General features: G+C 55.8%; 49 protein-coding genes and 1 pseudogene (2 of these 50 cut by a window edge). 18 read left to right on the top strand and 32 right to left on the bottom strand.

The genetic code is table 11. The features are described 5' to 3' along the window. A protein-coding gene (gene sbmA / locus WFK85_RS16265) for a peptide antibiotic transporter SbmA (protein WP_008454456.1) crosses the window boundary here: on the bottom strand, positions 1 to 582 show its beginning. The gene continues 636 nt to the left of window position 1, outside the view; only the first 582 of its 1,218 coding nucleotides appear in the window; the start codon lies at positions 580 to 582; its stop codon lies beyond the left edge, outside the window. 247 nt (positions 583 to 829) lie between these two features. Beyond that, the gene (gene lpxP, locus WFK85_RS16260) at positions 830 to 1,756 is read right to left on the bottom strand and encodes a kdo(2)-lipid IV(A) palmitoleoyltransferase (protein ID WP_166994369.1); all 927 of its coding nucleotides are present in this window, start codon (positions 1,754 to 1,756) and stop codon (positions 830 to 832) included. A gap of 412 nt (positions 1,757 to 2,168) precedes the next feature. On the opposite strand from lpxP, the gene ampH reads away from it, so the two are divergent. Beyond that, positions 2,169 to 3,326 (top strand): D-alanyl-D-alanine-carboxypeptidase/endopeptidase AmpH, encoded by a 1,158-nt coding sequence (gene ampH / locus WFK85_RS16255; protein WP_166994367.1) that lies wholly within the window; start codon positions 2,169 to 2,171, stop codon positions 3,324 to 3,326. A gap of 16 nt (positions 3,327 to 3,342) precedes the next feature. Here ampH and WFK85_RS16250 read toward each other — a convergent pair whose 3' ends face one another. The 7 genes from WFK85_RS16250 to pheP all read right to left on the bottom strand — a co-directional run bounded on the left by WFK85_RS16250 (position 3,343) and on the right by pheP (position 9,480). After that, complete coding sequence (locus WFK85_RS16250; RefSeq protein ID WP_166994582.1) at positions 3,343 to 4,365, bottom strand: diguanylate cyclase domain-containing protein; 1,023 nt, start codon at positions 4,363 to 4,365, stop codon at positions 3,343 to 3,345. Positions 4,366 to 4,498: 133 nt separating this feature from the next. Continuing rightward, positions 4,499 to 5,401, bottom strand: coding sequence for an EamA family transporter (locus WFK85_RS16245; RefSeq protein ID WP_166994365.1), 903 nt, complete (start codon positions 5,399 to 5,401; stop codon positions 4,499 to 4,501). A gap of 111 nt (positions 5,402 to 5,512) precedes the next feature. Beyond that, positions 5,513 to 5,938 carry a hypothetical protein gene (locus tag WFK85_RS16240; protein WP_336708927.1) on the bottom strand — a complete coding sequence of 142 codons (426 nt, stop codon included), beginning with the start codon at positions 5,936 to 5,938 and terminating at the stop codon, positions 5,513 to 5,515. 173 nt (positions 5,939 to 6,111) lie between these two features. After that, positions 6,112 to 6,537 (bottom strand): hypothetical protein, encoded by a 426-nt coding sequence (locus WFK85_RS16235; protein WP_336708926.1) that lies wholly within the window; start codon positions 6,535 to 6,537, stop codon positions 6,112 to 6,114. Between the two features lie 176 nt (positions 6,538 to 6,713). Then, a complete protein-coding gene (locus tag WFK85_RS16230) occupies positions 6,714 to 7,136 on the bottom strand; it encodes a hypothetical protein (protein WP_166994360.1) in 423 nt (140 codons plus the stop codon). Beyond that, positions 7,129 to 7,854, bottom strand: a complete 726-nt coding sequence (locus tag WFK85_RS16225) for a hypothetical protein (RefSeq protein ID WP_205246504.1) — start codon at positions 7,852 to 7,854, stop codon at positions 7,129 to 7,131. Before WFK85_RS16225 ends, WFK85_RS16230 begins: the two co-directional genes overlap by 8 nt. A gap of 231 nt (positions 7,855 to 8,085) precedes the next feature. After that, on the bottom strand, positions 8,086 to 9,480 hold the full coding sequence (gene pheP, locus WFK85_RS16220) for a phenylalanine transporter (protein WP_166876228.1): 1,395 nt from the start codon (positions 9,478 to 9,480) through the stop codon (positions 8,086 to 8,088). 141 nt (positions 9,481 to 9,621) lie between these two features. Here pheP and WFK85_RS16215 point away from each other — a divergent pair, with 141 nt between their 5' ends. The 6 genes from WFK85_RS16215 (at position 9,622) to WFK85_RS16190 (ending at position 15,751) form a co-directional block, all read left to right on the top strand. Beyond that, the gene (locus WFK85_RS16215) at positions 9,622 to 10,017 is read left to right on the top strand and encodes a VOC family protein (protein ID WP_008454438.1); all 396 of its coding nucleotides are present in this window, start codon (positions 9,622 to 9,624) and stop codon (positions 10,015 to 10,017) included. Positions 10,018 to 10,142: 125 nt separating this feature from the next. Then, a complete protein-coding gene (locus WFK85_RS16210; protein ID WP_442892310.1) occupies positions 10,143 to 11,852 on the top strand; it encodes an ABC transporter substrate-binding protein in 1,710 nt (569 codons plus the stop codon). A 53-nt stretch (positions 11,853 to 11,905) separates the two neighbouring features. Then, the gene (locus WFK85_RS16205) at positions 11,906 to 12,865 is read left to right on the top strand and encodes an ABC transporter permease (protein WP_336708925.1); all 960 of its coding nucleotides are present in this window, start codon (positions 11,906 to 11,908) and stop codon (positions 12,863 to 12,865) included. Beyond that, a complete protein-coding gene (gene opp4C / locus WFK85_RS16200) occupies positions 12,865 to 13,812 on the top strand; it encodes an oligopeptide ABC transporter permease (RefSeq protein WP_336708941.1) in 948 nt (315 codons plus the stop codon). The genes WFK85_RS16205 and opp4C overlap by 1 nt, the downstream gene beginning before the upstream one ends. After that, positions 13,809 to 14,789 carry an ABC transporter ATP-binding protein gene (locus WFK85_RS16195; RefSeq protein WP_336708924.1) on the top strand — a complete coding sequence of 327 codons (981 nt, stop codon included), beginning with the start codon at positions 13,809 to 13,811 and terminating at the stop codon, positions 14,787 to 14,789. The genes opp4C and WFK85_RS16195 overlap by 4 nt, the downstream gene beginning before the upstream one ends. Then, positions 14,786 to 15,751: an ABC transporter ATP-binding protein gene (locus WFK85_RS16190; RefSeq protein ID WP_336708923.1), complete on the top strand. Its 966-nt coding sequence runs from the start codon at positions 14,786 to 14,788 to the stop codon at positions 15,749 to 15,751. Before WFK85_RS16195 ends, WFK85_RS16190 begins: the two co-directional genes overlap by 4 nt. Positions 15,752 to 15,760: 9 nt before the next feature. On the opposite strand, the gene WFK85_RS16185 is transcribed toward WFK85_RS16190, so the two are convergent. Genes WFK85_RS16185 through WFK85_RS16170 form a run of 4 tightly spaced genes read right to left on the bottom strand, consistent with a single transcriptional unit; the run spans position 15,761 to position 22,401 of the window. Continuing rightward, complete coding sequence (locus WFK85_RS16185; RefSeq protein WP_336708922.1) at positions 15,761 to 17,380, bottom strand: cyclic peptide export ABC transporter; 1,620 nt, start codon at positions 17,378 to 17,380, stop codon at positions 15,761 to 15,763. Positions 17,381 to 17,413: 33 nt separating this feature from the next. Further along, positions 17,414 to 19,411 carry a Fe(3+)-hydroxamate ABC transporter permease FhuB gene (fhuB, locus tag WFK85_RS16180; RefSeq protein WP_336708921.1) on the bottom strand — a complete coding sequence of 666 codons (1,998 nt, stop codon included), beginning with the start codon at positions 19,409 to 19,411 and terminating at the stop codon, positions 17,414 to 17,416. Next, on the bottom strand, positions 19,404 to 20,264 hold the full coding sequence (locus tag WFK85_RS16175; protein WP_336708920.1) for an ABC transporter substrate-binding protein: 861 nt from the start codon (positions 20,262 to 20,264) through the stop codon (positions 19,404 to 19,406). Before WFK85_RS16175 ends, fhuB begins: the two co-directional genes overlap by 8 nt. A gap of 4 nt (positions 20,265 to 20,268) precedes the next feature. Next, a complete protein-coding gene (locus tag WFK85_RS16170; protein WP_336708919.1) occupies positions 20,269 to 22,401 on the bottom strand; it encodes a TonB-dependent siderophore receptor in 2,133 nt (710 codons plus the stop codon). Between the two features lie 180 nt (positions 22,402 to 22,581). Here WFK85_RS16170 and WFK85_RS16165 point away from each other — a divergent pair, with 180 nt between their 5' ends. From WFK85_RS16165 to dcuR, 3 genes are all read left to right on the top strand, one after another. Beyond that, a complete protein-coding gene (locus WFK85_RS16165) occupies positions 22,582 to 23,346 on the top strand; it encodes an AraC family transcriptional regulator (protein ID WP_166876253.1) in 765 nt (254 codons plus the stop codon). A gap of 64 nt (positions 23,347 to 23,410) precedes the next feature. Beyond that, positions 23,411 to 25,033 carry a sensor histidine kinase gene (locus tag WFK85_RS16160; protein WP_008454419.1) on the top strand — a complete coding sequence of 541 codons (1,623 nt, stop codon included), beginning with the start codon at positions 23,411 to 23,413 and terminating at the stop codon, positions 25,031 to 25,033. Then, complete coding sequence (gene dcuR, locus WFK85_RS16155; protein WP_008454417.1) at positions 25,030 to 25,749, top strand: two-component system response regulator DcuR; 720 nt, start codon at positions 25,030 to 25,032, stop codon at positions 25,747 to 25,749. The genes WFK85_RS16160 and dcuR overlap by 4 nt, the downstream gene beginning before the upstream one ends. On the opposite strand, the gene WFK85_RS16150 is transcribed toward dcuR, so the two are convergent. After that, entirely contained in the window at positions 25,730 to 26,698 is a 969-nt protein-coding gene (locus WFK85_RS16150; protein WP_166994342.1) for an FAD:protein FMN transferase, read from the bottom strand. The two genes, dcuR and WFK85_RS16150, sit on opposite strands and share 20 nt — an antisense overlap. A gap of 58 nt (positions 26,699 to 26,756) precedes the next feature. Continuing rightward, complete coding sequence (locus WFK85_RS16145; RefSeq protein WP_166994340.1) at positions 26,757 to 29,537, bottom strand: flavocytochrome c; 2,781 nt, start codon at positions 29,535 to 29,537, stop codon at positions 26,757 to 26,759. Positions 29,538 to 30,156: 619 nt separating this feature from the next. Here WFK85_RS16145 and WFK85_RS16140 point away from each other — a divergent pair. The 6 genes from WFK85_RS16140 (at position 30,157) to WFK85_RS16115 (ending at position 36,701) form a co-directional block, all read left to right on the top strand. After that, positions 30,157 to 31,668: an anion permease gene (locus WFK85_RS16140; protein ID WP_008454410.1), complete on the top strand. Its 1,512-nt coding sequence runs from the start codon at positions 30,157 to 30,159 to the stop codon at positions 31,666 to 31,668. Between the two features lie 55 nt (positions 31,669 to 31,723). Beyond that, a complete protein-coding gene (fumA, locus tag WFK85_RS16135; RefSeq protein WP_008454408.1) occupies positions 31,724 to 33,373 on the top strand; it encodes a class I fumarate hydratase FumA in 1,650 nt (549 codons plus the stop codon). Positions 33,374 to 33,484: 111 nt separating this feature from the next. Further along, positions 33,485 to 34,792, top strand: coding sequence for a sensor histidine kinase (locus WFK85_RS16130; RefSeq protein ID WP_336708918.1), 1,308 nt, complete (start codon positions 33,485 to 33,487; stop codon positions 34,790 to 34,792). Next, a complete protein-coding gene (locus tag WFK85_RS16125; protein WP_336708917.1) occupies positions 34,792 to 35,409 on the top strand; it encodes a response regulator transcription factor in 618 nt (205 codons plus the stop codon). Before WFK85_RS16130 ends, WFK85_RS16125 begins: the two co-directional genes overlap by 1 nt. 92 nt (positions 35,410 to 35,501) lie before the next feature. Continuing rightward, a complete protein-coding gene (locus WFK85_RS16120; protein ID WP_008454402.1) occupies positions 35,502 to 35,999 on the top strand; it encodes a GlcG/HbpS family heme-binding protein in 498 nt (165 codons plus the stop codon). Between the two features lie 18 nt (positions 36,000 to 36,017). Beyond that, positions 36,018 to 36,701 (top strand): outer membrane protein, encoded by a 684-nt coding sequence (locus WFK85_RS16115; RefSeq protein WP_336708916.1) that lies wholly within the window; start codon positions 36,018 to 36,020, stop codon positions 36,699 to 36,701. A gap of 35 nt (positions 36,702 to 36,736) precedes the next feature. On the opposite strand, the gene zinT is transcribed toward WFK85_RS16115, so the two are convergent. Continuing rightward, positions 36,737 to 37,381 (bottom strand): metal-binding protein ZinT, encoded by a 645-nt coding sequence (gene zinT, locus WFK85_RS16110; protein WP_336708915.1) that lies wholly within the window; start codon positions 37,379 to 37,381, stop codon positions 36,737 to 36,739. A gap of 62 nt (positions 37,382 to 37,443) precedes the next feature. Continuing rightward, positions 37,444 to 38,637 (bottom strand): MFS transporter, encoded by a 1,194-nt coding sequence (locus tag WFK85_RS16105; RefSeq protein ID WP_166994333.1) that lies wholly within the window; start codon positions 38,635 to 38,637, stop codon positions 37,444 to 37,446. A 107-nt stretch (positions 38,638 to 38,744) separates the two neighbouring features. Between WFK85_RS16105 and WFK85_RS16100 the strand changes: the two genes are divergently transcribed. Together WFK85_RS16100 and WFK85_RS16095 are read left to right on the top strand one after the other, a co-directional pair. Further along, positions 38,745 to 40,406, top strand: a complete 1,662-nt coding sequence (locus WFK85_RS16100) for an SgrR family transcriptional regulator (RefSeq protein ID WP_336708914.1) — start codon at positions 38,745 to 38,747, stop codon at positions 40,404 to 40,406. 44 nt (positions 40,407 to 40,450) lie between these two features. Then, a pseudogene (locus tag WFK85_RS16095) lies at positions 40,451 to 40,743 on the top strand (GNAT family N-acetyltransferase); the annotation flags it as partial. A 1-nt stretch (position 40,744) separates the two neighbouring features. Here the strand turns inward: WFK85_RS16095 and WFK85_RS16090 are convergent. The 15 genes from WFK85_RS16090 to tssM all read right to left on the bottom strand — a co-directional run. Beyond that, a complete protein-coding gene (locus WFK85_RS16090; RefSeq protein ID WP_336708913.1) occupies positions 40,745 to 42,928 on the bottom strand; it encodes a peptidase domain-containing ABC transporter in 2,184 nt (727 codons plus the stop codon). Then, on the bottom strand, positions 42,928 to 44,181 hold the full coding sequence (locus WFK85_RS16085; protein WP_336708912.1) for an HlyD family secretion protein: 1,254 nt from the start codon (positions 44,179 to 44,181) through the stop codon (positions 42,928 to 42,930). Before WFK85_RS16085 ends, WFK85_RS16090 begins: the two co-directional genes overlap by 1 nt. A gap of 1 nt (position 44,182) precedes the next feature. Further along, a complete protein-coding gene (locus tag WFK85_RS23650; protein WP_442892382.1) occupies positions 44,183 to 44,683 on the bottom strand; it encodes a lysostaphin resistance A-like protein in 501 nt (166 codons plus the stop codon). Positions 44,684 to 44,945: 262 nt separating this feature from the next. Then, a complete protein-coding gene (locus WFK85_RS16080; RefSeq protein ID WP_166994323.1) occupies positions 44,946 to 45,203 on the bottom strand; it encodes a hypothetical protein in 258 nt (85 codons plus the stop codon). Between the two features lie 976 nt (positions 45,204 to 46,179). Next, on the bottom strand, positions 46,180 to 46,686 hold the full coding sequence (locus WFK85_RS16075; protein WP_336708911.1) for a GNAT family N-acetyltransferase: 507 nt from the start codon (positions 46,684 to 46,686) through the stop codon (positions 46,180 to 46,182). Positions 46,687 to 46,736: 50 nt separating this feature from the next. Beyond that, on the bottom strand, positions 46,737 to 47,297 hold the full coding sequence (locus WFK85_RS16070; RefSeq protein WP_008454391.1) for a helix-turn-helix domain-containing protein: 561 nt from the start codon (positions 47,295 to 47,297) through the stop codon (positions 46,737 to 46,739). A 65-nt stretch (positions 47,298 to 47,362) separates the two neighbouring features. Then, positions 47,363 to 50,278: an autotransporter outer membrane beta-barrel domain-containing protein gene (locus WFK85_RS16065; RefSeq protein ID WP_336708910.1), complete on the bottom strand. Its 2,916-nt coding sequence runs from the start codon at positions 50,276 to 50,278 to the stop codon at positions 47,363 to 47,365. A 29-nt stretch (positions 50,279 to 50,307) separates the two neighbouring features. After that, positions 50,308 to 50,916, bottom strand: a complete 609-nt coding sequence (locus WFK85_RS16060; protein ID WP_008454387.1) for a helix-turn-helix transcriptional regulator — start codon at positions 50,914 to 50,916, stop codon at positions 50,308 to 50,310. 626 nt (positions 50,917 to 51,542) lie between these two features. Beyond that, the gene (locus tag WFK85_RS16055) at positions 51,543 to 52,046 is read right to left on the bottom strand and encodes a type VI secretion system baseplate subunit TssE (protein ID WP_008454385.1); all 504 of its coding nucleotides are present in this window, start codon (positions 52,044 to 52,046) and stop codon (positions 51,543 to 51,545) included. Further along, positions 52,033 to 52,833: a type VI secretion system accessory protein TagJ gene (locus WFK85_RS16050; protein WP_008454383.1), complete on the bottom strand. Its 801-nt coding sequence runs from the start codon at positions 52,831 to 52,833 to the stop codon at positions 52,033 to 52,035. The genes WFK85_RS16055 and WFK85_RS16050 overlap by 14 nt, the downstream gene beginning before the upstream one ends. Before the next feature lie 14 nt (positions 52,834 to 52,847). After that, entirely contained in the window at positions 52,848 to 53,690 is an 843-nt protein-coding gene (locus tag WFK85_RS16045) for a TagK domain-containing protein (protein WP_008454380.1), read from the bottom strand. Positions 53,691 to 53,693: 3 nt separating this feature from the next. Beyond that, on the bottom strand, positions 53,694 to 53,957 hold the full coding sequence (locus tag WFK85_RS16040) for a PAAR domain-containing protein (protein WP_008454379.1): 264 nt from the start codon (positions 53,955 to 53,957) through the stop codon (positions 53,694 to 53,696). Positions 53,958 to 54,024: 67 nt separating this feature from the next. Continuing rightward, a complete protein-coding gene (locus WFK85_RS16035) occupies positions 54,025 to 56,673 on the bottom strand; it encodes a type VI secretion system tip protein TssI/VgrG (protein WP_205246503.1) in 2,649 nt (882 codons plus the stop codon). A 27-nt stretch (positions 56,674 to 56,700) separates the two neighbouring features. After that, positions 56,701 to 57,393, bottom strand: coding sequence for a hypothetical protein (locus WFK85_RS16030; protein ID WP_008454376.1), 693 nt, complete (start codon positions 57,391 to 57,393; stop codon positions 56,701 to 56,703). 28 nt (positions 57,394 to 57,421) lie between these two features. Further along, positions 57,422 to 57,671 carry the end of a type VI secretion system membrane subunit TssM gene (gene tssM, locus WFK85_RS16025; RefSeq protein ID WP_166994313.1) on the bottom strand. It continues 3,584 nt past the right edge of the window, so only the last 250 of its 3,834 coding nucleotides appear in the window; its start codon lies off the right edge, out of view; its stop codon occupies positions 57,422 to 57,424.

Below are 57,671 nucleotides of genomic sequence, written 5' to 3'. Positions count from 1 at the left end.
GTCTTCCTGCACACGCTGGGCAGCCCCTTCGATATGGCGCAGCTTCTGCCAGTGCTCCATATAGTAGTCGTTCATCGCCGTGCGCCAGCGAAACACATAATGGCTGATAAAGAAGCTGTTCAGCACGCCGACGGTGACATAAATCAGCGCGATACCAAGAAACACGCCGGTTTCGCTATAGAATCGCTGCAGCGGGACTTTATTCGGGGACGCTAACGCGGTTTGGATAAGGTCAAAGAACGGTGCATACCAGGCGTTGATCGCCACGCCCAGTTCGACCATAAACCAGGTCACAAAGACGATAAGCGAAGAGCCGAGAATCGACCAGCGCTGCCACGGATGCGGACTCACCAGTGCCCATACACCGGCAAAAAGGCCCACACTGACAGCATAAAAAGCATAAAAAACAAATGCTTTTAACGTCCAAAAACGTGCCGCACTGATCGGTATTTGCTGGCTGGCACCCGCAAGGTTTTCCAACCACAGGCCGCCGCCGGCCTGCCAAAATATGACTGCGAGTAGTCCCCATATTGCCGCCGAAAGAAAAAACAGCTTCGGCGACGGGAAGAAAGATTTGAACATGACAACACTCCTGGGACGACTTTTTGTTGTTATATCTGCTGGTTATAGCGAACGTTCTACGATAATGCTTGCAGAATGTTGTATCAAGGAGTGAGAGAGGCTTACATAAGCTAGCGCCAGCCTTTGAGAATGGCCTCGGCCGTTCTTATGCGGGGGACAGGAGACCATTGTGCCCCTTCTCCGCCACCACAAGGCCGGGTTCAGGCCTGCCAACGCACTTCAAAAACGTGGCACGCCTGCCTGAAAATTAAATCGTGTAAAGCCTGGCGTGGCCAAAAGGCCGGGTTTTAAAACGGCGATGCAGCCACAGATACTGCTCCGGCGCGCGCATAATTTCGTGCTCAATTTTACGGTTCACATAGGCTGCGGCGGCCTGCTCATCTTCGCCGGGATAATCACAGAACTCCGGCTCGATGACCAGTTGGTAGCCCGTCCCACAGGGCTTGCGGATCAAAACCGTGGTCAGAATGGCGGGTTTTGCCAGACGGGCAATAGTAAAGGTACCGTTGGTTGTCGCGGCCTGTTGAACCGCGAAGAAAGGCGCAAAAGAACTGCCTTTCGGACCATAGTCCTGATCCGGGGCGAACCACACCGCCTCGCCGGATTTCAGCGCTTTCACCATTCCCTTCAGGTTACGCCTGTCGAGCATCGCTTTGTTGGAGCGCGAGCGCCCACGGGTTTGCACATATTCCATGACTTTGTTGTTGTGCGGCCGGTACATCGCCATCATCGGGCGACACAACCCCATGACGCGCCCGCCCAGTTCCAGCGACATAAAATGCACGCCGATCACCATCACGCCTTTGCCTTTGTCGCAGGCGGCATTGATGTGCTCCAGGCCACGAACATCAAACCATTTTTGCACTCTCTCATCCGGCCAGAACCAGGCCATACCGGTTTCAATCAGTCCCATGCCGAGGGAGGCAAAGTTTTGCAGCACGGTGGCCTCAACCTGCGCTTCGCTGTAGTGCGGGAAGCAAAGGTGAAGATTCTGGCGGGCAATGGTGACCCGGCGCTTGAGAAAATGCATCGAGAAACGGCCAATCAGGTCGCCCATTTTCATCAATGCCGGGTACGGAAGCTGAACCCACAGCCAAAGCACACCCAGCCCAAACCAGGTCAGCCAATAGCGAGGATGCAGGAGGCACTTATAAAACAGCGGTTTAGTAGACATATTCACTTCTTTAATGCGAGGGGATAATGTATCGCATAAAGAATTGAATCAATCGCGGTACGCCTTAAGCCGTTACTAAGATTCCGGGGTTCAGAAATAGTTGCACTCAGACCGTTAATAACGAGCAGGATAATACGCACTTTTTGCTAAAGCAGCGTAGCGAAATCATCGGTCTTTAATCTTATTTAAGATCTTTCTTTATGGTCGCCGGGCAACAGCGCCAGCCTGAGTGTAAAAACAGGCAAAAAATGCTTTATTAAACCGCAACTGACAAACTTTTGTGCGTCATCTGGTGATGTAACGCACGGTTACGCTTTTCAGGCCGTAAAGGCTGAATTGACGCTTTGCATAAGGGCGCGGAGTAGTATAAATACCTGCTATACCGCCTTATTTTTTAAACTGGATTTTTGCGTTGAAAACTCGTCTTCCTCGTCTTCTTTTGCTGGCCGCTGCGCTGCTGCCAGCGCTCAGTTTTGCGCAACCGTCTCCGGCACCTGAATTTGCCGCCGATGTTGTCGATCGCTATGCCAACCATATTTATTACGGCAGCGGAGCCACCGGCATGGCTATCGTGGTGATTGACGGTAACCAGCGGGTATTTCGCAGCTTCGGCGATACCCGGCCAGGCAATAACGTTCGCCCGCAGCTGGATTCGGTGATCCGCATCGCCTCACTGACAAAGCTGATGACCAGCGAAATGCTGGTAAAAATGCTCGATCAGGGGAAGGTTCAGCTCAACGATCCGCTCAGCAAATATGCGCCTCCCGGCGCCCGGGTGCCGACCTTTAACGGCCAGCCGATTACGCTGATTAACCTGGCCACTCATACCAGTTCCCTGCCGCGCGAACAGCCCGGCGGCGCAGCGCACCGCACGGTGTTCACCTGGCCGACGCGGGATCAGCGCTGGAACTGGCTCTCGCAGGCCACGCTGAAAGCCGCCCCGGGCACCGTGGCCGCCTATTCAAACCTGGCGTTTGACCTGCTGGCTGATGCCCTGTCCCGCGCAACCGGCAGGCCATATGCCGACCTGTTCGATGAGCAAATCGCTCGCCCGCTGGGGATGAAAGACACCACCTTTACCCCGTCACCAGACCAGTGCAAGCGCCTGATGATTGCCGAGAAAGGCGCCAGCCCTTGCGATAACACGCTGGCGGCGGTGGGCAGCGGCGGCGTCTATTCTACCCCCGGCGATATGATGCGCTGGATGCAGCAATTCCTCTCTTCCGACTTCCATCATCGCGGCAGCCAGGCAGACAGAATGCAAACCCTGATTTATCAGCGCAGCCAGCTGCATAAGGTCATTGGCATGGATGTGCCGGGAAAAGCCGACGCGCTGGGCATGGGCTGGGTCTGGATGTCACCGAAAGAGGGCCGCCCGGGCATTATTCAAAAAACCGGCGGCGGCGGCGGCTTCATTACCTATATGGCGATGGTGCCGCAGAATAACGTGGGCGTTTTTGTGGTGGTCACACGCTCGCCGCTGACTCGCTTCGTTAACATGAGCGACGGCGTGAACGATCTGGTGACTGAACTTAGCGGTAATAAGGCTGTAGTAACACCGGCATCCTGAGGATCGCGCGCGGCGTTTAGCTTACCGCCGCGCCATTTTTACGGCGCTTCTTATCCACATACATAAGCGTGTCCGCCTCGCGTATCGCATCGTCCGGCGTGATAGTAGCCGGATTCACGGCGATAGCCCCGATGCTGGGCCCCGCATAATCAATCACGCAGGATTTTAGCTGGTACTCGCCGCTCAGCAGCTCTGCCAGTCTGGCACGAAAAGCCATGGTCGCTCGCAGAGCTTCGCTGTATTCCGTAGGCCCCGCACCGGCAACGATAAACTCATCGCCGCCCAGGCGACCTAATATTTCGTCCCCCCTCACGCCCTCTTTCAGCCGCTGGCCGATGGCGCAAAGGAAATCGTCCCCGGTTTCATGCCCGTGCAAATCGTTTATCTGTTTAAATCCATCCAGATCGGCAAAGGCCACCAGCACGTAGCGGGCGTCATCTTTGGCGCGCGAGAACAAACGAGGCAGCTGATCGAAGACCGCGCGGCGGTTAGGCAACCCGGTTAATTCATCGGTGTAGCTGGCGGTCGTCAGCGCGACGTTGGCCTGCTGAAGCTTTTTCAATAGCTGCTCATTCTGAATCTGCTGTGCAATCAGCTGAGAAAACAGCTGCAAGACCTGTTCGCTATGATCGGTCAGCTCGCGCTGTTCAGAACTGGCGGCGCAGAGCGTGCCGTAGAGCGAACCATCGGCAAGGGTCACGGGCGTGCTGACGTAGGTCACAATCCCTAGCGCCTTTGCCGCTTCAGAGTCACCCCATACGCTTGCGACATCGCAGGTATAGCGGCGGCCTTCGTCTAAAGCGCGTTTACATAGCGTGTCTTCCCAGGGCACGGAAAGCCCTTCGGGAATATTCATCGCCTTTGTATTGCGGGAGAAAACAATTTGCTGCTGGCTACCCTCCGCATCAATGCGGGTCAGGTAGGTGGATTCCATGTTAGTCACCAGCTCCAGCATTTCCAGCAGCTGTCTGACCAAACCTTCCAGGGTGTATTCGGCGTCTAAAGCGGAAGAGATTCGCTCAATCAGATTATCAATCATCACACTGAAATACCTTTATCGGAGGTGCAGACTTGCGCCGGGAAGCGCACTTTTTACCGTATCACAACGGCAACTTCTACCCCTCAAAATATGATATTTCTGCCGGTAATTAAACCTTGCAAAATGTAGCGACTTAGTGTGAATGCAGCTTGCCCCGGGAATCCAGAGAGATAAGCACCACCGAAGAGATAATCAGCAGCGACCCCATCCAGTCCGGCAGCGTAAAGCTAATGCCCAGCAGCAGCACCGAGAGCAATGCGCTGCTCAGCGGCTCCGCGCAGCTAAGAATGCTGGCCTTTGGCCCGCCAATCATTTGCGCCCCTGTCAGGTAGAGGCTGAAAGTGATCGCCGTGCCGACTATCACCAGGTAGAAGAAGGCCAGCAGCGTGCCGCCGGTGGCGGTGAAACTGCCGATCTGGCTGGCGTAAAACGGCAGCAGCGCCGCGCCGCCCAGCAGCATACTCCAGCCCACAACGGGCAGTGTGCCGTAGCGAGCAATCAGCTTCGAGGGATAGGTCGTGTAAAACGCTGCGGCAAACGCGGAGGCGATACCCCAGAACAACGCGCTGCCGGAAATGGTAATCGACGCTGGGTTGCCGTGAGTCACCAGCACAAACGTCCCGATTAACGAGGTGCCAATCGCGGCATAAACCAGTTTGCCGGAACGCTTTTTCCGCACAAAGGCAAACCAGGCCACGATAATGGTCGGCGAAAGGAATTGCAGCACCGTCGCTGTCGCGGCGTTGGACTGTTCGATGGTCAAAAGGAAGGTCAGCTGCACCGTCAACGCGCCGCAGAGGGTAAAAATCAGCAGGGAAATCAGGTCGTTTCGCTGCTTAAACACGGCGAAGATTTTGTCCCCGTGCATAAACGACAGCATCAGCAGAATCAGGCCGGAGAACAGCAGTCGGAGCATGGTCAGTGACGCCGAGGAAATATGGCTTTGCTCCATGATGTACTGCGCACAAACCCCGGAGCTTCCCCACAGCACCGCCGCAAACAACACATACAGCATCCCTTTCCGACTAACGCTCATTCCCCTGCCCTTTTAACACCCGTTTCTTTAGAGCAGCATGATAGCGTAAATCAGGGAGGATTAGTTGCCGAACGTTGCTACCGGCAACGTCCGGCACAGCAAAAGCAGCGGCTATCGGAAATTATAAATAACGGTGACCTGAATAATGTTTTTTTCTGCCAAATGGCTTACTGTAATCGTCTCCTCTGGGTCGTTCCCCTGCCAGCAAACAGCTTCGAAAAAACAATCATTTTGTTTTATATACCCTTTCGCATTCAGATAGGTATCAATTCTGCTGGAGTCAGCAACATCATAGAATCGGATCGCATGAATAAGTGCAGCAGGACCAGTAATATTCGCATAGTCAAAGTCGTACCGGGGGGAAATACGCGGCATTTCTCGCAGGATATCGGGGGTATAATATTCATATTCCCGCTTGTCCTGCTCGGTGTAATGGGCGCTACCCGCGAACTCCATTGTTATATAAGGCCACGCCCACACCAGCCCGGCGGCAATAACCACAACGACCGCGGTAAAAATTTTTAAAGAGTTACGCATAAGGTAGTACCCCGTTTCTTCCATTATCGATATATGAGCCATCGGCGCTGGCAATCCTGACAATGCCTGAGCGGAAATCGCTCCACGGCCTGACGGTTTGCATAAAGTTATCCTAAATACGGAAAGGTGCCGGACGTTGCTATCGGCAACGTCCGGCACAGCAAAAGCAGCGGCTATCGGAAATTATAAATAACGGTGACCTGAATAATGTTTTTTTCTGCCAAATGGCTTACTGTAATCGTCTCCTCTGGGTCGTTCCCCTGCCAACATATCGCTTTAATATGGCACTCCTTTTGTTTTATATATCCCTTTCCTTCCAGATAGGCATCAACCCGACCGGAGTCATCAATATCATAGAAACTGATTGCGTGGATAAATGCGGCAGGCCCGGTAATGTTCACATAATTAAAGTCGTAGCGGGGGGAAATCCGCGGCATTTCTCGCAGGATATCGGGGGTGTAAAATTTATATTCCCGCTTGTCCTGTTCGGTGTAATGGGCGCTACCCTCAAAGCTCATCTCTATATATGGCCAAGCCCAGACCAGCCCGGCGGTAATCACCGCAGCGACCGCGATAAGCACTTTTAAAGCGTTACGCATAAGGTAACGTCCCTCCCTTTGCTTTATCGATATATGAGCCATCGGCGCTGGCAATCCTGACAATACCTGAGCGGAAATCGCTCCACGGCCTGACGGTTTGCATAAAGTTATCCTAAATCCGGGAAGGAGACGGACGTTGCTATCGGCAACTTCCGGTACAGCAAAAGTAGCGGCAATCAGTAGTCATAAATGACGGCGATCTGGATAATATTTTTTTCTGCCAAATGGCTTACTGTGATCGTCTCCTCGGGATCGCTCCCCTGCCAGCAAGCAGCTTCTATAAAGCAATCATTTTGTTTTACATACCCTTTTACATCCAGATAGGTATCTATTCTGCTGGAGTCAGCAACATCATAGAATCGGATCGCATGAATAAATGCCCCAGGCCCGGTAACGTTCACATAGTCAAAGTCGTACCGGGGGGAAATCCGCGGCATTTCTCGCAGAATATCGGGGGTATAAAATTTATATTCCCGTTTGTCCTGCTCGGTGTAATGGGCGCTACCCGCGAACTCCATTGTTATATAAGGCCACGCCCACACCAGCCCGGCGGCAATCACCACAACGACCGCGGTAAAAATTTTTAAAGAGTTACGCATAAGGTAGTACCCCGTTTCTTCCATTATCGATATATGAGCCATCGGCGCTGACGACCCTGACAATACCTGAGCGGAAGTCGCTCCACGGCCTGACGGTTTGCATAAAGTTAGGCAAGTTGCCCTTGTAAGGTCTGGCGTTGGGGAAGATATCGGGGTCGGGAAACAACAGAGGCCGGAACGATTCGTTTTTCCAGCCGCCAATTTTGCCGTAATGATCCCAGCGTTTAAGCGCTTTTTCTCGGCTGACTACACGTAACATGCCAAATGGCTTTGGGATAGAAACAACCCGATAGAACCCCAGCAAATTTGACACCAGATCCTCGCCGCTAAATCCGCTGTCCGTCACCAGGCTAACGGGGAATGACGCCTGCAGCCCTTCGAACTTGCGCGCCAACGACATCATCATTGCCAGCGCAATACTTCTGCGCTCAAGTGGGGTGCGGCCACGTTTAATCCGCCATTTAATAAATTTGCCCATTTTAATCAGTCGGCCCGGGCTGGTCATAGCCTGTGAATAAGCTACATCGTAATACTCCTTTTCCTGCCTTTCCCCCGAGTCAATGTCCCGCAACAAATTTCGTATATCGGTCCCCTGAGCGTGGCCCAAATCGACCCATCCCAGTACTTCTGTATAAATAAGACCATGGGAGATATCAACAGCAACCTCTCCACCAATTATATCACTCCGCTTGCTCTTCGCTTTACACTCCTTGTTCAATAGATGAGATTTAATTTATGCAGTCACCTGTTTCATTCATCATAATTATATTACCCAGACATCACATCATTAAATATAATAACTCATAAAACAAACCCCTCTCGATTATATATAATCTCTCAAACCAGGAGATAAATTGCCACTAGAGAATATAAAATAAAAACTTAATTAATATTTAATTATAAATAACGCCAACCTGATTAAAAGCAGCTGGCGTTATTGGGGGGGACTTTAGTGGGTTTTACGGCGCAGCAGCTTAAAGGCAATAAAGAGGAACACTATCCAGGCCGGCAGCAGCATGGCAGACACGCGCATCCCATCGATGGTACACATCAGCCCCAGCACCATCATCATAAAGGCGATGCACAGGTAGTTGCCGAACGGGTAAAGCAGCGCCTTGAAGCGGGTTTCATGCCCCTGACGGCGCATCGCGCGACGGAACTTGATGTGCGCCAGCGAAATCATGATCCAGTTCAGCAGCAGCGTTGCCACCACCAGCGCCATCAGCAGGCCAAAGGCGTCATGCGGCAGCACATAGTTGAGGACGACAACCAGCGAAGTGATCGCGCCAGACAGCAGCAGTGAATTCACCGGCACGCCACCGCGGCTGACTTTCGCCAGGAATTTTGGCGCATTGCGCTGCACGGAGAGGCCGAACAGCATGCGGCTGTTGGAATACACGCCGCTGTTATAAACCGACAGCGAAGCCACCAGAATCACGAAGTTGAGCGCCGAGGCGACCACATTGCTGTTCAGCTCGTGGAAAATCATCACAAACGGGCTGCTGTTGGACTTGATCTCCAGCCACGGGTAGAGCGAAAGCAGCACCACCAGCGAGCCGATATAAAACAGCAGAATGCGATACACCACCTGGTTCACCGCTTTCGGGATGGTGGTTTGTGGCGAACGCGCCTCGGCCGCCGTAATACCGATAAGCTCCAGCCCGCCGAACGAGAACATAATCACCGCGAGGGACAAAATCAGCCCGTGCCAGCCCGTGGCGAGGAAGCCGCCGTGCTGCCAGAGGTTGCTCACGCCCGCGCGCTCGCCGCCGTGGCCGGAAGCCAGCAGCCAGATGCCGAAGCCAATCATGCCAACAATCGCCAGCACCTTAATCAGCGCAAACCAGAACTCCATCTCGCCATAAAGGCGCACGTTCACGAGGTTCGCGGCGTTAATCACCACGAAGAACAGCGCCACCCAGGTCCAGGTCGGCACGTCCGGGAACCAGTACTGCATATAAATGCCGCCGGCGGTCAGCTCTGCCATGCCGACCAGCACGAACATCACCCAGTAGTTCCAGCCGGACAGGAAGCCAGCAAACGGCCCCCAATATTTATAGGCAAAATGCGAAAATGAACCAGAAACCGGCTCTTCAACCACCATCTCACCGAGCTGGCGCATGATCAGAAATGCAATGATCCCCGCCACGCCGTAGCCCAGCAGGACCGCAGGCCCCGCCATTTGGATCGCCGGGCCAATGCCGAGAAAGAGTCCGGTGCCGATCGCGCCGCCCAGCGCAATCAGCTGAATATGGCGATTCTGCAAGCCGCGCTGTAATTGATGGCCATCCTCCGGCCCCGCACCCTGGCCCTGTGGCTCAGAGGCGACTGACGTGTTTTTCACGCCCTGCTCCTTTGTGATTTGTCAAAGGGGCACCTTTTAACACCTGAAGCTAAGAGTGGCAAGGAATGGTTACACTTCGGAAATAATCCTTGGTGAATGTTATGCTCACGCCCGTTTATCACCGGAGGAAAGGAGCAGGCATTGAAAACGCAAAAACGGGCGCTGGGCTGCGTGGCTATCGTCGTGGATGATTACGACAAGGCGATTGAATACTACACCCAAAAACTGGGCTTCACGCTTGTGGAGGACACGCCTCAAGAGGGAAAACGCTGGGTTGTGGTCACGCCAAACCCGGAAAGTGATTGCCACCTGCTGTTAGCCAAAGCCACCAACGAACGCCAGCAGGCTTCTATTGGCGATCAGTGCGGCGGCAGGGTTTTCCTTTTCCTTCACACCGATGATTTTTGGCGCGATCACGCCATGATGACGGCCAACGGCGTGCATTTCTGCGAAGTTCCACGAGAGGAAGAATACGGCACGGTTGCGGTCTTTGAGGATCTCTACGGCAACCGCTGGGACTTGCTCCAGCACAACTAATACGCTTTGTGGGGGCAAAGGAACAAATCGCTATAAGGCATAGCGTTTCGTTGTTAGACAGGCAAGATCCGGGCTTTTATCTTTCGTCATGATTTGTAAATTTTACAGCAAAAAATCTTGAGGGAATGCTATTGGCCAGGTTACTTGACGCATTACAAACAAAACCCACGCGCTTTCGCCTGGCCTTACAGGCAGCCCTGATTAGCAGCGTGGTGGCTTTCTCCGGCGCGGCGGCGGCCGATGACCTCTTAAAAGAGGGCATCACGCCCGCCACCGACGCCAGTCAAATCCCGGCCACGGCCAAGCTGCGCAAAGACACCGTGGTCGCCGGGATTTCCGAACCTCAGGGGATCTTCAACCCTTACTTCTTCGTTAACGGCTGGGATGAAAACGTCACCAACGTCATTTTCTCACGCCTGATCGACTGGGACAGCCATGGCAATCTGGTCCCTGGCCTCGCCGAAAGCTGGACGGTCAGCCCGGATGGCAAAGTCTATACCATCAAACTGCGCCCTGGCCTGACCTTTAGCGACGGTTCCCCGCTGACCGCCGAAGACGTCGCGTTCACGCTCACCGTGCTGTATGACCCGAAATATGATGGCGATACCGACATCACGCTCGCCAACATCGCGGGCGGTGCCGAATACAAAGCCGGGAAAGCCGACAGCGTCAGCGGCCTGAAGGTGATTGACCCGCTCACGCTGCAGGTCACCACCACCCAGCCGGGTGCAACCACGCCAGGCAAAATCGGCGGCCCCGTGCTATCGAAGGCGTACTACGGCAAAGGCTACCAGCGCGGCAACCTGGATTACCTGCGTACCCTGCACGGCAAACCGCTGGGCAACGGCCCGTATGTGTATGAGAAATACATCCCAGGGCAGGAAATTCGCTTCCACGCCAACACCCATTTCTATCGCGGCACCCCGCCAACGCCGCGCTTTATTTACCGCGTGACTAACCCGTCCACCAACTTCCAGCTGTTCCAGACCGGCGAGACGGATTACGACGCCTTTACTTCCCGCCCGGATGATATTGAGCAGCTAAAACTACTGGGCTTCGCCAATATCAACCTTTACGGCTCCAGCGACTACAGCAAGGTCGAATTCAACGTTCGCCGCCCGGCGCTGCAGGACGTAAAAGTTCGCCAGGCGCTGATCTACGGTCTGGATCGCCAAAAACTGATCGACGTGGTCTACCAGGGCTACGGCACGGTCGCCAACGAGCCGATCTCGCCGATTTCCTGGGCTTATAACCCGGAGGGCGTGAACCCGTATAAATTCGATCAGGCGCAGGCGAAAAAACTACTGGATGAAGCAGGCTGGAAGCCTGGCCCGGACGGCATCCGCGTGAAGGACGGCAAGCGCCTGGAGCTGACGCTGCTGGTCAGCAAAAAAGTGCTGAACGACGCGCTGATCCCTATCGCCAAAGAGAACTGGCAGCAGATCGGCGTGCTGCTGAAGCCGCAGGTTGTCGACTTCAATGCCCTGATGGCGCAGCGTAAAGCGGGCAACTACGATCTGGCCTCCTTTAGCACCAGCACGCTGAACGATCCGCACGACGGCGTGTGGGATTACTACAGCACCGAAGCCAAAGAATCCGGCTATAACAATCCGCAGGTGGACAAGCTGATTAACGAAGGCAACGCCACCCTCGACGAAGAAAAGCGCAAGGCAATCTACCACGAGCTGTATAAAGTACTGGCGGCAGATCCCCCGGCGATTCTGCTCGGCAACCGCAAAATCCTGTCCGCCAGCAGCGCCCGCGTCACCGGCTTTAAGCCAGACATCTACAACGGCCTGACCGGCAGCCTGCCGGATGTGAAAATCGTTAAGTAACGCAGTAACCCTTGCCGCCACCCTTTCACCGGGGCGGCGGCAGTGAGAACGTGATGAAAAATTTTATTCTGCGCCGCCTGCTGCAAACCCTGCCGATGCTGCTGCTCGCCTCGTTTATTATCTTTATGCTGTTTGCAAAAACGCCCGGGGATTTTATCGACGGCAATATTACGCTGACCGCCGCCCGCGCTGCCGAGCTCAAAGCAATTTACGGCCTCGACCAGCCGCTGTTCACCCGCTACCTTCACTGGCTTGGGCAACTGCTGACGGGAGACCTGGGCTTCTCTCTGCAATATCAAATCCCCGTTAGCCAATTGCTGAACCAGTACATCTGGAACTCTTTCCTGCTGGCCGCCATTGCGCTGGTGTTTTACTGGGGGATTGGTCTGGCGGTGGGGATTGTTTCGGCCATGAGACCCAATTCGCTGTTTGATCATCTGGTCAGCGTGCTGGTGTTCGCCGCCATGTCTTTCCCGACCTTTTTCCTCTGCCTGCTGCTGATCAAGTGGTTCGCGGTAGACCTGCACTGGCTGCCCGTCGGCGGCATGACCAACACCGGCAGCGACGCCACCGGCTGGGCCTACGTCGTGCAGGTTGCCGCCCACCTTGTGCTGCCCGTACTCGCGCTGGTGATGCTGCAGGCGGGCAGCCTGACGCGCTACTTCCGCGCCAGTATGCTCGACGTGGTGAAAATGGACTTTATCCGCACCGCCCGCGCCAAAGGGCTGCGCGAGCGTACCGTTATTCTTAAACACGCCCTGCGCAATGCGCTGCTGCCGATCATCACCCTGCTGGGCTTTGAGCTGCCGGGGCTGTTCTCCGGGGCAATCATTACCGAAAAGGTCTTTAACTGGCCGGGCGCCGGCCACATTCATATTGATTCCCTCGCCGCCCGTGACTACCCGGTTCTGATGGGCTTCACGCTGTTTCTGGCGGTACTAACCATCCTCGGCAACCTGATTGCCGACGTGCTTTACGCGTGGGCCGACCCGCGCATTCGGGTGAGGTCGTGATGCTCAGCTCTCTGTTTTCTACCAACCGCCGCCTGCGCAAAGCCGAAATTCCGGCGCTGGCACAGGTGACGCCTTCCCCGTGGCATCAGGCCTGGCAGGCGCTGAGGCGCAACCGCCTGGCGATGTTCTGCCTGATTCTGCTGATAGTGATGGCAATCTGGTGCGCCCTGGGGCCGCTCTGGTCGCCGTGGAAGGACGACGCCACCGACGCCCTGATGATCAACAAGCCGCCGGGCGAAATCCACTGGCTGGGCACCGACTTCCTCGGGCGCGATGTCTACACCCGCCTGCTGCTGGCCGGGCGCATTTCATTAATTATCGGCCTGCTGACCATGCTGCTCTCGGTTACCCTCGGCTACCTGCTCGGCGCGGTTTCCGGCTATCTCGGCGGCTGGACCGACAAACTGATTATGCGCCTGGCAGACCTTGTGATGACCATTCCCAGCCTGCCGCTGCTGATCGTCGCGGGCGCGATGCTGTCGGAGCTCGACTTCTCGCCGGACTCGCGCATTTACATGGTGGTTATCATGCTGAGCCTGCTGGAGTGGCCGAAGCTGGCGCGCCTGGTGCGCGGGCAAATTCTCTCCCTGCGTGAGCGCGACTTTATGCTGGCGACCCGCGTATTAGGCCTTTCCGCCCGCCGCCGCCTGTTCGGGCACTTGCTGCCGAACACCATTCCAATTCTGGTGGTGATGGCGACGATGGCGGTGGCCAACGCCATTCTGATGGAGTCCGCGCTGAGCTACCTCGGCCTCGGCGTCGTGCCGCCCACGCCTTCGTGGGGCAACATGATGGACAGCGCCAACAGCCTGATCGACTTCCAGCGCCGCCCGTGGCTGTGGATGCCGCCGGGTATCGCCATTTTTATCACCGTGATCGCCATTAACGTGCTGGGCGACGGCCTGCGCGATGCGCTGGATCCGAAAATGAAGCGAGGCGCGAAATGAACGAAGCGCTGATTGAGTTCAATAACCTTTCCCTCTCCTTCGCCGGAGAGCATGGGCGCGTGCGTGCCGTGCAGGACGTGTCGTTTACCGTTCGCGCCGGGCAAACCGTCGGCGTCGTCGGCGAGTCAGGCTGCGGCAAAAGCGTGACCGCCATGTCGCTGATGGGGCTGCTGCCTCCGCAGGCGGCACGTATCGACGGCGGCGAAATCCTGTTTCAGGGTAAAAATCTGCTGGGCCTGAAGCCCGCGCAGATGGCAGATTTGCGCGGCAACGAACTGGCGATGATTTTCCAGGAGCCGATGACCGCCCTGAACCCGGTGCTGACTATCGGCGACCAGCTTTGCGAGCCGCTGATCCGCCACCGGGGCGAAACGCCCAAGGCCGCCTGGCAGCTGGCGACACAAATGCTGACCGACGTCGGGCTGGCGCGAGCGGAAAGCCTGATGGCCAGCTACCCACACCAGCTTTCCGGCGGGATGTTACAGCGCGTGATGATCGCCATGGCGCTGAGCTGCAGGCCAAAGCTGCTGATCGCCGATGAGCCGACGACGGCGCTGGACGTCACCGTTCAGGCGCAGATCCTACGTCTATTGCGGGATCAGGCTCGCCAGCACCGTATGGCGCTGATGCTGATCACCCACGATCTCGGCGTTATCGCCCAGATGGCCGAACACGTCGTGGTGATGTATGCCGGGCGCATCGTTGAGCAGGGGCCAACGGCGGAGGTGCTCCGCAATCCGCTGCACCCTTATACCAAAGGGCTGATTTCTTCCCGGCCTGTTCCCGGCGAACGCCGCCGCAGGCTCTATTCGATCCCCGGCCAGGTGCCCGATTTAGCCGCCCTGCCGCCCTACTGCGCCTTTACCGATCGCTGTGAACGCGCCACCGATCGCTGCCGCCAGGGCATTCCGTCGCTGCTCGGCCAGCAGCGCCAGGCCGCCTGTTTTTACAGTGAGTTAGCGGAGTCCGCATCGTGAACACTCAGTACGTTATTGAAGTCGAAGGGCTCAAAAAACACTTCCCGCTGCGCGACGGGCTTTTTGGCCAACAAACTGGCGAGCTGCGCGCGGTCGACGGCGTCAGCTTCAACATTCGCCAGGGCACGATTTTCGGCCTCGTGGGCGAGTCCGGCAGCGGAAAAACCACCGTTGGCCGCACCCTGCTTGGCCTGTATGACAAAACCGCCGGTAGCGTGAAGTATCGCGGCAAAGAATTGAGTGAGTTGAGCGCCAAAGAATCGCGGGCGCTGCGCCCCAAAATCCAGCTGGTATTTCAGGATCCTTACAGCTCTTTAAACCCGCGCATCCGCGTGGGCGATGCCATCGGGGAAGCGATGCTGGAGCACAAGCTGTGCACCCGCGCCGAACTGCGGGACAAGGTGCTGGAAGTGATGAAGATTTGCGGGCTGGCACCGCAGCATTACACCCGTTTCCCGCATGAATTTTCCGGCGGCCAGCGCCAGCGCATCGGTATTGCCCGCGCGCTGATCCTTAACCCCGATTTTATTATTGCGGACGAACCGATCTCGGCGCTCGACGTCTCCATTCAGGCGCAGATCATCAACCTGTTTTCCGATCTGCGCGACGAACGCGGCGTGACGTTTCTGTTTATCTCGCACGATCTCGGCGTGGTGGAGCACCTCTGCGACGACGTCGCGGTGATGTATCTCGGCCAACTGGTGGAAACTGCCAGCCGCGACACGCTGTTCAGCCGACCACTGCACCCGTATACGCAGGCGCTGTTAGCCGCGGTTCCGACGCTGGACCCGGACAGCGAGCCGGTGGCCGCCATTCAGGGCGAAATCCCCGATCCTTCTCGCCCGCCTTCCGGCTGCCGCTTCTCCTCGCGCTGCCCGCTGGTCACCGACCGCTGCCGCCAGGAGGTCCCGGCGCTGCGGGAAGTGGGCGATGCTCATCGCGTCGCGTGTCATTTGGTGTAACTCTGTGATTCAGGCAGACAGCGGCCTGAGTACGCTGTCTGCCACCACCTGCCCTGACTCCAGCTTGATCAGCCTGTCCGCCAGCGGGAAATAGCGGTCGTCGTGGGTAATGGCGAGCACCGTTTTGCCTTCCGCTTTCAGCATCGGCAGCAGCACTTTGTAGAACACCTCTTTAAAACCGGGATCCTGATCTGCCGCCCATTCGTCAAACAGATAAAAAGGCCGATTCTCCAGCCATGCCTGCAGCAGCGCGAGACGTTTACGCTGCCCCTGAGAAAGCGCGGTGGTCGAGAAACGCCCGCCCCGGAAGGCCACTTTGTGGTCGAGCTTCAGCAGGTGCAGCAGCTTATTCACCTGGTCCGCCGTGCGCTCGTGGACGTTATCCACGTCATCGAACAGGAAGAAATCATTGAATACCACGGCAAAATGCTGGCGGTAGATCTCACGCTGCTCGGGCGTTATCAGCCTGCCGTTTAGTCGGAGGTCGCCGCTGTCCGGCGGGTAAAGGCCCACCAGCAGATTGGCCAGCGTGGTTTTCCCGCTGCCGTTGCCGCCCACCAGAAAGACCAGCTCGCCCTGAGTGAAACGAAGATTAAGCGGCCCGAGAGTAAAACGTTCCCCCTCTTCGCCCTGATATTCGTAGCGAATATCGGCCAGCTCAAGGCCGTCAAAACGCGGCGGGCTTTTCAGCGGCAGCAGCTTTTCCTGCGGCAGATCGGTTTTAAGCTGGGCGATTCGCTGGAGCGCGATGCGGGCGCTGGTCACCGTCGGCAGCGCCGACAAAACGCCTTCCACCGGCACAATCATGTACAGAAAAATCATCGTGTAGCCGGTCATCACCGCCGAACTCAGCGCCAGCGACTCCCGCAGCCAGTAAAGCACCACGCCGATAAACGCGAAGAACAGCACGCTACCCCAGCTCTTCGCCAGGCCGTAAAACACATACCCACGAGTGCGTTCGATGCGCACCGCCTCGATATTCTCGCTCAGTGGTCCGTCGACAAAATGCCGCCTGCGCGACGGGTTCAGGCGAAACTCGCGCCCGCCATCGAACAGTTTTTTACACTGGGCAATCAGCGTATCTTCCCGCTGCCGCGAGCTACGCAACAGCCCCAACGCTTTACCGTGGGCGGCGCGGTAGCCCATCGCCCCCAGGCCAAGCACCAGCAGCGCCAGCAGCAGGACCTGCCACGACAGCGTGCCGAGGTAAATCAGGCAGCCGATAATCGCCGCCCCATAGATAAGCAGCCCCGGCAGGCTGACGAAAAAGACCACCAGGGTGTCGAGATCCTGAGTCAGAATGGACACCGCTTTTGCCATGCCGGTTTTCTCCAGCTGCGCCCAGGCGGTTTCGCTGACGTGATCCACCACGTCTTTGCGCAGCGTGGCCTTCACTTTTTGCCCGAGCCACATAAACAGCGTTTCGGCCAGCACGCGGGTGCCCAGCATTAACGCGGCCAGCAACACAAACTGCAGCGCCACGTCGGCCAGCCCGCCGGGCGGCAGCGTCAGGCTATGGTTGATCACCGCCAGCAGCGAGGCGTTGCTTAACCCGCTGACCACGCTGGCAAACGCCGCCAGCACCAGCCAGCCGCCCACCAGGCGGAACAGCATCATTAACAGAGACATTGTTACTTCCTTTTCGACATTACTCTGCCGGCGCTATTGTTGATGTGTATGCGCCCGGCTACGGATCAGCGGCCATACCAGCAGCGGTACGCCGACCAGCGACGCCACCAGCCCCACGGGCAGCTGACGCGGATAGAGAAAATTGCGGCCCATCCAGTCCGCCAGCACCATAATCAGCGCGGACAGCAGCGCGGCGGTGAACAGCTGCGCCATCGGGCGTTTCGCACCGGCTTTTCTCGCCAGATGCGGCCCCAGCAGCCCGACAAACGACACCGGCCCGACGATCAGCGTGGCCAGCCCGGTCATCAATGCGGCCAGCGCCAGCACGCTAATCCTCGCCCTGGCGACATTCACGCCCAGCGAACCGCTCACCTGCCCGAGCGGCAGCAGCAGTAGCCAGCGTTTGCACAGCGGAGAAACCGCCAACAGCAGCAACATGGCGAAGAACACGCCGATGGCGATGCCGTTATTGACGTAGTAGGTGCTGCCGGTCATCAGTTGCAGCAGCATCGAACTGGCCTGGCGGTTATTCAGCATCACAATGCTGGCGATGGCCTGGAACAGCGCGTTCAGCGCCAGACCGTTCAGCAGCACCCGCTGCGGGTTAAAGGCGCTCTGGCGGCTGCTCCACAGCGTTACCAGCAGGCTGATCAGCGCCCCGGCGGCGCTGCTGAGAATCATCAGCCCCGTTCCGCCCGTGGGGAACAGCAGCAGAAATGCCGTCACGCCCATCGCCGCCCCGCCGCCAATGCCGAGGATCTCCGGGCTTGCCAGCGGGTTACCGCTGACGCGCTGCATCAACACGCCCGCCGCCGCCAGCAAAGCCCCGGCGCTCAATGCCGCCAGCAGGCGCGGCAGGCGCATCGGCAGCAAAGCGGGTTGCTCCGCAAGGGTCGTCCAGTGCCAGCCGTGCAGCCCCTGGCCGACAAACAGCGACAGCACAACAGCCACCAGCAGCAGCGCAGAAGCCATGCCCGCCGGGAAGCGCACGCCGCCCGCTTCGCCTTCGTAAGCTGAAGGCGTGGTATCCAGTACCTGGTGCCGGGCCTTGCCCGCCAGCAGGATCAGCAGCGGGCCGCCGGTCAGGGCAGTTAACATCCCCACCGGCAGCAGTTGCCCGTCCAGCAGCGTGATACGGCTGACGCACAGGTCGGTGAACCACAGCAAACCGGCCCCAATAAGCAGCGAGTGGCTGAGCATTTGCCGGGTGGTACGCGCCCCACCTAAACGCGCCAGGTGCGGGGCGGCCAGGCCGATAAAACCAATCACCCCGACGCTGTTAATGATTAAGGCGCTCATCACCAGCGCCAGCGCCATCGCTACCGAACGGATCAGCAGCGGAGAAGCCCCCAGGCTGCTCACCATCGCCTCCGGCAGCCTGAGCAGCGCCAGCGGGCGCAGCAACAACAGCAAAGCCAGGCCGCACAGCCCGAGCCAGGGCAGAATCGCCGTCACGACGCTCCAGTCCTGCTGCGCCAGCGAACCGCCGCCCCACATCAGCACCGACAGCAGAAAACGGTCGTTGATCACCGCCATGATCATCGTCAGCGAGCCGCACCACAGGTTGACCAACATCCCCGCCTGAATCATCACCAGCGGCGACAGACGCTGCCGCCAGGAAAGCAGCAACACCAGCAGCAAAGCGACAACTTCCCCGGTAATCACTATGCCGGTTCGTGCAGAGAGCAGCGTCGCCGGGAACCACATCGACGCCACACCCAAAGCCAGCGTTGCGCCGGAAGTCATGCCGAGCGTAATCGGTTCCGCCAGCGGATTGCGCAGCGCCCGCTGCATCAGCCAGCCGCAAAGGGCCAGTACGGCGCCGCCGAGTAAAGCCATCACCTGGCGTGGGAACCACATGGAGTGCAGGATCACCGCCTGCGCGTCGGCCATTTTCGAGCTAAACAGCACGTTCAGGCCGTGAAGAAGCCCGTCGTACTGCGCGACGTTTTGCAGCGCCATGACGATGCTTGCCAGCCAAAGCCCGGCGATCAGCAGCCAGGAAGCCGTCGTTTTTCCCGTCTCAGCCATGCTGCCACCCCGCCACGATTTGCCCCAATGCTTCAGCAATGCGCGTGGCCGTCACAAGCGCACCACCGGAATTGAATTTTTGCGCCGGGAACGCCAGCTGAGTCTGAGAGGTGAGCGGCAGGCGCTGCCAGAGCAGTGAACGCTGCCAGCGTTGGATCTGCGGCCATTGCCCGTCCTCCGGCAAAAGAATCAGCCCGGCATTATCTGCCCCAATGCGCATCAGCTCGACCATAGCCTCGCCCTGCGCGTTAACGCCGCCGCGCCAGGCATTGCTGAAACCGCAGCGCGACAGCACATCTCCGGCGAGGCTGCCCGTGCCGTAAAGCCGCATATGCAGCGCGTCTACCGGCGTGGCGATAAACAGCGGACGTTGATAAGCAGAAGCGGATTCTCTGGCACGAATCGCAGCCTGCTCAAAAGCCGCCGTGACCGCACGAGCCTGCGCCTGGCGCTGGAGTACAACAGCCAGCTTATCGAGGGAAATTTGCCATTCGGCGAGACTGCCGGTTGGCAGCGTCAGCGTGGGCGCAATACGATCCAGCTGAGGCTTAAGAAGCGCGTGACCCGGCGTGATAACGATCAGACCGGGCTTCAACGCATACAGGGTTTCGAGGTTTGGCTGAAACAGCAGGCCGATATCCACCACGCTGGCGGGCAGTTCCGGCGTGCCTATCAGCTTGCGATACCAGTCGGGGGCCGATACCGACTGCGGCGTCACGCCAAGCGCCAGAATCAGCTCAGTCAGCCCCCAGTCCAGCACCGCCAGGCGCTGCGGAGGCCCGGAAACGGCACCAGCCGCCCCGATAAACGGGGCGGCCAGCGCAAAGGTCAGTAAACGTCTGCGGGAGAGCATTCGCTTACCACTGGTAGCTTAACGTTGCCACGTACTGACGCTTAACCGCGTACTCACAGCCGTTGTTTTGGCAGGCTGCAAGGTAGGTTTTGTTCGTCAGGTTAGCGGCGTTAAGGGCAACCTGCCACTGGCGGTACTGCCAGCCGATGCGGGCGTCATACACCGTGGCGCCCGGCACCTGCAGCGAGTTATCCGTTGTCGCATAGCTTGGGCCGACATAGCGCACGCCGCCGCCGAGGGAGAAACCATCCAGCGGGCCGCTGAACGCGTACTGGCTCCAGAGCTTGGCCAGGTTGCGGGAAATGCCCATCGGGTGTTTGCCTTCGCTGCCGTCGTTCGCCTGCAGCACTTCCGGGTCGGTCAGCGAGTAGGATGCGAGGATCTGCCAGGCTGGCGTGACGTTCACTTTACCTTCCAGTTCGATCCCACGGGAGCGGATCTCTCCGGTCTGCACGCTGTAATTCACATGATCGGGATCCGGCGTGGCGACGTTGGTTTGACGCAGATCGAACAGCGCCAGAGTAAACAGCGCGTCCATTCCGACCGGATCGTACTTCAGCCCAACTTCGGTCTGCTTGCCTTTGGTTGGCTTAAACGCATTGCCGTTAAACCCGGTACCCGCGCTTGGCACAAACGAGGTGGAATAGCTGATGTACGGCGCAATGCCGTTATCAAAGTGGTACAACAGCCCCGCGCGGCCGGTGGTGGCGTAGTCATTGCGCGTCTGGTGAGAACCGTCCAGCAGGTTGGTCGCTTTGGTTTGCGCGCTGTCATACCGCCCGGCGAGGCTCATCACCCAGTTGTCCAGCGTCAGCTGATCCTGCAGGTAAAGCCCCGTTTGATCCATCGTCGAATGGCTGTTGCTGGTAAACGCCGGGATCTCGACCGGCGTGCTGTAGTCCGGGTTGAGGTAATTCAGCGGCACAGCGTCGCCGTAGCCCGCCTGGCTGCGCACCGAGGAGTGCATCACATCCACGCCGAGCAGCGCGGTGTGCGACACTGGCCCGGTATCAAAGCGGAACTCGCCCTGGTTATCCGCCGCAAAGTTACTCATCGTTTCGGTAAGGTTCATGGAGTAGCGGTCAACCAGCGGCTGGGTTGGGTACGTCCCGAACGGGTACACCATGCGGTAATCGGCGCTGCTGCTGATGTAACGCACGTTCTGGCGCAGCGTAATGTTATCGTTCAATTCGGTACGGAACTGATAGCCGATGCTGCCCTGCCTGCGGGTGTAGGTATCAAAGCCCGGCTGGCCGCCGTAGAAGTGGGTGCCAATATTACCGTTCGGGTTGTTCACCAGCGTGCCTTTGACCGGCAGCATGTTGTAGAAACCGGTGTCAGGATCCTGGCGCAGCTGGGCCAGCAGCGTCAGGCTGGTGCGATCGTTTGGCTGCCAGGTCACGGACGGCGCAATGTCGTAGTGCTGGTAGCGGGTATGATCGACCTGCGTTTTGGTGTCGAAGAAGGTGCCCGCCACGCGGCCAAGCCACTCTTGGCTGTCGGTTAGCGGGCCGGTGACGTCAAAGCCGGTGCCAAACTGGCTGTTATTCCCGGCGCTGACGTAAACCTGGCCGCCCGGCTGGGCCTGCGGCGTTTTGCTGACAAGATTCACTACGCCGCCGGGGTTAGCCTGGCCGTAGAGCACCGAAGCCGGACCTTTGACCACTTCAATGCGGGAGAGCAGGAACGGATCCCACGCCGGGCGGCTCCACCAGGCTTCGCGCGGCAGGCGCAGGCCGTCCAGATATTCGTCGGCTTCAAAGCCACGCACCATGATGGTGTCAAAGCGGGTATCCGGGCCGGCATCTTCCGAGGAGACGCCCGCGACGTAGCGCAGCGTCTGGGGAATGTTTTTTGCCGCCATGGCCGCGATTTGCGCCTGTGTCACCACCGAAATACTCTGCGGCGTGCGGCTAATCAGCGAGCTGGATTTGGTGCCAGCCACCGCCTCATGTGCCACCACATTGGTTTCATCTTCCTGCCCGGAAGAAGAAGGTGCCGTGGCCGTAACAACCATCGTGCTGTCCTGTGCCGCCGGTTTGTCTGCTGCATGGGCAAAGCCCGCGCACGCCGCAAAGACCGCACAACTTAACGCCTTTAAAGGCATGTTCCCGTTTACCCATCCGCCCTGTTTCATATCGACCGTATCATGTTATAAGAAGAGGATCGAAATGATAATTATTCACCTTTAAAAGAGAAGAGCACCCGTGGCAGAATAGCGCGATCGGTTGACGGGATATCGCAAAGCGGACAGAGATTGTCTTAACGCGCTACTGCATCATGAAATGGCGAGAATCGGACGAACGGCAGGCAACAAATGATAAAGCAATTCACACAGCAGAGTCCGCAGGAAGCGTTTCTGGAAGTACGAGAACTCCATTATAGCGCAGGAAGCCAGGAGCCGTTTCACGCCCACGAGCAGGGCCAGCTGATTTACCCGGTCAGCGGCGTGGCAAAAATCCGCAGCGAGCAAAACGTCTGGGTCGTCGCCCCTGGCCACGCGCTTTGGCTGCCGGGGCGACTGCCTCACGGCCTGGAAGCCATCGGCAACGTGGTCACCCACAATCTCTACATGACGCCAGCGGCTTCTGCCGCGTTCAGCCGCCACAGCCGCAGCCTGGCCGTCACGCCGCTGTTTCAGTCCCTGACCGTCGCTGGCCTGGAAAAACCCGCCGACCCGCAGCGAAGCCAGCTATTGCACGACCTGCTGCACAACGAGCTGCTGCGCCTGCAGGATATTGCCCTGTGCCATATCACCCTCCCCCACGACAGGCGTATTCGCCAGCTTTGCGATGCGCTGTGCAGCGACCTTTCCCAGCGGGAAACCCTGGCCTGGTGGGGAAAACGGGTCGGCGCAAGCGAAAGAACCCTGGCGAGGCTGTTCCGGGAAGAGACGCAGCTCAGCTTTACCGAATGGCGGCAGCAAATGCACCTGGTGGAAGCCGTCTGCCACCTTGCGCGCGGCACCACCATCAGCAATCTTTCCAGCACGCTCGGCTACGCCAGCAGCAGCGCGTTTATCGCTATGTTCAGGAAAAAGCTGGGCGTTTCCCCGCAGAGGTATATTGGCCGCTATCTCTGACACGGCTTTTACAATCCGGTTCCATCGGCGATAATCACCGTTTGCGCCCCGGACCGGAACAACCATGAGCGACACGAAGCCCCCGCAAACGACGGCCAAGCGCCCGATGAAACTCAGCACCTCGGTGACGCTGATGCTGTGCGCCGTTATCGGCTCGGTGCTGCTTGTGGTTTACGCCCTGTACTTTATCCAGATCAGCAACGCCACCCGCAGCGGTCTGAAAGACACCGCGCTGGCGGTGGCGAGAACCCTGGCCGACGATCCGACGATCAAATACGGCCTGACGCAGCCCCACAGCAAAGACATTATTCCGCCGGTAGCCACCCGCGTGCAGGAGCGTAACGACCTGCTGTTCGTGGTGGTGACCGACATGAACGGCATTCGCTATTCACATCCCCAACCCGGCAATATTGGCTCGCATTTTATTGGCGACGACATTTTCCCGGCGCTGGAGGGCAAAGAGAATGTGTCGATCAACCACGGCGTGCTGGCGGAAGCCCTGCGCGTCTTTACGCCGGTCTATAACGAACAGCATAAGCAGATAGGCGTGGTCGCCATCGGCATCTCGCTGAGCAAAGTGGACGAGCAGATCAGCAAGAGCCGCTGGAGCGTGCTCTGGACGGTGTTGTTCAGCGCCCTGTTCGGCTCGCTCGGCACCTGGGTGCTGGTGCGGGTGCTGAAACGCATTCTGTTCGGCTTTGAGCCGTATGAAATCTCCGCGCTGTTCGAGCAGCGCCAGGCTATGCTGCAGTCCGTTAAAGAGGGCATTATCGCCGTTGACCGCGAAGGCCGCGTGACGCTTATCAACCACGCGGCGCGCAAAATGCTGCTCTCCCCGGACGATTTCCGCCTCGGTAAAACCGTGCCGCCGGGGCCGCTGGTGGCCACGCTGTGCGAAGTGCTGCACACCGGCACGCCGATTCAGGATCGGCAAATCATCAGCTATGGCCGCCTGGTCTTGTGTAATGCGGTGCCAATTCGTATAAATAATCAGGTGATCGGCGCCATCAGTACCTTCCGCGATAAGACTGAAATCAATTTGTTGACCCAGCGTGTAGACGGCATGGTGAATTATGTCGACGCGCTGCGCGAGCGCTCGCACGAATTTATGAATAAGCTGCACGTCATTCTTGGCCTGCTGCAGCTTAAGCATTACGACAAGCTTGAAGAGTACATTCTGCAAACCGCCAGCAATTACCAGACGGAAATTGGCACGCTGCAGAGCAAAATTAAGTCGCCGGTGATTGCCGGGTTCCTGATTGGCAAGATTAACCGCGCGCGGGAAGCGGGCCACCATCTGGCGCTTGCCGACGAATGCCAGCTGCCGGACAACCCGAACGAACTTCAGGTGATGGCGCTGATTACCGCGCTGGGCAACCTGATTGAAAACGCGCTGGACGCGATGGGCGACCAGCCTGATGGCGAAGTAGGCGTGCTGCTGCACTACCAGAACGGCGTGCTAAGCGTGGAAGTCAGCGACGACGGACCGGGTATAGAGCCGGACCATATTCAGTCTATTTTTGACAAAGGCTACTCCACCAAAGGCGAGCAGCGTGGCGTGGGGCTGTTCCTTGCCAGGCAGCAGCTTGAGCGCCTTGGTGGCAGTATTCAGGTGGAGTCAGAACCCGGCGTCTTCACCCAATTCTTTGTGCAGTTACCCTGGGATAGTGAAAGGAACAATGCGTGATTAATGTCTTAATTGTTGATGATGATGCGATGGTTGCGGAGCTTAACCGCGCCTACGTCAGCCAAATCCCGGGCTTTAGCTGCTGCGGTTCCGCCTCCACGCTGAAACAGGCGCGGGAGATGGTCAGCAACCCGGAGCTAAAAATAGATCTGATCCTGCTGGATGTGTATATGCAGCAGGATAACGGCCTGGATCTGCTGCCGACGCTGCGTGAAGCGGGAAAAACCATCGATGTGATCGTTATCTCCTCGGCGGCGGACGCGGCGACTATCCAGAAGTCGATGCACTACGGCGTGGTGGATTACCTGATCAAACCGTTCCAGTTCCCGCGCTTTGAAGAAGCGTTAACCAACTGGCGCGAAAAGAAAAACCTGATGGGCACCCACAAATATTACGAGCAGGCGGACGTTGACCGACTGCTGCACGGTGGCTCCCCGGTGGTGGCGGACGCCAAGCGCCTGCCGAAAGGGCTGACGCCGCAAACGCTGCGCACCATTTGCCAGTGGATCGACACCCATCCGACGGAAGAGTTCTCCACCGACGAACTGGCAGCGGCGGTAAATATCTCTCGCGTGTCATGCCGTAAGTATCTGATCTGGCTAGCGCAGATCAATATCCTGTTCACCAGCATTCATTACGGCATGACCGGCCGCCCGGTGTACCGCTATCGCCTGCAGGCCGAACAGCTTGGCCTGCTCAAGCAGTACTGCCAGTAATCAGCCGGTAGCTGTCATCCAGTAACGTAAAGCGGAACTGGCTGGCGGAAGAGAGAATAATCTCTCGCTGTTTGGTGACAAAAATCGCCTCGATATCGGGGCGATTCGCCAGCACTGCGCCGCCCTTTTCTAATCCCATGCCGTAAATCAACGTCGTCCAGATGTCCCCATCCAGCGAGTCAGTCGAGACGATCGTCACGCTATCCAGGTCGTTATCCAGCGGGTAGCCCGTGCGCGGGTCGAGAATATGGTGATAGCGTTTGCCGTCCAGCTCGAAATAGCGCTCGTAAACGCCGGATGTCACCACCGATTTGTTCGCCACCTCAATCACGCCCAGCATCTCTTCCGGGCCGCTAAACGGCTTTTTCAGCCCGATGGTCCAGCCGCCTTCCGGCGAGCCCAGCGTCTGCACGTTGCCGCCGAGGTTAATCAGCCCCTGCGCCACGCCCTGCCGCTGCAGGAAGTCGCGTACCCGGTCGGCAATGTAGCCCTTGGCTATCGCGCCCAGGTCTATTTCCATCCCGCTATGTGCCAGGTAAACGCTGCCTTCGGCTTCGTCCAGCACCACCTGATGCGGCTGCGTGCGCGGCAGCAGCGCGGCGATGTCTTCTGCCGGCGGAACGCTATCGCCCTTGAAACCAATCTTCCACCGCTTCACCAGCGGGCCAATGGCGAGATTAAAAATACTGTCGGGGAACAGGCTGGCGGCTTTGGCGCATTTGATAAGCTCGAACACCGGACGGCTGACGGCAACCGGATGTTTGCCCGCCGCGTGATTAATGCTCATCACCTGGGATTCGGCCCGGTTCACGGTGAGCAGATCTTCGTATTGTTTAATCAGGCGGAACACCTGAGAGGCGAGAGTTTCGTTGGGTTCGAACAGCTTGAGGAGAATGGGCGAGCCCATTAAAACGGCGGAGTAGCCATAAACACCTTCGGGTTGCGACATAGCGGGCTCCTTTTGCTGAAAAGGTTGCGCCCCGGCGAGGGCCGGAGCGCAGTTGGGCTTAGCGTTTTGCCCAGCTTGCCGCCTGATGGCCCGCCAGGGTACCAAAGACAATAATATCTGCCACCGCGTTACCGCCGATGCGGTTGCCGCCGTGAATACCACCGGCCACTTCACCCGCCGCGAACGCGCCAGGGATAACCTGATGCAGTTTATCCAGCACTTCGGTTTCGGCGTTGATGGTCACGCCGCCCATGGTGTGGTGCACCCCAGGGGCGATGCGGATGGCGTGGAACGGGCCATCTTTAATCGGGTTGCGCAGCGCGGTTTGACGGCCAAAATCTTCGTCGTACTGATTTTCCACGAAGCCGTTGTAACGCTCAAGCGTGGCGAGGAAGGTGTGGTAATCCATTCCCAGTTTCTCCGCCAGTTCGCGAGGCCCTTCGGCGCTGACCACAAAGCCTTTGGCGATGTACTCATCTGCCGCTTTGTTTTTAGTGCGAACGTTCTCGTCGAACACGATGTAAGCGTATTTCTCCGGCAGCGCGATAATCTGCGCCGACACTTTATCGCGGGTTTCCATTTCGTTGAAGAAGCGGCTGCCTTTTTGGTTCACAAGGATGGCACCGCCGCCGCGAATGGACTCGGAAATCAGGTACGAGGTGGTTTGCTCCACGGTTGGGTGAATCTGTATTTCGCCCATATCCACGGTGCCTGCGCCCAGTTTTTCCAGCAGCGCGATACCGCCGCCCGTGGCGCCTTTGTGGTTAGTGGTGACAAAGCCTTCCAGATCCGGGCGATATTTCACCACCATCGAGCTGTTGGCGCTGAAGCCGCCGGTCGCCACGATCACGCTTTTCGCGTGGATGGTCAGCGCTTCGTTTTCGTCCGTCAGCAGCGCCACGCCGCTGACTGCGCCCTGGTCAAACAGGATTTCCGTTACCGCCGTTTCCATCAGCACGTCGATGCTGCGTTTGTTGATGTTACGCAGCAGGCCGCTGATCAGGTAGCCGCCGACCGCCGATCCGTCACGTGGGCGGTGGGTGCGGTCAATGCTCATCCCGCCGGTGGTGGTGATGTCGTTCAGCATGATGCCGCGATCCGCCAGCCACTCAATGGCCTGCGGGGCGTTTTCCACAAAGCGGTGCAGCAGCTCTGGGTTATTTTTGTTGTAGCCGCCTTTCAGGGTTTCGGCATAGAACAGCTCTTTGCTGTCGAAGATACCTTTGACGCGCTGGAAGCGGGTTTCCGCCGCGTTCATCCCGGCAGATGCCTTAACGGTGTTCCCGCCGATGGACGGCATTTTCTCAACGATCAGCACGCTGGCACCTTCGTCGTGGGCCTGAATCGCCGCCGCCAGACCGGCACCGCCGCTGCCGACCACAACCACGTCGTAGCTCTGCGGGGCGCTAACGCCGCCGCTTTCTTCAAACGCCTGCTGCTTGCTGGATTTCACCATCGCTTTAGAAACGGCTTTTTTCACCGCTTCGCTCTGGGAAGTCGCGCCGGAAATGGCATCCACAAACGGCGAGTTGGCGGTCAGGATACGGGTACGAATTTCTTCGAAGTTAGTGGTGAACTCCACGTCGTCCTGCGGGCCAGCGGCCAGCGCGATATCGGCGATGCGATCGCTGTCGAGGCTGACGTTAATCACCAGTTGGTTGACGTCATCGCTGACGGTTTCTTCGAAGATCCCCGGTTTAAATTTAGAGGCTCCGCCCATGCTCATGTCACGGATCATCGCCTCGACCAGCGAGAAGCGCCACAGCGGCTCAGGGATGGTCAATTCTTCGCGTTTGGTGCTGTCGATAAACAGATCCAGCACTTCGCCGTTGGCGATGCGGGCAGTCCAGTCCGGGTAGGCAATGCAGGCGCGGCCTACGGCCACCAGGTCATACCCGTGCTCCAGCGCGGTTTCCACGTCGGAAGCATTCACGATGCCGCCCACGCCCATCACCGGGATCTGCGCCAGCGCGTCGGAGCGCATTGCACAGTATTTGTTGATCAGCGGCGTCGGGTCGGCGGTGTCGTTAATGGACGGACGCAGCGAGTAACCCAGAGAGAAGTGCAGGTAGTCCAGGCCTCGCTCGGCCAGTTTTTCCAGCAGGTACATGGTGTCGTCGAAACGAATCCCAGGCACTTCAAGCTCTTCCGGGGAGAAACGGTAGCCGATGATGAATGCATCGTCAGCAAACTGACGCACCATCTGATGGGTGATATCCAGCACGGCAAGCGGGAACTTAGCGCGGTTGTCGCGGCTGCCGCCCCATTCGTCATCACGCTGGTTTGAGTTCGGGGAGTAGAACTGTTGAATCAGATAGGTGTTCGCGCCGTGGATTTCCACACCGTCGAAACCAGCCTGAATGGCGCGGCGAACGGCCTCACCAAATTTAGTCACCATGCCCGCCACTTCTTCTGTGGTCAGGGCACGCGGTGTTGCAGCACCGTCGCGTGGTGCGGCCAGCGCGCTTGGGCCAACCGGCGTGCGGCCACCGATGAGTTTAGGGTCGACCATGCGGCCGCCGTGGTAAATCTGCAGCAGGGCTCTGGAGCCTTCAGCTTTAATCGCGGCGGCGATTTTCGCCAGGCCAGCAATTTTTTCGTCGGTGTCTATCCCGATAGCGCCAGGGAAGGCCAGGCCTAAATCGTCAATAAAGCAGCATTCCACCACGATGGTACCGATGCTCCCGGCGCGGACGCGGTAGTACTCCACCAGCTCTTCGGTCACGGTGCCATCAAAATACCCGGTACAGGTAGTCATCGGTGCCATTAGCAGACGATTTTTTAACGCCGTACCGTTAGGTAAAGTAAATGGGCTTAACATGTTTTTGTCGGTGCTCATAATGTCGACTCCAAACTTTAAAATTTAAAACTGAGAATTCGGTTGCTGGCACTATTTTCGTTCTGGTTATTGGCCATTTCGCATGTCAACAATATAAGACTATTTTTAGTTACCAAACTATTTACGTTAGTTTAAAAACTATTAAAGAACCGTAATAACACAATTACCCACAACGTGTTATTAATTAAAATATAAAAGATAACAGCTTATTAAATTAATATAACATTTTAGTTACCTACCAGATGCACGCCGTGAACATGCGCCAGACCATGCGGCAAGCGGAATCGAGTCAGCAAAAAACATCAAAAATGACCTGAGCGCCGCTTTTTTAATGATCAAACTGATAACTTTTCGCCGTAAATAACCCTGCTAAAACACGAACTATTATTTTTTACGAAAAGAATAACCAGAATCTGTTTTTTTGATCTCGATCAATTGTCATATACCCCGAAAGCGCAATATATAACTATCCATAAAATTTAATTCACCGCCGATAAAAAGCGATGAATACCTATTTCCGCAACCGCTAACCAAGAGCGTTTAATTAATAAAGTAAGTTTAAAAACTAAAGTAAGCGGAAATATAAAACGAATCCTTAACTCCTTATAACGGTGTCATTATGAGTGTAATAACCACCAATCTACCGCCGCTCAAAGAGAGCAATAAAAAAGCAGGCAACAACAAACGTTGGCTGATGATGGCCCTGCCCATCATTGTGGCGCTGTTGCTGATGCTGGTTCCGGTCCCGGACGGCCTGCCGCCGTACGCCTGGCACTTCTTCGCTGTCTTCGTCGGCGTTATCGTCGGGCTTATCTTCGAACCGCTGCCGGGCGCCGTTATCGGCCTGACCGGGATCGTCGTCATTTCGCTCGGCAGTCAGTGGCTGCTGTTCAGCCCGGAGCAAATGGCCGACCCGAAATTCAAGCTGGCGGGAGCCTCCTTTAAATGGGCGGTCAGCGGCTTCGGGAACTCCACCGTCTGGCTTATCTTCGGCGCATTTATGTTTGCTGCCGGTTACGATAAGACCCAGTTTGGCCGCCGACTGGCGCTGATTCTGGTGAAATACCTTGGCCGCCGCAGCCTGACGCTGGGCTACGCCATTGCTTTCGCCGACCTGCTGCTGGCACCGTTTACCCCGTCCAACACCGCACGCAGCGGCGGGACCATCTACCCGATTATCGCTAACCTGCCGCCGCTGTATGGCTCAAAACCTAACGACCCAAGCGCGCGTAAAATCGGTTCTTACCTGATGTGGGTGGCTATCACCGCAGCCTGTATCACCAGCTCAATGTTCCTCTCTGCGCTGGCCCCTAACCTGCTGGCACTGGCTTTGGTGAAAAGCATCGTTGGCATCAACATCTCCTGGGGCATGTGGTTCCTCGCCTTCCTGCCGCTGGGCCTGCTGTTACTGCTGACCATGCCGCTGCTGGCTTACTGGCTCTACCCGCCTGAAGTGAAAGTGAACGACGAAGTGCCAAAATGGGCGAGCCGTGAACTGGAAAAACTGGGCAAACTGTCCCGCAACGAAATCCTGCTGCTGGTGTTCGTCTGCTCCGCGCTGGTGATGTGGATCTTCGCGGCAAGCTGGATTGAACCTGCGCTTGCGGCCCTGCTGGTTATCGTGCTGATGCTGTGGACCGGCGTTCTGAACTGGAACGACATCACCAATAACAAAGCGGCGTGGAACACCTTCGTCTGGTTCGCCACCCTGGTTGCCCTGGCCGATGGCCTGTCTTCTACCGGCTTCATCTCCTGGCTGGGTAAAGAAGGCGGCGCGCTGATGACCGGTATCGCCCCAGGCACCGCGACCATTGTCCTGCTGCTGGCGTTCTACCTGCTGCACTACCTGTTTGCGAGCACCACCGCGCACACCACCGCGCTGCTGCCAGCGATGCTGACCATCGCCTCCACCATTCCGGGCATGAATATGGAAGTGTTCTGTCTGCTGATGGTGACCTCGCTGGGTATCATGGGCATCATCACTCCATACGGCACCGGCCCAAGCCCTATCTACTACGGTAGCGGCTACCTGCCAACTAAAGATTACTGGCGCCTGGGCACCATCTTTGGTGGCCTGTTCCTGGCCGCGCTGCTGGTGATTGGTTATCCGTGGATGTCCCTGATGTTCTGATTTAAAGCCGCTGGAGGGCAACCTCCGGCGGTTTATTTTTATGGAGTAACGAGCTATGTCGAACAAACCTTTTGTTTACCAAAATCCCTTCCCGCTGGCGCATGACGACACCGAATATTACCTGTTAACCCGCGACCACGTTTCCGTCAGCGAATTTGAAGGCCAGTCCATTCTTAAAGTTGAGCCACAGGCGCTGACCCTGCTCGCTCAGCAGGCGTTTCACGATGCGGCGTTTATGCTGCGTCCGGCACACCAGCAGCAGGTGGCGGATATCCTGAGCGACCCGGAAGCCAGCGAAAACGATAAGTACGTCGCGCTGCAGTTCCTGCGTAACTCAGACATCTCGGCCAAGGGCATTCTGCCGACCTGCCAGGATACCGGCACCGCCATCATCATGGGCAAAAAAGGCCAGCGCGTCTGGACCGGCGGTGGCGATGAAGCGGCGCTGTCTCAGGGCGTGTACAACACCTACATCGAAGATAACCTGCGCTACTCCCAGAACGCCGCGCTGGATATGTACAAAGAGGTGAACACCGGCACCAACCTGCCTGCACAAATTGACCTCTACAGCGTGGACGGCGATGAATACAAATTCCTGTGCGTCGCCAAAGGCGGCGGTTCCGCCAACAAAACCTATCTGTATCAGGAAACTAAAGCACTGATCACCCCGGCGAAGCTGAAAAATTACCTGGTGGAGAAAATGCGCACGCTGGGCACCGCAGCCTGTCCGCCGTATCACGTCGCGTTTGTGATTGGCGGCACCTCCGCAGAATCCACGCTGAAAACCGTGAAGCTGGCGTCGACCCACTACTACGACGGCCTGCCAACCGAAGGTAACGAGCACGGCCAGGCGTTCCGCGACGTGCAGCTTGAGCAAGAGCTGCTGAAAGAAGCGCAGGAGCTTGGCCTGGGCGCGCAGTTCGGCGGCAAATACTTCGCCCACGATATCCGCGTCGTTCGTCTGCCACGCCACGGCGCATCCTGCCCAATCGGCATGGGCGTCTCCTGCTCCGCCGACCGCAACATCAAGGCGAAAATCAACAAAGACGGCATCTGGATTGAGAAGCTGGAAAGCAATCCGGGCAAATACATCCCGGAAGAGCTGCGCCAGGCCGGAGAAGGCGAAGCGGTGAAAGTGAACCTGAACCGCCCGATGAAAGAGATCCTCGCGCAGCTGTCCGACTTCCCGGTGTCCACTCGCCTGTCGCTTAGCGGCACCATCATCGTGGCACGCGACATCGCCCACGCGAAGCTGAAAGAACGCCTCGATAACGGCGAAGCGCTGCCGCAGTACGTGAAAGATCACCCGATCTACTACGCTGGCCCGGCTAAAACGCCGGAAGGTTACGCTTCCGGTTCCCTGGGCCCAACCACGGCAGGCCGCATGGACTCCTACGTGGACCAGCTGCAGGCCAACGGCGGCAGCATGATCATGCTGGCCAAAGGCAACCGCAGCAAGCCAGTGACCGACGCCTGCCACAAACACGGCGGCTTCTACCTCGGCAGCATCGGTGGCCCGGCGGCGGTGCTGGCGCAAAACAGCATCAAGAGCCTTGAACTGGTGGAATACCCTGAGCTGGGTATGGAAGCTATCTGGAAAATCGAAGTGGAAGACTTCCCGGCGTTTATCCTGGTGGATGACAAAGGCAACGACTTCTTCCAGCAGATCCAGAACAAACAGTGCGCAGGCTGTAACAAGCACTGATTTCAGTGAATACGGATAATAAGGCGGGCGCTACGGTGCCCGCTTTTTTTTGCCCCAAAGTTACCCCATACTGAGGCCACATTTCAGCCAACGCCAACGCAAGGACTTCACATGTTAAGGATAATCAGCTGGCTACTGCTCACGCTGCTTAGCTGTGCGGGACTTGGCGCCTGGTTTTTACAGCAGCAGTACGAAGATAAATCCGCCGACTTCCGCATTCTTTACCGCGAAATCACGGTTAAGCTGTCCCAGCACGATGCCATCATTCCTCTGCTGCCCGTCAGCCAAAACGCCGTTGAGGTGCAGCACATTCTGCCGCAGATCGTCGAGTGGCGACGGCATGAGAACCCGGAGCCTCGCCTGGCGATTGTGCCAGAAGCCAATGGCCGCTACTGGCTGAACCGCCCTAACCTCTCGCTGCTGATCGATCTCCCGACGCTGCTCGACACGCTGGGCGAGAAAAAGACGTTTCAACACCTCAGCATCAGCTGGAATAACACTCTTCTTTGCGAACAGGGCACCGCCAACAAGGGTTACTGGCAGTGGGATAAAACCGTCGCCAGCCCGACGCAGCCGTTTTTAGTTTCGGCCAGCGACAGCCCGCCATGGGCGAAACTGCCCTGGTGGCTGATAGCATCCCCGGCGCTGTTTTGGGCGCTGGCGATCTACTTGCTGACGCAATATCAGGCCAACAAACGCCGCCGGGACATTGCCGACCTGCGCGCCCGCTACGCCGAACTGACGCGTCTCAATACCATGGGAGAATTGGCGGCCGGCATGGTGCACGAGCTGAACCAGCCGCTGAGCGCCATCATGAGCTATAACCAGGCAGCAGTACGGCTGATTAAACAGGATAATCCGGCTCAGGTACCAGAACTGCTGGACGCCGCCGTGCTGCAGATAAAGCGCATCGACGGCCTGCTTAGCCAATTTCGCCAGAAGCTCACCAGCGAACGCGCCGAGCACCAGCGGGTCGATCTCCCGTCGCTCTGGCAGCGCGTGTGCAAACTGTTGGATAACGAACTGAGCCACAGCAAAATCCGCGTCACCAGCCATTTTGCCGACGACCTGCCGCCGCTCATCGCCCCGCCGCTGTGGGTTGAGCAAATCCTGCATAACATCGCCAGCAACGCGATTCAGGCACAAACCAACGGCGCAGGCTGGGTACACCTGGAGGCAAGCTCGGATAATAACGGTATCGCGCTGACGGTAACCGACGGCGGGCCGGGGCTTTCTCCTGAGGCGCTGGAACAGGTCTTTATTCCGTTCTTCACCACCCGAGCGCAAGGCGTCGGGCTGGGGATGGCGCTCGCCGACACGCTGGTACAGCGCCTGAACGGCACCATTGAGGCCGGCAACACATCTGCGGGCGGAGCCTGCTTCCGCCTGTGGTTCCCGCTTAAGGATGAGGAGAAATAATGGCACCATATATCTGGCTGATTGACGATGACGCCGCCATTCGTGACTCGCTGAGTCTGCTGCTTGCCACCGTCGGTTGGCAAACCCAGGCTTTTGACAGCGCCCAGGCGTTTCAGCAAAACGCCGGTGACTTAAGCCAGCTCGACGGCTGTATGCTGCTCGATATCCGCATGCCAGGGAAAACCGGGCTGACGCTGCTGGAGGAGTGGACGCAGCAGGGCCTGGCGCTGCCGGTGATTATCATGACCGGACACGGCAACATCGATTTATGCCGCCGCGCCTTTAAGAACGGTGCCTTTGAGTTCCTGACCAAGCCGGTTGATGCCGATCTGCTGTTCGAGGTCGTGGGTACCGCAATGGAACAACAGAAAGCGAAAGTTGAAGCCCGGCAGCAATGGCAGCCGCTACAGGAAAAGCTAGCCACGCTTACCGCGCGGGAAAAAGAGATGCTGAAGCAGCTTATTCAGGGCTATTCCAGTAAGGAGATCGCGCAGCTGTGTTCGCTGTCGCCGCGCACCGTGGAAGCGCACCGCGCCAATATTTTCTCCAAACTGGAAGTCAACTCTCTGCCCAAACTGCTGAAAACCTACGGCGACATCGCCAGAGAGGCTAAGTAAAACTACCTGGAAAGTTAGGTGTTCGCGCCAATTTCCCGCTATCTCCGCGTTGCATAGTATTGCCCCATAGCCAACAACTCTGGAGCAACATCATGAAACGTCTTCTGTTAAGCGCCCTGCTGCTGGGCGGTCTTGTCTCCACGGCCAGCGCCGCCACCGGCGTACTGAGCCAGAAAAACATCTCCCTCGACCTCGCCGATAAGCTGGCGCAAAACGTCCTTCAGGCCTGTGCCAAAGACAACTACAACGTGGCGGTCACCGTGGTCGATCGTTCAGGCACGCCGCTGGTGATGAAGCGCATGGACAACGCCGGGCCGCATACCGTGGAAGCCAGCCGCATGAAGGCCTTCACCTCGCTGACCACCAAAAACCCAACCGACAACGTGATGAAGGGTTCCCAGTCCAATGCGGGCGCGGCCAACCTGCGTGATATTCCAGGCTTCCTGCTGCTGGCGGGCGGCGTGCCGGTGAAGTCGGGTGAACAGGTTATTGGCGCGGTCGGCGTCGGCGGCGCACCGGGCGGCCATCTGGATCAGGCCTGTGCCCTGGCAGGCTTAAACAATATTGAGAAAGAACTGAACGCGGGATAACACCACAAGGAGCAGGACATGCATGACAAGAAAAGCTTACTAACGCTGGCGCTTCTGCTGAGCGCAGGCCATGCCGCCGCAGCCACCAGCGATGAAGGCTACTACGCTTCGGCGAAATATGTACACAGCGAGCAGCGCGCCAGTGACCAGGACACCAGCAGCCGTCCCGGCGTCGGCCAGTTTGTTGGCGGTAAAGAGAAAGACAGGCTCGGCGGCGCGTCACTGGCGGCTGGCTACCAGTACGGCAACGGCTGGCGCACCGAAGGAGAATACACTTTCCGCCAGAAAACTGAATTTACCAGCGGCTCAACCGCCTTCCCGACCAGCCTGAACCACCTGAAGCTGAACACCGAGCGGCTGATGCTGAACGTCTATCGCGATTACGACATTGGCTATGGCGTGTCGCTGTTTGGCACCGCTGGCTTAGGTATTGCGAAAGTGAAGGCCGGCGGCTGGCAGGGCAACGCCGCCCGTGAATACGCCGACAGCACGCAAAACAATCTCGCTTATTCGTTGGGCGCGGGCATCAGCTACTCACCGATCGCTCGCCTGAGTTTCGACGTGGGCTATCGCTACGTGGATATGGGGAAAGTGGAAAGCGGCTATAACACCTTCGGGAACGTGCGTGGCCTGAAGGATGAGCAGATGAAAGCTCGCCTGGCCTCCAGCGAGTTCACTCTGGGTGCTCGCTACCTGTTCTAACAATAAGGCGGCCACCGGGCCGCCCTTTTACATTGTTAGTGATGCAGCATCTCGTCCACAACCTGCGCTTTGGTCATGTTGTACGGGTAATACGTCGGCCAGTTGTCCATCTCTTTCAGCAAAGCATCTTGTGATTCGCTCCCCATAAAGATATGGAAATGCTGCGACTGGCGCGGGGCGATGATGTGGTCGCTAAACTGCACGAACTTTGGCGCTTTGGACTGCGCATCTTTGCACTCAAACAGGTAGCGAACGCCCTTCTTTCCCGAGGCATAGGTCAGGATTTTATGCCCGGCGTAGTCGTAATGACAGCTTTGCACCGCTTTGCCGACGTGAAACTCGATGACATTATTTTCAATCCCTATCATCTCCACGTCAGTCGCATAGCCCTTTTGATAATACGCCCGATACTCCGCCACGGTTTTGCCGCTCTTTTTGGCTTTTTTCTCCAGCACCGGATCGAGGTCGCCGCTGAGCAGCAGGGGATTGACCGACTGCCAGATCCCGTCCCAGTCGGACAGCGCGCGATCTTTCACGTTAACGTCGTCAAAGATCCCTTCGCTCGCCTTTTGTTCCACTTCCGTGAGCGGTTTGCCGTGATGGTGGCCGTGCGCCAGCGCCTGATGGCTCGCCAGTAACACGCCCATGCCCAGAATAAACGCCGATTTTTTCATGATCATACTGTTCCCCTGTGTATTCCTTACACGAAAAGGAAAACGTTATAACATAACAAATCACGAAATCAACTCCAGCCTGCGGTGAGCGTGCCCGGCGCCTGCCGAAGACGCACTCTTTCGCTGTAAAGCGCCAACAGCATACCGGCCAGGCAAAGCGCGCCCATCAGCAAAAATATCCCTCTGTCCAGCCCGGCCATCAGCCCTAAAGAGAACACCATTGGCCCCAGGCTACTGCCCAGTGAGGAAAGATTTTGCGCCCCATAATAGCTGGCCTTCAGCGCCTCAGGCGCGATGTCGTCAATGTAGATATATTCACTGGGGATCAGAATGATTTCGCCCAGGCTGAAAACAAACATCGCCGCACACAGCCCCGGCAGCGTATCCAGCCCGCCCATCGCAGTTATAGCGGCCGCCAGCAGGGCAAAGCCCACCACAATCAGTTTAATTAACGGCCTGCGATGCAGCAGCCAGAGGCTGACAGGATATTGAAGCAGTATCACCGTCAGAGAATTACAGCTAATGAGTACCGAAACAAAGCGCATTGCTTCGGGCTTGCCCATGCTGGTTAAGAACCAGAGCGGCAGGTAGTCAGAAAAACGCCCCATCACCACCCACGCAAATACGGTACTCAGGGTAAACCAGATTAAGACACGATCTCTTGCCAGCACGGACAGCGTCTTTAAAAATGATTCAGGCCGGTTGCCTGTGAATGCATTCTTAAAACGAGGCTGGAATAACACCCCCAGCAACGAGCAGACTCCCGCGGCCAAATAGACACTTTCAACATTCGGGGATAATACAAACGTGGTCAATAACGGGCCTGTCGCCCAGGCGACATTAATTAAGGTATAGCGAAGAGAAAATACTTTGGTTCTTTCGCCCTGAGGAACCAAATCGCTCAGGGAAGCCTTTACGCCAATGGCATAAAACGTATTCGCGACCTCGCTCAGGGTCAATACGAACAGCACGCCAGCCAGACTTTCCATCCAGCCAAGCAGCAGCCAGCCAACGGCCATCACCAAACCACAAAGCCTTAAAATAAGCGAGCGTGACAGCCTGTCCAGCCAGTATCCGCCATACACGCCCAGCCCGGAAGAAACCAGCAGCGCGCCGCCGAGCAGAAGTCCCGCAGACTCGAATGAAATATGTAAATTCTTACCGAGCGTAAGGACTAAAACAGGGGCAATCATCGCCCGGGAAATAGAGGATAAAAATGAGGACGCCAGAAGAAAATAAACGGTTAAAACCCGACCTGACATTTTTCAATTCCGTTGACGGCTAAAGAGGAATTCACTATAGATAAAAAAGAGGAACACAAAAATGGATGAATAAAGGTGAAATTCATTCCTCTTTTTAGAGAAAAGTCATGGCGCTGATCGATAAATTCAACGTGTTATACCGACGCTTCGGGGATGCACCGGCCCAGCCGGGATTAGAGCAACTGGCAGACTTACTGCATTGCAGCGAACGCTATGCCCGTATTCAGCTGACTAAAATGCGCGAGCTGGGCTGGATTGACTGGCAGCCCGGTATCGGGCGAGGAAAACGCTCGACGCTACGGCTGGTGACCAGCCCGGAGCAAATTGAATGGTTACGGCTCAGGGATCTGGTCGCCAAAGGGCAGCTGGAGGCCGCCTTCGCGCACCTGACGTCGCCGCAGAGAAACCGGCTACTTGCCGATCTGAGCAGCCATCTTGGCGTGGTGGGCAAAGAGGTCAGAATCGCCATTCCAACCCTGCCAGCTACCCTGGATCCCCGGCGCATCAAAAACAGGATTGAGTCATATCTGGTCCGGCAAATTTACGACAGGCTCGTGGATTACGATGAAATAAACCAGCGAATCACCGGCGCCCTTGCCCACCACTTCGAAACAAATGCTCAGGCCACGGCCTGGACATTTTGGCTGAGGCCCGGCGTCACGTTTCACACCGGAGAACGCCTGGACGCAAGTATCGTCGCGCAAAGCCTGCTGCGGCTGAAAGAGCCGCCGGGACACTATGCCGGCCTTTTTCAGTCGTTAGATCGTGTTGAAGTTCTGAGCAGCGAGGTACTGACTTGCCATCTCACGCACACCGACTGGCTGTGGCCCCACAAACTGGCGACGGCGACCGCCTCTATCACACTTCCTTCGTCCCGGCACGGACGGCCCATCGGCAGCGGTCCATTCCAAATGGAGCAACAGAGCAAGCAGCGCATTGTGCTGCGGGCCTTCGATCGCTACTACGGCACACGCGCTTTAATTGAAAAAGTTGAGCTTTGGTCCCTGCCGGAATCCCCCGATCCCGTAACAGACATTACCTTTGATCCGGGGGCTGCAACTCAGCAAACCGATGTTCAGAACGGGTGCACCTATCTGATAGTGAGCACCCGCAGTCAGCTCATCCCAGTGGGAGAACGCCAGGCGATACTGGGGTTACTGAGCAACGCGCTTCCACCGGCAAACAACGCGGAACGAACGCCAGCCCTCAGCATTATCCCCGGCTGGGAAAGCCCACGTTCTTTGAGGCAAAATTCGCCGCCAGACATAACCGGCACGCTAAAAATCTACTCTTACGATCTGCCGTGCTTCACTATGCTGTTTGCCCGCCTGCAGCAGGTTCTTACCGCCGCAGGCATAAGAGCTGAACATATCATCCTTGGAAGCGAGGCTTTTCTTCGCCCGGAAGAGTGGCTCAGCGAGGCCGACCTGATCATGGGGAGTGAAATCCTCTACCACCGCAGTGCCTACGACATTTACGAGTGGCTCCACAGCTCAAAACTATTGAGTGCGGGCATGACTAAGACGGAGCACAAACGCCTGCATGACAGGCTCGCGCAGATAAGAACCGATCCCCACGAGCAATCCAGGCAGGAAAAGTGCAAAGCGCTGGCGGACTGGCTGATTGCCGAAGGCATCTTGCTGCCTTTGTCCCATGAGCGAGTAGGCTACACGGCAAACCATCGCCTGCACGGCACCGGGCTGGCAGGCTATGGCTGGGTCGACCTCGCCCGCATCTGGATTAAAAATAATGAACTGAGTGTGTCCTGAGACAGCGGCGCGGGGAGGCTACTCAGGACGACAGCGGGAACGTCTTGAAAAATCAGGCCTTCGGGGCTGCCCGCACGGGCGCTGCCTGTAAAGCAGAGACGAAGCGAGTTGTTAGTTTTTACTCTCTGACCAGCGGCAGCGTTGGCAATGTGGAATCCACGGGGACCTTCGACGCAATATGCCTGATCCGATCCCCACCATCATAGTTGCGCGTCTGGCCGTCGACATCATATTCACTGGACAAGGGCCTGGCGCTGATTTACTGCACGATGACGTGCTGCGCTGTTATCGGGTCACAGAGAGCATTGGCGTTCGTGCGATCATGGTTCGCGCGTTGATTATGAAACCGCTGGTATAGGCATCTGCTTATCGACGGTCTCTGTAGACTGATGGGTGATGACGCCTCTGTCTATGTACAGGACACGATCGGCCGAGGCCAGCGTCTCCTGACGGTGAGCTATCAACAGAACGGCAAGACCTGAATCCTTGAGCGTCTGGCTGATGATAATTTCACTCTCCATATCCAAATGACTCGTTGCCTCATCGAGCAGTAAAAAACCGGGTCGTTTGTACAATGCTCGCGCCAGCAGGATCCGTTGCTTCTGCCCTCCGGAAAGCGTCCCTCCCGTTTCACCGACCAGGGTCTGATACCCCATTGGCATTGCCATGATGTCCGCATCAATCAGCGCCATCCTCGCGCACCAGGCCATGCGGGTCTGATCCCGCTCCTCGCTAAAGAAAATAATATTGTCGGCAATCGAACCACGAAAGAGCTGATCGTCCTGCAGGACAGTCCCGATCCGCTGACGGACCTGAACATAGTGGGGGTGCGTATGCGGTACCCCAAAAGTGCGAATATCTCCGGTTTCAGGCGTGTGGATCCCCAGTATCAGCTTCACCAGGGTGGATTTCCCGCAGCCTGATTTCCCGGTAATGGCCACCACTTCCCCGGGGTTTACCGTCAGAGAGATATCGCTGAGGACTGGCTCTGCTGCACCTTTATGACGGAATGACACCCCGACAAGTCTCAGCGGGGCACCGGCCTCGTCCGATGGAAGATCCGGGGTTACCTGGGTATCGTCACGGTGTACGTCCTCCGCCGCCGCGGGCCGACGCAGCTGCGCTTCCGTCGGACTCAGCACAATATCGGCGAGGCGGGTGTTATAGACATCCAACATCCGCCAGGAAAAAAACTTATCCGTCAGGCTACTGATGCTGCCTGAGAACCGCCCCTGGTAGGCGAGATAGGCGACCAGCATGCCCACGGTAAAGGTCCCGTCCAGTACCTCTCCAGCCCCTTTCCAGAGGATCACGGCGGTGACCACGCTGCCCGTCAGAGTGTGGGCAATGTCGTACCCCATCATCAGGCGACTCTGACGCAGCTGCGTATTTCTGCGGATCACGTTGAGGTTGAGCCAGGCGGCCTCCCGGTAAGGCATGACGCCGTTGATCCTCAGGCTCAGGATCCCGCCCAGCGTTTCGAGAAAATGCCCGGACTCACGCGCTTCGGCATCCCAGGCATCTTCTGCAGCCTGTTTCAGGGACGGGTACCAGAGCGCCCTCAGGAGCCCGTAGATAACGGCGGCCAGTACCGCAATCAGCGTCATGCCCGGGCTGTACAGCAGCATCATTGTCAGTGAGGTAACAACCAGCAGTACATCCAGAATACCCTCAAGGACCTGCGTGGTCAGCGCGTGCTGGATACTGTCCACTGCGCTGAAACGGGCGCTGATACTGCCGCGGCTGCGGGCGTCAAACCAGTTCAAGGGAAGCCGTACCAGGTGATGAAAAACCCGGGCCGTCCACTGCATATTGAAGTTTACCGACAGGGTGATGGTTGCCCACTGCCTGGCCAGGGAGAGCAGCATCTGCGTAAGGGAAAGTAGCAACAGCGCGGCAATTACCAGCGTCAGGAGATTTCTGTCGGCGGCAACCAGTACCTCATCAATGACCAGCTGGTTAAGCAGCGGTGTCCCCAGCGCCAGAATCTCCAGCGCCAGAGCGAAAATCAGAATGCGTACCATCGCCGGCAACAGCCCGGACGTTTTGCCGGTCAGCTGGCGCAGCTTTATTTTTTGTCGTTCATCCCGAGGCGCGAAACCGGCAGTGGGCGTCAGCTCCAGCGCGATGCCGGTAAAATGTTTCCCGGCTTCCGACAGAGACAGGATAACCTTTCCACGGTCCGGATCGTGCAAGGTGACCCGGTTGCCGCGAATTTTATGCAGCACGACAAAATGATTCATGTTCCAGTGAAGAATGCACGGCAGGGCCAGCGCCCTCAGATCTTCCAGTTCGAGCCGGACGGCCCGGGAGGACAGGCGCAGATCGGCGGCACACTGCGTCAGTTTCTGCAGGGTCATCCCCTGGGTGCTGACAGGGAATCGCTCCCGCAGGGTCGGTAAATCGGTGTTGAGCCCGTGCCAGCAGGCGATCATCGCCAGGCAGGCGAGTCCGCATTCGGCAGACTCCGCCTGCCGTATCACGGGCAGGCTTTTCCTGCCACTCCAGTTCAGTGATCCCATCACAGTTTTCCTTTCACACTCCAGAGTGGCTCGGTCAGCCACTCCCACAGATAGCGGGTATCGAGACTGACGTCCCCTTCCAGGGTCATGCCCGGGCGCAGCGGCTCCGGTCTGCCATAGGCCTGAATAAATGTTTTCTCCGGCTCGACAATCACCCGGTAATGTCCCTCATTTTCTTTCCAGGTCACCGGAGAGACGGAGAGCAGATCGGAGGGGGTAAGCGTGGTGCGGCTGATATCGCGAATAGTGCCGTACTGCACACCAAATTTCTGGTAAGGAAAGGCGCTGAAGCGCAGCGCCACCCGCTGCCCAGGCTGGATAAATCCGGCATTCTGACTGGTCGCGTAAAGTTCGACCTGCAGACGAGCATTGTCCGGCATCAGGGTCATCACCGGCTCAGTGGCCCGTACGGGCTGGCCTTCTTTCACCAGAATGGCTGCCACAGTGCCGGAGACCGGAGCCGTCAGCACGAAACTCTCCTGGCCTGCCAGTTCAAGCTGTTGCTGTTTGATGCCCTGAAGCTGCCGGTCGAGCTCCTGACTTCGACTTTCCCCGAGGGTGATAAGGTGAACCAGCTCATCCTCAGCCGTTTCTTTCGCCGCCCTGAGCTGCAGCAGGACCAAACGCTGCTCCTCCACATTTTCATTCGCGGCGGACACCGCCATCTGCCGCTGCTGGTATTCGATTTCGGAAACGTAATGGCGGGAGAGCAGGTCGCGATAACGGCTCATCACGGAGACGGCAAGCTGCGCCTGCTGCTCAGCCTGTGTCAGCCGCTGCTGGGCGCTCTGAAGCTGGGGTTCAAGAGAGAGCAGACGTTGACGTATTCCCTGCTGCTGCTGACTGTTATCGCGGGACTCGAGACGCTGTTGGGACTCGAGCATCTGGTACTGCGTATTCAGCGAGAGACGCATGGCAGCCATTGTGCCGCCGCCCTGGCCGTCATAATGTTCCCCGCTGATGTGATAGAGCGGGCTACCGGCAGTCACATGCTGCCCCTCAGCAATTTTTAGCGCAGTGACATATCCGGCATACTGCGGGATCACCTTAATCAAACCTGAAGACGGCATGACTATGCCAGACAGATGGGCTTTACGGGTGTACTGGCTGCTGCTGAGGAAAATAAAAATCAGCGCCAGTAAACCGAGCGTCAGCAGGGCACTGAGGGTGAATCCGGCAGACGTGGGGATAATAATTTCACCCAGCGCAGTGTCATTCTGGTGCTCTACCGCTTCCTTTCTAAATAAGGTCATTCTATTTTGAGAGGAAGGAGTTGAAGATAAGAACAAAGGCATTCATTGTTGAATGCAATACTATCGGGAGAAGCAGACCTCTTGAGATAACTCTTGCGTGGGTCAGGATTAAGCCGACCGAAAATATAAGAGCATATTCGATAAAAGACATGTACTGCGTGTGCATTAAAGAGAATACAACTGAGCACAAAACGGATGGTAAAATAATGCCTTTTTTATAAAGTGAACAAATAAATCCGAACAGGCATCCCCTGTAAAAAATCTCCTCGTATACGGGTATAACAAACGTCAGGGTAATGAAAGGGATTACATCGAAGAGTACCGTTGTTTTTTTGTGAAACCCTGAAGTTGATAATAAAACCACTGATATTTGCAGCGCAATAATAAGAGTGGCAAGACAAATGAACTGTCGTGCAGAAAAGCTTGAAAGGCGAAATTCTGATAAGCGATGCAGATATACAAGATAAGAAATCAAGGCCAAAAGAAACTCTGCTATGCACATGATAAATAATGCGCTATCCAAACCTGTATCTGTGTGATTAATGATAAGGACAGGAATTGATGTGAAAACTATTGACAGTGAAAACGTAATAAATAAATAAATAAAACGCCGTAACATGACTATGCGTGAAAATATTTAATCCCTTTGAGTACACAGGTATATTATCAGTCCCAGACATGAATGCTGTCCTTTTTCTCAGTAAAAATATCTTATTTAATAATTGTTAGAAAGAGCCTGTAAACATCGACAGGCTCTTAGTTAACTAGTTGAAGGGTTTTTGCCCTGCTTTGCTTCTTTCTAAAGCAGAAGCAATTCCTCTACTCCATGATAATATTTTTTGGATAGCCAAAGGGAATATTTTTGAACTCGTATATATAACACTGAAAATGGTAAAAGATTTTACTATCATCTCTGCAGTATTTGATGCATTTATCGTGTTTAACATCTGTACTGCAATGTAGGTAACACAGATGGATAAAACCACAGAACACAATGCAACGGTAACGTTTACTAAATTCATATAGCCATCCCGAAATATTTAGTGGAACGGAGGGCCATTTTTTGAAGACGACTGAGAATCATTGCGGCAACCAGCTATCATACCAGTCACTGCTGCAACTGCAGAACCTGGACTTCTCGACGCAACGGCACTAGCCAGACCCGCAGCTCCACCAACCATTGCAAGGCCACAATTACTGCTCAAATCATTGTACATATTGGCTCCGGCCGCCCCTGCCGCCAGATTTGGCTGAAAACCATTCGCCTAGCCACCGTAGTTTGTACTGCCACCCCGACTTCTGGAATCGCCGCGTTCGTAGTTGCCGTTGGCGTTTCCGACCCCAATGAGAGCCAGCTCACTGATGTTTAATTCTCTGATATCAGACATAAAATCCCTCTTAATTACGGTTTAACGACACGTGCTTACGTTTTAACGACACGTGCTTACGTTTTAACGATACGTGCTGTTTTTTTATGTCATGGCGAATACGGTTATAAAAATGAATTTATGTAAACAAATGTAATTAACTTTACAGGCGATTGATTTTTATATCTTTAGAAAAAAAGAAAGCGTATCAGTATGTGAACAACCGGGCACAATACCCCTCCGTTGCCCACATATCCTTACCGTGACCGGCCCGCCATCAGATACAGATTCCAGATGATGATGACGACATAAAGACTGAACTGCAGTGGGCGCGGGTCTTTATGCCCGGAGAGGGAGCCGCGCAGGAGGAGATTTAACTTTAATGCCCCGCGTTAGCGGTACATGTGAGCACCGCCAGCCATCGCCCGCATCTGGATTAAAAATAATGAACTGAGTGTGTCCTGATGTGATACGCGTGGGGCAGAGATAAAAATAACGATCCCCCGAACTTTATACAGGCTCACGTACAGGCTTATAGGAATGAAGGGCAAAAATAGAAGACAGCAGGTTAGAAACTCAGCCTCTATCATCCAGACGTTGGGCCATAGATTTAAAACCTGATTCCCCCAGGCTAAATACTTTTGCCGAGAATATGCAAGAGGCTGGTCTGCGTGGCGCTGGAAAACGTTTCATTTGTTAAGTGGCGCATGCCCTGGGCCTCATAAAAGCGCCGGGCGCCTTCGTTCCCTTCCAGAACCTGTAGCCACAGATAATGCTGTTCTCGCCGCTGCGCCAGCCGAAGCATTTCTTCGAAAATCAGCTTGCCGTAGTTTTTCCCCGTCTCACCTGGGGCAAGGTAGAGCTTATTAAGCAGGGCGCCGGAAAACGAATGCTCCGGCACCGGCAGGTTCCAGCTGATTTTGGCAAATCCCACCGGCTTTTCTACCTCAGCAATAAACCAGCTGACCCCAGGGCAGGCCAGGCTCTCGGCCAGCGTCTGCGGAGCGTATTCCTCTTCAATAAAAGCCTGAAGCTCCTCAGCAGAAACCCAGTGTCGCTCAAAGTGATGGCGATAACTTTCGCTCCCCAACGCAGCTAAGAGCGGCACATCTTCCAGCCTTGCTTTACGTATTTTCATACTCATGCCTTTCCCCCAACAAAGAAGATTTTTGCCATCAAAATTTGAATTTAAGCGATAGCGTCTAATAACTTAACCTTAAAGTAGAGCTCAGCGAAGCTTTTCACCTGGAGCTTACTCATTGCTGAACGCTTATGGAGGCTGATCTGCCGAATCGTTATGTTGAGAGAGTCTGCAATCATGGCGGGCCTATAGCCTTTTAACAAAAAGCGAATAACATTTATTTCATCGCAGTCTAAACGGCAGTACGGGCAGGAAGGCACGATACGCTGCCTTTTAGGGTACAGTATTTTCGCAATGGCTGAGTTGATTTTTCCGCCGATCGTATAACAATCATCGCTCAACGAAATAAAATAGATTTCTTCCCTGTACCAAATATCCTGAAGGAAAGTCTTCGCCCGGTCGGAACAAAATATGATCGACGGCGAAGGTATTCGGTGTCGAAACGCGCTGTTATAAAGCGCGTAGGCGTTATTTTCTGTAAAAATAAAAAACGGGATAAAACGCTGTCCGGTGATCCAGATACCCCATTCGGTGTAGTCGAGATGCATTCTTTCTAACAGCGTTAACAATCCGTCCAGATAAAAACATTCCTTTGCAACGATTCTCATATCCGTCATCACCTCAACCCATAAAAAGCATTCGGGCAGGCGCTAACCTGCCCGAATTTAAGGGCTTAGAAATTGTATTTCATACCAAACATCGCCGCAGCGTCGCTGTAGCCCGCATCCCCTATCTGCACGCCGACATTACCCCACAGATTCACCCGGGCGCTGATCTGCCCCTCGAGCCCAACTTTGGCTTCTGCAATATTGGTCGCGCCATTCTGGCCGATGCGAACCTCATCGAGGGTTGTTGCAAAACTGCGCGTGTTGTGCAGCCAGTTCAGCTCAACAAAGGGCTGGAACTCACGCTGCTTATGGCCATCGCGTGCGTGGTGGCTTTTGAGCCAGGTTTTAACCCCTAAGCGGGTCAGCACATTGCCGTCTCCCTCCTGACGGACGCGGGTGCCGTTCTCTTCCTGATGATTGTCTGCGCGAACGCCCATCCAGACCGCCTGGGCGTGTGGCTGCACAAACCATTCGTTGACGGTACCCTGGCTGCCCCAAAACTGGCCCAGTTTCCAGGCATAACCTGCTTCCAGCGAGGCGGTTATCCCATGCGACTTATAGGCTTCCGTCGCAAGGCTATCGCCCTTCACTTCGTTATTAAACCAGCCGTACTGAAGCCAGCTGTCCAGCCATGCGCCGGTGCGATCCTCTTCGTTAGCGTACCAGGTGCCGTAGCCGCCAATACTGTAGCCGTCCACCGTGCCTTTCGAACGATAGCCGCTGGATCTATTCTCCGTCGTGCTGCTGTTTTTTCCGTAACCCGCCATAACCCCAACATGCCAGCGGTCGGTGCCGTCCGTGCTCCAGCGAGCCACGTCGCCGCCTATCTGCGTCAGGTAACGGTTACTTTGTGTTTTTAGCTGCCCGCTGCCATCGCGCCAGACATTGTGGCCGCCAACCTGGCGTAGCCAAAGACTGGTCACCTCCCGCTGGCCGGTTAACGCATCAATAAATTGCGTCTCTCCGAGTCGGTCATGCAGGGTCATGATAAACAGGTTATTCGCTGCCGCGAGGTTAGCCGTATAGCTCCCGCCCTCAGGTCGAACGATAGGATCGACTTTCGGTTCGGGTGTAGGTGCAGGATCTGGCCCGGGTGTAGGTTCAGGATCTGGCTCGGGTGTAGGTTCGGGATCCACCGGGGTAAGCTGGCTGGTGAGATACCAGCTGTCGTTTTTCCTAACCAGATCGTAGTCGTAGGCTCCCGCAACAATACGGCCCGCCTTAACGAAGCTGCCTTGGGACGTTCCCTGCACATCAACCAGTTCGATGCCTTCCACGGTACTGGCCCCGTGTCCCCCCAAATTATTCACGCTAACGTGCGTTGTGCCGGGCAAGACGTCGCCCTGAACTATCAGCTTATTCGCCGGAGAATTATCGTCGCCAAGCACGCTGTTCATCACCATCTGCCCGCCATTACCGGCGTAATCGCCTGCTACGGTAAGCGAGTCAAAATTGTTCTCGTCGGTAAAAACGAGCGTGCCATTATTGGTCAGTTGCCCAACGACAGAGCGGTTATTAATATTCCAGCGGCTGCTCTCGTCGAGCATCAGCGAGGATGCATGGGTCACGGCTCCCGTCAGCACGGAGCCGGATGTCAGATTTACCGCCACGCTATTGGCCGGATCGTCCACCACAATGTCACCTTTCAGCGCGCTGCTGGCGGCATTAAATGTCACCTTGCTGTAGACGTTGTTGACGCCGCTGGCCCCGTCATCATAGTGCTGCACCGACATCAGTTGGCCGTTGCCACCGCTGATGTCGGAATCCTTGACGTTCAGCAGCAGTTCGGTCGCCGTAACGTCAATGGCCCGAGCCTGGGCAGCATTCAGCCCCACATTTTCCAGCGTCACGCTGTTACTGATTGCCGTTGACGATGAGCTGCCATTCACATAGAGGCCGCTCGCGTCCTCTCCTGTGGTAGAAATCGTGCTGTGCCTGACGTCAAGCTCTCCCCCCTGGCTCCAGAGGCCAAAACTTGTTTTTCCCGTGGTTTCGATCTGCACATGCTCCGCTTTGATTTGCGCATTGGGGTAGGCCAGCAGGCCCGGGGCAAGCTCGCCCGACGTCGAGATATGGCTATTTGTTAAGCTGCCTTGCCCACCGCGTGCGGTAAACATGCCCACGCTGCCTTTGCCCGAAGTGGTGACAGACAGGTTATCGCCGGTAATCAGGTATTCGCTGTACAAACCGTGGGCATTATCCCCCAACGTTTCAATGGTACTGCGGGTCATCCGGGCCTCACCCCGCTGGGCATTAACGGCAATAGCGTTATCCCCTTTTGTGGTGATTTTCGCGTTGTTCACTACGACGGAGGAGTCCCTGGATGCCACCCAGACGGCATCGCTGTATGCGCCTTCGGTAGTGAAAGTGCCGCCTTCAATCGCAATTTTTGCGGCTAAATTCGCGTTAACCGCATAGCTGTGATCGCCCTCAGTACTGGCAGAGACGTTATTCAGCGTCAGCTCCCCGGCCATCACCCTGATAGCATCGCCGCCCCGTGTGGCGATCGCCCCATTGGATGCCTGCACCACCGACGTTCCCTGGTTTGCCGTCCAGTAACCGTCCAGTACCAGACCCAGCGCGTTGTCCTGCCCGGTAATGTTAAATTTATCTAATGTTCCAAGGCTGTCATTGGCAAAGTAAACCCCGCTGCCGCCCTTGCCGGTCACGTTGACCTGCAAATCCTGCACGTTGAATTCGCTATTATCTATCCATGCGCCTCCCCCATTCTTTCCGGAACTATTAAGAACCAATTGAGAGGCGGAGACGGTCGCATTATTTCGCGCCTGGACAATAAAATTGCCTGTAACCTCATTATTCAACGTCGTGTTGCTTAGGGTGCTATTACCGCCGTTGATAATAATCGTGTCATTATTGGCCGCCCACGCGGGCGAACAGCCAGCCGCAAGTACGCTTAAAATACACAGCCGTTGGGGCAGTAAGGGGTTTAATCTCCATTTGATGTATATTTTATACTTCATTTTCAATTCCTTTTAAGTTGATCATTGCCTCACAGGCAAAGGGTGTTTCTTTCATCGCGTCCGCAGCGGGCAATAAATGATGCGAACCGATAAAATTCGGCTCTATTTGCCGCCCCCATTTTTCGGCTGGCGTTACGATAATGCGTGCTAATGGTTTTTCTTGAGCGATTAAGGATCCTTGAAATATCGGTGCTGTTGTACCCCCGACCAATCAGAATCATTACATTATTTTCAGTATCAGAGAGCTGTGCATATTTCTTTAGCCCCAGGCTCCAGTAGGCCTCTTCCTTGTTGATGAGCAGGTTATAATCCGAACGCGCAATCGCAAGTATCTTGCCGATCTTCATGGATATGTCGTTAAGCGTTTGGTTTCTGGTTAAAAATGGAACATGGACAATTATTTTTTCATTCTCCTTGTATCCGCCATCAAACGAAACTTCATTATTCCGTTGGTTATTAATTTGAATCGTTACTCTGTCATCCTGAAAGATAATGTTAGCGATGTCATAACTCATTTCTTCGGACGGTAATAAAAAACAGACCTCACCGAGGCTTTCATCAGCAAGTTGGTTAGTAATTAAGAGGCTCAGTCCCGATGTCTGGTAATAGTTAGAATCCAATAATAATATGTTCAACATACTTCACACCCATGTGTTGCGATTCCCATCCAAGTTGCAGCTACTCCAGGGCATACGAAATGCTTGTCAGAAAAGACAAAGTGAGCGAATAGAAACAACTTATGGTAAGTTAAGCCATTCAGACATAACCTATCCGGCCCCTGACGTAATGCCTTCCTTAAATATTTTCCTCCATACGAAGATGAGAAAGATTAAGCTAACATACTGTTAAAGATAGAAAAACAGCCTATGTGATTAAACCAACCAGAGATAGAGACTAATTTTAATGAGACACAAAAATTGGTGCAGGAGGATAAACGCCCCTCCTATTCTTAGATTAAGACTTTGTTGGAAGTCGGACTTAAGTTTACCCTCAACCCATAAAACGATCAAATATATCATTAACATGCGTTTTTTCAAAATTATCGTCTAGATAATAGGCTAAAATATAGTATTTTAAACTGCAAACAATAAAAACAGCCGCGCACATTAATATAATGCGCAGCAATTTATTACACAGGAAGCATGGGGATTTAGCTAATGAGGATATTTTGAGATAAGTAGCCAGGAAAAAAGCCCGACCACATTTCTTAAAGATAAGAACACCCAGAAATGGGCATACCCCAAAGAGTAAATCTGTGATGCACTTATAGCAACTTCAAATCGACTTTTTCAGACTCAAAGTCATAACGCCCGCTCATGCATAAATCAACCGGCCTGGGCTGCCAGTATATGAGCCCGCGGATTTCGAACGGTATAACGGCATGCCGGGCTACACCCTCCTTATCCTGCAGTGAGCGGACGATAAGCGTCTCAGGAATAATTCTTGGCTCAAAGCGTAAAATAGTGTTACGAATCGTTTTTTCTATAACACTCCAATTCTTGTGATTTTCCTGGGTGCCTATCAAGGCCGGCACCCCATAATTGAGAACAGAAGCCATAATTAGCTTATGTTGCTGCTCATTTAGTCTATCTTCTATATTGGTATGATTAATAAGATCAACAATCTCCTTTTGAACCAGACTCCGCATCCCCTTTATGTCAATTAATCTCGCGCGATCGTGAGGACTTTTGGGTTCATCGTCCTGCAGGCGCTGTAGCAGCGTGGGAAGATATTGCTGCTTTCGTTCTGAGGGATTATTCGAAAACAATGTCGCCAACTTCCATTATTGAACGATCGCTAATATCGGTCACCAGCACTTTACGCCCGGTACCCGCCGAAAGATCTTCAGACAGCGTTATCCACTCTGTTTTCAGTCCCAATTTTTTTTGCTGATCGTCCTGAGGTTCTACGGGGTAACGGGCAGGGATATACCCGTGGTATACCTCATCGGCAACCTTGATGGTTGCAGGCAGCCAAATCAGATCAAGCAAATCGCCAGGGGTGGAAACGCTGAGCGTTTGTATTGAGGCAAACGGCAGCCAACGATAGCCTCCTGCACAAATAAATTCGCAGACCGGCCCCAGGCGGCCATCGCTGTCGGCTATCCACTTGAATGCCGCCAGCGTGTCGCTTTGCCCTGCGCTTTCAGGCGCAAGCTCAAAAGCCTCATCGCGAGAAAGCGCCGCCAGTCGGGTCTGCCCCTGATAATGCTCGACGTTCGCCTGATGGAGCTTTTCCATCCATAACGGCATTTCTCCCTGCAGCGTCGCAGCCTGCCGTTCACCGGTTAAAACCTGCAAACGCTGCATTTCGCTGAAGACCAGATTTTTATACAGCTCTGTCTGCTTGTGCAGGGCATCGTCCAGCAGCGCCAGGGTTTGCAGCTGCAACAGCGCCTTGTCCCAGCTCCCCTCGACGCAGTAGAGCTTAAACAGCACTTCACGAGCTTTAAGATCCTGTGGATTCGTTTTAACCTGCGCCAGCACCTGCTCTAGCAGCGCATTCAATGACGCGTTTTTAAGCGCCTGGGTAAGTGAAGTAAAATCCTGCATCATGACAATTCCTTTAATTAGTAATAAGAGTCCAGACCCACTTTATTGAAGTCCTGAAATACCAGCTCAGGCACCGTATTTTTTCCTTTGGCCGCAATGTGCTCGGGCGACAGGGCAAGCAGCAAGTCGGTTTTTTCCTCCTCGCTAAAAATGTCATCCGCCGCTTCGCCACGTTCCAGCTCTGGCCACACCTTCTCCATGAGAAAATCTTTAGCAACAATACATTCGGTCAGCGTCTTGCCTTTGATTTGCGCGTTGACATCATCAAACCGCAGATCCGTTTTGATGATGTAATCGGCATGCTGAGCCATTCCACCTGAATAGCCGCCATCCTGCTCGCGCCAGATGAGAAAACGCTTGTATTCAACCTCAAGCGTTTTCAGCACATCATTGCCCCTGGCCTGCGCGAGGATAACGTCATTGAAATAGCGTAAGTCGTTGATGTAATGCCCGCCGTTGGGCAGGATATCTTCAACCTCAGGCACCTTATCCGCAGACTGCCATGCACCGCCGGGATAAATCAGCCGATAGAAAGTTTGCTCATCGACGTCAGTGCTGTCCTGGCTGACAAAGCCCAGTTTGAAGTGGCCTAGCTGCAGCTGGCTTTTATCGTTCAGCGGCTGGCTGCACCCATAGGCCACTTCGCAGCCATCAAGCAGGCACACATGGTGCAAGCAAAGGCTTAACATCACCGGTCTTGCCAGATGCCAGTAGAAGATGACGGCATCCTGCCCGGAATGGGCGTTATGGATGCCGAAACAGCCACTGGCTACATCAAACACGGCAGCCGTCTCGGCCGTCAGGTTTCTGGGCAGCGCGACAGGCGGGCGTGAAGCAGGCCATTCAAAGTGAATATTCACGGCTTAGCCTATGTAGACATCGCCGGAACCGGTGGCGACAACCGCGCCGCAGCCGGTCACGTCCCCCAGGCGCGCTGCCGGTAAACCGTTGATAAAGACCGACCCGGAGCCTGTCGCTACGGGGGCTGCCCCGTGCCCCAAAGCACAAGGCGCGACGCTCATACCAGCCATTGCCGCCGGCAATCCGTTGATATAAACATCACCCGATCCACTGCATAATGCTCCGCCATGCGCGGTCGCATCTCCTACTCGTCCTGCGTTTTGCATCGTTCGCACTCCTTAATAAAACAGTCAGGGCGGAGGCAAACGAACCACCGCCGTAATCATTTGAATGTTAAGGCTCTATTGTTTCACTTCCGGTCGGCGTCTCCGTTGGTGTCTCCGTCGGTGTCTCCGTCGGCGTTTCCGTCGGTGTTTCCGTTGGCGTTTCCGTCGGTGTTTCCGTTGGCGTTTCCGTCGGTGTCTCCGTCGGTGTCTCCGTTGGCGTTTCCGTCGGCGTTTCCGTCGGTGTCTCCGTCGGCGTTTCCGTCGGTGTCTCCGTCGGCGTCTCCGTTGGCGTTTCCGTCGGCGTTTCCGTCGGCGTTTCCGTCGGCGTTTCCGTCGGCGTTTCCGTCGGTGTCTCCGTCGGTGTCTCCGTCGGTGTTTCCGTCGGTGTTTCCGTCGGTGTTTCCGTTGGGGTTTCCGTCGGCGTCTCCGTCGGCGTCTCCGTTGGCGTTTCCGTCGGTGTTTCCGTCGGTGTTTCCGTCGGTGTTTCCGTTGGGGTTTCCGTCGGCGTTTCCGTTGGCGTTTCCGTCGGTGTTTCCGTCGGCGGTTGAGTTGGCGTTATCGTTGGCGGCGGAGGCTCTGGCGTTGGCAGCGGTGGTAAAGGAATAACCACACCAAACAGAGCCGTAATAGCCGGCAGCCCCGGCAAACCAATCATACCGCCACCGCCGCCACCGCCACCGCCGCCTCCGCAGTTGTCACCGCAGTCGCCAGGGTTAATATCCACTTCGCCGCCCTGGATAATCACCTGGTCTGAGCCGACGATTTTGATTTTCTTCGCGGAAATAACCAGCTCGCCCCCCGCGGAAAGCGTCATCGCCCCGCCGGCCACCATGGTGCTCGCGCCCCCAACGGCCAGGGAATGGTAACCGCCTACGTTGACCTGATGTGCGCCCCCAACGGAAAGCGAATGGTAGCCCCCAACGGCAGTCATAAATGCGCCGCCGACGTTGATGCCTTTTGCCCCTAAAACATTGTCGCTTTGGCTGCCGCCTACCTGGATTGCCAGCGCCGCACCGATAATGGCGCTGCTGTTCCCGATAACGTCAGACATGTAGTTGGCCCCGACAAAGAGGTTGCGCGACAGGCCAACATTCACGTTAGAGTTCATGCCTATGGTCTGGTCTTCGTTCTGTTTCGTCAGGCGACTCATGTTGCGTTCAGCCTGCTCCCAGTACTGCTCCAGCCCCGGCTTATCCTCAAAACGGATCCCGTTAAAGTTGCTGCGACCGCCGCCTACGGTGCGGCTAACCAGCCCGCTCTGAGTGGCGTTAACCGGGAGATCCCAGGGCGGCATGGTGACGTTGTTGTAGAGGCTGCCGGTGATAAGCGGCCTGTCAGGATCGCCATTGATAAAATCAACAATCACTTCGTGACCAATGCGGGGAATGTAAATCCCACCGAAATTGTTGCCGGCCCAGGCCTGGCTCACTCGCAGCCAGCAGGAGTCCGATTCACGGTTTTTGCCGTAGCGATCCCAAAGAAAACGGACTTTTACCCGGCCATATTCATCGGTCCAGATCTCTTCCCCCGGAGGGCCAACGACGATAGCCGTTTGTGGACCGCTGGTTTTTGGCCTCGCCACCGTCATCGGGTGACGATAAATCTTGGTCGTCGGCTGAACGGTAAAGTTACAGCTATAAAGGAATTCATCGTGCGACGAGAGCTGATCGATTTCCTCAACCAGCAAATGGCTACGCAGCACCATGTACTCACGGTTGGCCTTTTCAACGGGATAGTTAACAAGCTCAAAGTCGCAGCCGCAGACAATCCCACGAAGTTCACCGGAACCTTCACAGCGGGAGCCTAAGGCGCCACGCTCTTCCATGCGGACGCGCGCAAGCTGCTCCCCGATGCTCGGCTGTTCGTAATCTCCCGGCCAGTGGAAGATCTCCATCTGGTTGAAGCTGGTCTTCCGAGGTTTGCTGTCCAGCGCCATGATATCGGCGCGTGATTTGGTGAAGTCGTAGTCATTCGTTACCCATTTCCCGGAAGTAATGGTCTCCTGGAAATGGAACTGGCTGACGTATTCCTGATCCATTTTTGGACGGTCTGAAGCGTACTGAATAACGTGATAAGCCTCGCTGGAGAATCGCTTATGCGCGCCCACGTTATCCACGAGGATCAGCTTATGACTGCCCTCGCTATGCTCGAAGAACCAATAGATCCCCCACTCTTCCATCAGGCGTTCAATAAAATTGAAATCCGTCTCGCCATACTGAACCTGGAAATCGAGAAGCGGATAATTCCCTGCAAGGCGCTTCTCAAACGGGAAGTTATAGTCGCCCAGCACCTCATCGATAATGGTCACCACCGATTTTTGCTGGAAAATTTTAAAGTCAGCCGTCAGCTCAGCGAGGTGCAGCCAGGGGCGAATAATAACTTCATACAACGCCTGATAGCCGTCGCGGCCAACATAGCGGGCACGCTGAACCATGCCGGAAATTTCACGAATCTCCTGACCGACACCGTGAACGTCTCCCAACCCATTCCCGTCGAGTTCAATATGAACCGTCATCTCTTTACCAATCAGCGACTTCAGGTCGACATTAGAAGCTGACTGCCAGGGTATTTGGGGATTGGCTGGCGTTTTAGCGGTAATCGCGTAGCTGTAGAGGGAGGAAAGTGACTCTTCCCCTTCCAGCTTCGAGATAACCAGCGCGGGTTCCCCAAGCAGCACAGGCATCGCCGGGCTGCTTAATCTAATAGTGCGTGACATGTAATCACCCGATGCGTTGTCAATAACTTAGAAGGATGCGTCGGGCGGTTTAGCCTCAGCGCGTCGTAAAGGGATCCTCTGAGAATCCACTATTTTTCTGTGCCGGCTTTGCCGCCAAATCCAGATACCCGCCTCCTGCTCAATACAGTCGGGCCAGTTCTTCCACGGCATAGCCTCAACACCATCACGGTTATGAATGCGATAATCTTCCTGTGACCCCTCCCTGAGTAACACCTGAGAATGATTTTTGAACTGCCAGGCTGGCGTCAGCACCAGCTTCTCCCAGAGCGGCGAATACGCTCGCCTCAGCGCTTTAACCCACTGCCACAGCGGGCGCCAGTTTTGCCCGGCCACGTCGCTATCGGGCACATTGTTTAAAATCCTTGATGCCCAAAAGGGCAGTGGACATTCATCCTGCAAATTTTTCTTCAGCCACGGCCAGGGCGCTTCGCCATAAATAATGACCAGCGAGGGAACGCCTCCTTTTCCAGGCCGCAGCATAAAAGCACCGCAATAAGCGTCGTGCCCTCGCGACGAAGGTGACGAAATAACAAACGACCACGGATAGTGCTCAGGTAAATAGTCGTCCGGTAATGAGGAGCCAATGCCCGGCAGAATCTGTTGGGTAATAATGGAGCGCACCTCTCGCTGCTTTTTCCCTCTTCTGCGAAACAGGCCAGCCCGCGACTCATCAACAAGTAAATACAGGCGTAGCAACATATTTTCCTCTGGCGAATGGTGGAGACGGCTATGCGTCTCCGGGGCAGCGAAACGCTTTTAAGAGATCCCGGACGGGGATGTCTTTATAGGTCAGGCCTGAAACCTGAATATTTGCCCGTCGCGAATCCAGCTTATAAACCAGCACCGTGTCATCACCTTCGCTGGCCACCATATCGTCGGCGCTGTCCATCCAGCGGAACAATGCCCACGGCCCGCTGAAGCTCAGGGACGAGGTGCCCGCCGTCACGCGCGGAGTCGCATTGATGCTGACCCTTGAC

This window comes from Cedecea sp. VD22, assembly GCF_037150195.1.
Taxonomy (GTDB): domain Bacteria; phylum Pseudomonadota; class Gammaproteobacteria; order Enterobacterales; family Enterobacteriaceae; genus Cedecea.
The sequence above is the reverse complement of the archived record's forward strand: the minus strand, read 5'-3'. Positions and strand labels throughout refer to the sequence as shown.

Coding starts and splice junctions, on each gene's coding strand:
- lpxP (WP_166994369.1), bottom strand. CDS start 1,756: ATGTCTACTAAACCGCTGTTTTATAAGTGCCTCCTGCATCCTCGCTAT.
- WFK85_RS16250 (WP_166994582.1), bottom strand. CDS start 4,365: ATGATTGATAATCTGATTGAGCGAATCTCTTCCGCTTTAGACGCCGAA.
- WFK85_RS16245 (WP_166994365.1), bottom strand. CDS start 5,401: ATGAGCGTTAGTCGGAAAGGGATGCTGTATGTGTTGTTTGCGGCGGTG.
- WFK85_RS16240 (WP_336708927.1), bottom strand. CDS start 5,938: ATGCGTAACTCTTTAAAAATTTTTACCGCGGTCGTTGTGGTTATTGCC.
- WFK85_RS16235 (WP_336708926.1), bottom strand. CDS start 6,537: ATGCGTAACGCTTTAAAAGTGCTTATCGCGGTCGCTGCGGTGATTACC.
- WFK85_RS16230 (WP_166994360.1), bottom strand. CDS start 7,136: ATGCGTAACTCTTTAAAAATTTTTACCGCGGTCGTTGTGGTGATTGCC.
- WFK85_RS16210 (WP_442892310.1), top strand. CDS start 10,143: ATGCTATTGGCCAGGTTACTTGACGCATTACAAACAAAACCCACGCGC.
- WFK85_RS16205 (WP_336708925.1), top strand. CDS start 11,906: ATGAAAAATTTTATTCTGCGCCGCCTGCTGCAAACCCTGCCGATGCTG.
- opp4C (WP_336708941.1), top strand. CDS start 12,865: ATGCTCAGCTCTCTGTTTTCTACCAACCGCCGCCTGCGCAAAGCCGAA.
- WFK85_RS16195 (WP_336708924.1), top strand. CDS start 13,809: ATGAACGAAGCGCTGATTGAGTTCAATAACCTTTCCCTCTCCTTCGCC.
- WFK85_RS16185 (WP_336708922.1), bottom strand. CDS start 17,380: ATGTCTCTGTTAATGATGCTGTTCCGCCTGGTGGGCGGCTGGCTGGTG.
- fhuB (WP_336708921.1), bottom strand. CDS start 19,411: ATGGCTGAGACGGGAAAAACGACGGCTTCCTGGCTGCTGATCGCCGGG.
- WFK85_RS16175 (WP_336708920.1), bottom strand. CDS start 20,264: ATGCTCTCCCGCAGACGTTTACTGACCTTTGCGCTGGCCGCCCCGTTT.
- WFK85_RS16170 (WP_336708919.1), bottom strand. CDS start 22,401: ATGAAACAGGGCGGATGGGTAAACGGGAACATGCCTTTAAAGGCGTTA.
- WFK85_RS16165 (WP_166876253.1), top strand. CDS start 22,582: ATGATAAAGCAATTCACACAGCAGAGTCCGCAGGAAGCGTTTCTGGAA.
- WFK85_RS16160 (WP_008454419.1), top strand. CDS start 23,411: ATGAGCGACACGAAGCCCCCGCAAACGACGGCCAAGCGCCCGATGAAA.
- WFK85_RS16150 (WP_166994342.1), bottom strand. CDS start 26,698: ATGTCGCAACCCGAAGGTGTTTATGGCTACTCCGCCGTTTTAATGGGC.
- WFK85_RS16145 (WP_166994340.1), bottom strand. CDS start 29,537: ATGAGCACCGACAAAAACATGTTAAGCCCATTTACTTTACCTAACGGT.
- WFK85_RS16140 (WP_008454410.1), top strand. CDS start 30,157: ATGAGTGTAATAACCACCAATCTACCGCCGCTCAAAGAGAGCAATAAA.
- fumA (WP_008454408.1), top strand. CDS start 31,724: ATGTCGAACAAACCTTTTGTTTACCAAAATCCCTTCCCGCTGGCGCAT.
- WFK85_RS16130 (WP_336708918.1), top strand. CDS start 33,485: ATGTTAAGGATAATCAGCTGGCTACTGCTCACGCTGCTTAGCTGTGCG.
- WFK85_RS16125 (WP_336708917.1), top strand. CDS start 34,792: ATGGCACCATATATCTGGCTGATTGACGATGACGCCGCCATTCGTGAC.
- WFK85_RS16120 (WP_008454402.1), top strand. CDS start 35,502: ATGAAACGTCTTCTGTTAAGCGCCCTGCTGCTGGGCGGTCTTGTCTCC.
- WFK85_RS16115 (WP_336708916.1), top strand. CDS start 36,018: ATGCATGACAAGAAAAGCTTACTAACGCTGGCGCTTCTGCTGAGCGCA.
- zinT (WP_336708915.1), bottom strand. CDS start 37,381: ATGATCATGAAAAAATCGGCGTTTATTCTGGGCATGGGCGTGTTACTG.
- WFK85_RS16105 (WP_166994333.1), bottom strand. CDS start 38,637: ATGTCAGGTCGGGTTTTAACCGTTTATTTTCTTCTGGCGTCCTCATTT.
- WFK85_RS16100 (WP_336708914.1), top strand. CDS start 38,745: ATGGCGCTGATCGATAAATTCAACGTGTTATACCGACGCTTCGGGGAT.
- WFK85_RS16090 (WP_336708913.1), bottom strand. CDS start 42,928: ATGGGATCACTGAACTGGAGTGGCAGGAAAAGCCTGCCCGTGATACGG.
- WFK85_RS16085 (WP_336708912.1), bottom strand. CDS start 44,181: ATGACCTTATTTAGAAAGGAAGCGGTAGAGCACCAGAATGACACTGCG.
- WFK85_RS23650 (WP_442892382.1), bottom strand. CDS start 44,683: ATGTGCATAGCAGAGTTTCTTTTGGCCTTGATTTCTTATCTTGTATAT.
- WFK85_RS16080 (WP_166994323.1), bottom strand. CDS start 45,203: ATGAATTTAGTAAACGTTACCGTTGCATTGTGTTCTGTGGTTTTATCC.
- WFK85_RS16075 (WP_336708911.1), bottom strand. CDS start 46,686: ATGAAAATACGTAAAGCAAGGCTGGAAGATGTGCCGCTCTTAGCTGCG.
- WFK85_RS16070 (WP_008454391.1), bottom strand. CDS start 47,297: ATGAGAATCGTTGCAAAGGAATGTTTTTATCTGGACGGATTGTTAACG.
- WFK85_RS16065 (WP_336708910.1), bottom strand. CDS start 50,278: ATGAAGTATAAAATATACATCAAATGGAGATTAAACCCCTTACTGCCC.
- WFK85_RS16060 (WP_008454387.1), bottom strand. CDS start 50,916: ATGTTGAACATATTATTATTGGATTCTAACTATTACCAGACATCGGGA.
- WFK85_RS16050 (WP_008454383.1), bottom strand. CDS start 52,833: ATGATGCAGGATTTTACTTCACTTACCCAGGCGCTTAAAAACGCGTCA.
- WFK85_RS16040 (WP_008454379.1), bottom strand. CDS start 53,957: ATGCAAAACGCAGGACGAGTAGGAGATGCGACCGCGCATGGCGGAGCA.
- WFK85_RS16035 (WP_205246503.1), bottom strand. CDS start 56,673: ATGTCACGCACTATTAGATTAAGCAGCCCGGCGATGCCTGTGCTGCTT.
- WFK85_RS16030 (WP_008454376.1), bottom strand. CDS start 57,393: ATGTTGCTACGCCTGTATTTACTTGTTGATGAGTCGCGGGCTGGCCTG.